This window comes from Streptomyces sp. NPDC047042, from assembly GCF_040644035.1.
Taxonomy (GTDB): domain Bacteria; phylum Actinomycetota; class Actinomycetes; order Streptomycetales; family Streptomycetaceae; genus Streptomyces.
In genome coordinates this window covers 55,214-109,991 of record NZ_JBEYVP010000034.1, presented here as the reverse complement: position 1 = coordinate 109,991, position 54,778 = coordinate 55,214, and the positions used below count along the sequence as shown (strand labels likewise).

Sequence of the window (54,778 nt, the reverse complement as noted above, 5' to 3'; positions counted from 1 at the left end):
TACGGGCGGCGGCGCCGGCGGACGTCTTCCAGGCACCGGCGGTCATCCCGGCGGCGCGCCGCTCGGGCACGACGACGCCGTGGCCGCCGAAGGCGGAGACGGAACGGACGACGGCGCCGAGGTTGCGCGGGTCGGTGACGCCGTCGAGGGCGACGATGAGGGGGTCCTCACCGTTGTCGTAGGCGGCGTTCGCGAGGTCCTCGGGGTGCGCGTACTCGTACGGCGGGACCTGGAGGACGAGGCCCTGGTGGTTGAGGCCGTTGGTCATCCGGTCGAGTTCGGGGCGGGGGGCCTCCATGAGGTGGATCCCGCCGCGCTCGCCGACCAGCTGGAGGGCCTCGCGCACGCGCTCGTCGTTGTCGATGAACTGCTGGACGTAGAGCGTGGAGGCGGGGACGCCCTCGCGGAGTGCCTCGACGACGGAGTTGCGTCCGACGACGAGTTCGGAGGAGGCCTTTCCGCCGCGCCCCTTGGGTGCGGGCCGCCGCTGGAGCTGCTTGGCCTTGGCTCCGGCAATACGGTTCTTCTTGTGTCCCTTGCGCATCTCGGCGGGCGGGGTCGGGCCCTTGCCCTCGAGCCCCCGGCGCCGCTGGCCGCCACTGCCGACCTGCGCGCCCTTCTTGCCGGACATGCGGCGGTTGTTAGCGGCCATGACCTACCTGTCTGTGTGGTGACGTGCGTGTGTACGTCTATGAGTGTGCCGCCCGGAGACCCGGGCGGCACAATCGATCAAGAAGATGCACGTATTTGTGGTGATTTGATCAGCGCGGGCCGAGGGTCCAGCGCGGTCCCTGCGGGCTGTCCTCGATGACGAGCCCCGACTGGTTGAGCTGGTCGCGGATGGCGTCGGCGGTACCCCAGTCCTTGCGTCCGCGCGCGGCCTCGCGCTGGTCGAGGACGAGGCGTACGAGGCTGTCGACGACGCCGTGCAGATCCTCGCCCCGGTCGGCGCCCTCCCCGGCCCAGTGCGGGTCGAGGGGGTCGAGGCCGAGGACGCCGAGCATGGCGCGCACCTCGGCGAGGCGGGCGACGGCGGCTTCCTTGTCGTCGGCGGCGAGGGCGGAGTTGCCCTGCCTGACGGTGGTGTGGACGACGGCGAGGGCCTGCGGCACGCCCAGGTCGTCGTCCATGGCCTCGGCGAAGGCGGGCGGCACCTCGGCGGAGGGCTCGACGACGCCGCCGGCCTTCTCGATGACGCGCTGCACGAAGCCCTCGATGCGGGCGAACGCCGACTCGGCCTCGCGCAGGGCCTCTTCGCTGTACTCGATCATCGAGCGGTAGTGCGGGGTGCCGAGGTAGTAGCGCAGGACGATGGGCCGCCAGGCCTTGACCATCTCGCTGACGAGGACGGAGTTGCCGAGGGACTTCGACATCTTCTCGCCGCTCATGGTGACCCAGGCGTTGTGCAGCCAGTAGGCGGCGAAGTCGTCGCCGAAGGCCTTGGCCTGGGCGATCTCGTTCTCGTGGTGCGGGAAGATCAGGTCGAGGCCGCCGCCGTGGATGTCGAAGGCGGAGCCCAGGTACTTGTGGGCCATGGCCGAGCACTCGAGGTGCCAGCCGGGCCGTCCCCGCCCCCAGGGCGTCTCCCAGCTCGGCTCGCCCGGCTTGACGGCCTTCCACATGGCGAAGTCACGGGAGTCGCGCTTGCCGGTCTCGCCGTCCGAGGAGGGCTGGAGCAGGTTGTCGAGCTCCTGGTTGGACAGCTGCAGGTAGCCGGGGAAGGAGCGCACGTCGAAGTAGACGTTGCCGTCGGCCTCGTAGGCGTGTCCGCGCTCGATGAGGCCGCGCATCATCTCGACCATCTCGGTCACATGCCCGGTGGCACGCGGCTCGTAGGTCGGGGGCAGGCAGCCGAGCGCGTGGTAACCGTCGTTGAAGGCCCGCTCGTTCTCGAAACCGATGGACCACCAGGGCCGCCCCTGTTCGGCGGCCTTGTTGATGATCTTGTCGTCGATGTCGGTGACGTTGCGGATGAAGGTGACGTCGTAGCCGCGGTAGGTGAACCAGCGGCGCAGGATGTCGAAGTTGAGCCCGGACCGGATGTGCCCGATGTGCGGGGCGGCCTGCACGGTGGCGCCACAGAGGTAGATCGAGACACAACCCGGTGTGAGCGGGGCGAAGTCACGGATCTGCCGGGCGCTGGTGTCGTACAGGCGAATGGTCACGGGTCCAGGGTAGTGGCCGATACCGGGTGCCCCACGCCCCTTGACCACAAGGGCCACATATTCGTGACATTGCCGCCTCGGGGCCGCCCGCGGTCCGGTCTCAGCCCGTACGGGCCACCAGTGCCGTCGCCACCGCCATCAGGCCTTCTTCCCGTCCCGGAAAGCCGAGCCCGTCCGTTGTGGCGCCGGAGACCGACACCGGCGCCCCGACCGCCTCGGACAGCACCTGCTGTGCTTCCTGGCGCCGCTTGCCGATCTTCGGCCGTGGTCCCACGACCTGCACGGCGACGTTGCCGATGGTGAACCCGGCCGCCCGTACGATCCGCGCGGCCTCCGTCAGCAGTGTCACCCCGGACGCCCCGGACCACTCCGGGCGCCCGGTGCCGAAGTGCTGTCCGAGGTCACCGAGGCCGGCCGCCGAGAACAGCGCGTTGCACGCGGCGTGGGCGACCACGTCGGCGTCGGAGTGACCCGCGAGCCCCGCCCCCTCCCCCTCCCACTTCAGGCCGGCGCACCACAGTTCCCGGCCCTCCTCGAAAGCGTGAATGTCGGTACCGATGCCGACCTGGGGCAGCAGCGGCCCCGGCGCCACGGGCTCAGAAGCCATGGTTCAGCCTCCTGCGGGCGAGTACCGCCTCCGCGAGCACCAGGTCCAGCGGTCGCGTCACCTTGAACGCCTCCTCGTGGCCGGGCACGACGACGACCGGCAGGCCCAGCTGTTCCACCATGCTCGCGTCGTCGGTGACGTTCTCGGTCACCGTCTTGTGGGCCCGTACGAGGGTGTCGACGGCGAACCCCTGCGGTGTCTGGACCGCGCGGAGTCGGGCCCGCTCGGGTGTCGCCAGTACGGGTTCCGGTTCGCCATGCGTGGCGGCCGGCTCGACCTCCTTGACGGTGTCCGCGAGCGGCAGCGCGGGAACCACGGCCTGCGCGCCCTCCCGTACGGCTTCGATCACGGCGTCGACGGTGTCCACCGGTACGAGGGGGCGGGCGGCGTCGTGGACGAGGACGATGTCGATGCCGGCCGGCAGCGCGTCCAGGCCGAGTTTCACCGACTCCTGCCTGGACTCGCCGCCGGGGACGACGACGAAGTCCGTACGCTCGGGCAGCGCGTGCGCGTCGAGGAGGGTCCTGACCTCGGCGGCGCCGTCCGGCGGGGCCACGACGACGACGAGCGAGACGGCACGGGACGCGGCCATCGCGCGGACGGCGTGGACGAGCATGGGCGTGCCGTTCAGCGCGCGAAGCGCTTTGGGAGCGCCCGGGCCGAGGCGTACGCCCCGGCCGGCGGCCGGAATCACCGCGGCCGTACGTGCCCCGGGCGGTGTGGGGCGCGATTCGTCAGACATCGGTTCCTGTCAGGTTTGTGTGCCGAGCCCTCGTGGGTATGGCCTGGAAGAGTGCCGGGCGCGAGCCTCGATCGGACCCTTCCGTGACATCCGGTCGAGTCGTCTCCGGGCCCGGCGCGCCAAGTATTCAGTACTACTGGCAGACCGCGAGACAACGGCGTTCGCGGAGTTTCCACTGCCGGTAGGGGAAATTCACTGATGTCGTCAGCGCCCGGACACGAACATGCCGCAGCGCCCGGCGACATTGGATACGTCATCGGGCACCGCGGCATTTCAATGTGCTGCTGAGCTGGGTGAGCGGGCTTTCAGTGCTGCCCGTTCCCAGTCAGTTTCAGGACGCGAGCACCTCGTCGAGCAGCGCCTCGGCCTTGTCCTCGTTCGTGTTCTCCGCGAGCGCGAGCTCGCTCACCAAGATCTGGCGAGCCTTGGCGAGCATGCGCTTCTCACCGGCGGACAGTCCGCGCTCACGCTCACGACGCCACAGGTCACGCACGACTTCCGCGACCTTGATGACATCGCCGGAGGCGAGCTTCTCCAGATTTGCCTTGTAACGACGCGACCAGTTCGTGGGCTCCTCGGCATACGGAGCGCGCAGGACCTCGAAGACCCGGTCCAGTCCGTCCTGACCGACCACATCACGTACGCCGACGAACTCCGCATTGTCCGCTGGCACACGTACAGTCAGGTCACCCTGGGCGACCTTCAGCACCAAGTAGGTCTTGTCCACGCCTTTGATCTGGCGAGTTTCGATGGCCTCGATCAGCGCGGCCCCGTGATGGGGATAGACCACGGTGTCGCCAACCTTGAACGTCATGTGACAGGTACCCCTTCCGTGGCTATCCAGGGTAACACGGAAACGGCAGCTTCTGAATGGCGTTTTCGCAGGTCAGGGCATATCTCGGGGCTTGACAACTGCAACAGGAACGTGCTTCGGAAGGGCCCCGGAGGCGAAGAAGGGGAGGGTATTCGCAGGTCGGAGCGGCTCTCCGAACGCAGTGAAACCCGGGCGTTACACGCACCCGGAGGCCCCGCCGGGCGACCAAACATCCCCTTATGTCCGCTTCCAACTGTGCTACTTCCGTTACTCCGTTCGATGAGCGGAGCCGGGCGCGCGACGAATCCGGAATTGATCACTACGGCCGATGAACCGGTCGCTGAACCGGTCGATGATCCGGCGGATGGCCGAGCGGATGATCCATGAGTGATCAATTTCCCGATGCCCTTCATTCCTTCACCAGAATTTTCCCCGCATGCTCTTCTCTTTGCCGACGGCACTTATGTGAATGGCGGACCGCCGCCCCCGAGAAGGGGTCAAAACGACTCCTGAGGCGCCCGCGCTCCCCCGTAGAGGCGGGTCGGGTGCGGTGGGCCGGGAACGGCTCGGTAACCTAAGGCCGCTGACAGTCACTTAGGGCGGCTTTATAAGGAGCTGCCCGTGCGTTCCAAGGAGTTGCCGCCGCCGTGAGCAGCAGCCTTCGACGCGGCGCCCTCGCCGCATCCGCCCTCGCGTTCTCGGTCGCCACGCTCGCCGGGTGCGCAGCCGGAAACAACGCCCAGACGCTGGAGATCAAGCCCGACAACGCGGCCACCACCGTCGGGGCCATCAAGCTGCAGAACGTCGTCGTCATCACCCCGTCGGAGCTGGAGTCGACCGGCCCCGCCGCCGTCTCGGCGACCGTGTTCAACACCGGCATCACTGCCCAGACGCTGGAGTCGATCACCGTCCCCGGCACCGGCAAGACCGCGGAGCTGAAGCCCGCCAAGGGCAAGAACCTGAGCATCCCGGCCGGCGGTTCGCTCGTCATCGGCGGTGCGAACAACGCGTCGGCGGTGCTGCCGAGCAGCCGTGAGTCGGTCCAGGACGGCAACGCGCAGAAGATCACCTTCACCTTCAGCAAGACCGGTGACGTGAGCCTGCGCGCGTTCGTCGTCCCGGCGGAGCAGTTCTACGCCTCGTGGGGCCCGACCGCGGCTCCTGAGGTCCCGGGCGGCGCCGCCGGCCCCTCGCCCTCCACCTCCGCCGCCGTCTCCGGCGCGCCCGCGGCGACCGGTTCCCCGGGCGCGTCCCCGACGGGGGCCGGCGTGACGCCCGAGGCCGGGGTCACTCCGGGCGCGTCGCCGGCGGCCACGGGGGCCGCGGTCGCCGGTCAGTAACCGGCGCCGGTCGGCGGCCACTGGACCGTCGTACACCAGCACCACGTACGCCGAAGGGCGGGGCCTCCTGGGAGAGGTCCCGCCCTTCGGCGTACGGACGCGGGTCGCCGCTGGGTCTGTCGCTGCTGGGGGTCCGGGGCGGTTTACGGCTCGAACTTGTATCCGAGGCCGCGGACCGTGACCAGGTATCTGGGGGCGCCCGGGTCCGGCTCGATCTTGGCGCGCAGGCGCTTGACGTGGACGTCGAGGGTCTTGGTGTCGCCCACGTAGTCGGCGCCCCAGACCCGGTCGATGAGCTGCATACGGGTCAGTACGCGGCCGGCGTTGCGCAGCAGCATCTCCAGGAGGTCGAACTCCTTGAGCGGGAGGTCGACCTTGCCGCCGGCGACGGTGACCACGTGGCGGTCGACGTCCATGCGGACCGGGCCGGCCTCCAGCGCGGCCGGGGTGACCTCCTCGGGTTCGCCGCGGCGGCGCAGGACGGCGCGGATGCGGGCGACCAGTTCGCGGGAGGAGAAGGGCTTGGTGACGTAGTCGTCGGCCCCTATCTCCAGGCCGACGACCTTGTCGATCTCGCTGTCCTTGGCGGTGACCATGATCACCGGGACGTTGGACTTGACGCGCAGCTGGCGGCAGACCTCCGTGCCGGGCAGGCCCGGCAGCATCAGGTCGAGGAGGACGAGGTCGGCGCCGTTGCGCTCGAACTCGTCGAGTCCGTCGGGCCCGGTGGCCGCGATGGCGACCTCGAAACCCTCCTTGCGGAGCATGTAGGAAAGGGCGTCGGAGAAGGACTCCTCGTCCTCGACGACGAGCACTCGGGTCACGGAAGGACCTCCGGGGCGTGGAGCGGATCGTAAGGGGATGTACCGGTGGTCCGGTCGGCCTCTTCGCCGGGGTCGGACGGTCCGGCCCCGGCGTGTGGGCCGGGGTCGGAGTCTGGGAGTGACTCGGGGTGGGAGTCATGGTCGTACACGTGCGGCCGGTCGGCGCGGGACCGGCGGCCGGTGCCCGCCTCCGGCAGCCGCAGGGTGAAGGTGGAGCCCTGGCCCTCGGAGCTCCACACGGTGACCTCCCCGCCGTGCGAGGCGGCCACGTGCTTGACGATCGCCAGCCCGAGGCCCGTACCGCCGGTGGCGCGGGAGCGGGCGGGGTCGACGCGGTAGAAGCGCTCGAAGATGCGCTCCTTGTCCTTGTCGGAGATGCCGATGCCCTGGTCGGTGACGGCTACCTCGATGAGGTCGCCGCCGGGGGCGTTCACCCGGCGGGCCGCTATGCCGACGCGGGTGGCGGCGGGCGAGTAGTTGACGGCGTTCTCGACGAGGTTGCCGAGGGCGGCGGCGAGCTGGCCGCGGTTGCCCCAGACGCGCAGGTCGGCGGTGCCTCCGGCGGCCATGGTGATGTGCTTGGTGCCGGCCTGGTGGCGGCAGCGGTCGACGGCCTCGGCGACGAGTTCGTCGACGCGGACGGGCTCGGCGTCCTCCAGCGGGTCGTCGTTCTGCACCCGGGAGAGGTCGATGAGTTCCTGGACGAGGCTGGTGAGGCGGGTCGCCTCGATCTGCATCCGGCCGGCGAAGCGCTCGACCGCCTCCGGGTCGTCGGAGGCGCCCATGACGGCCTCGGAGAGGAGGGAGAGCGCGCCGGTGGGGGTCTTGAGCTCGTGGCTGACGTTGGCGACGAAGTCGCGGCGTACGGCCTCTATGCGCCGGGCCTCGGTGAGGTCCTCGACGAGCAGGAGGACCAGGCGCGAGCCGAGGGGGGCGACGCGGGCGGAGACGGCGAGGGCCTCGCCGCGGCCGGTGCCGCGTCTGGGGAGGTCCAGCTCGACCTGGCGTATCTCGCCGTCGCGCCGGGTGTCGCGGGCCATCTGGAGCATCGGCTCCACCGAAAGCTTTCCGCCACGGACGAGCCCGAGGGCGTACGCCGCCGAGCTGGCCTTGACGACGGCGTCCGCCTCGTCGAGTACGACGGCCGAGGACCGCAGCACGGACAGCACGGTGTCGACGCCGGGCGGCAGCACGGGGTCGGTGTGCAGGGAGCTGCGGGTGGGGCGCTTCTGGTCGCGCTCGCTCCAGCGGAACGCCAGCATGGCGATGACGCCGGTGAGCACCCCGGCGATCGCTGCCGCTGCGGCGACTGCCGCGTTCACGTCCATGCGACCAGGTTAGGCATGGGGCACGACCTGGCCACAGCCATCGACGTGCGTCCTCGAACACTCGTCGCCCAGAGTTCACCTTGGAGCCAGTATTGATTCATTTGTCGGGGCGGAAATCGACGCGTACAGGGCCGAACGTGGGAGCGTGGGGGTCACGGGGCCCGCTGTTCGCCCCCGAACGGACGTCAAGAGAGGGAACCTGATGCGTGACGCGTACCACGAGGAACTTGACTCGATCGGCGATAGTCTGGTCGAAATGGCCCGACTTGTCGGGTCGGCGATCGGGCGTGCCACGACGGCGATCCTCGACGCCGACCTGAAACTGGCCGAAAGTGTCATCGAGGCGGACGCCAAGGTCGACGAGCTCCAGCACGACCTGGAGGGCCGGGCCATAGCGCTGCTCGCCCGCCAGCAGCCGGTCGCCACCGACCTGCGGATCGTCGTGACGTCGCTGCGGATGAGCGCCGACCTCGAGCGGTCGGGCGACCTGGCCCAGCATGTCGCCAAGCTGGCCCGGCTGCGCTTCCCGGACCGCGCGGTCCCGCGTGACCTGCACGCCACGATCCTGGAGATGGGCCAGCTCGCGCAGCGCCTGATGGCGAAGGCGGCCGAGGTCATCATCACCAAGGACGTCGATCTGGCGATGCAGCTGGAGACGGACGACGACGAGATGGACCTCCTGCACCGCACGCTCTTCCGGCACCTGATCGACGAGCGCTGGAAGCACGGCATCGAGACGGCGGTCGACGTCACGCTGCTCGGCCGCTACTACGAGCGGTTCGCGGACCACGCGGTGTCGGTCGCCAAGCGTGTGGTGTTCCTGGTGACGGGAGAGCACGCGGACGAGCTGCAGCAGGACGTGCAGCCGCCGACGGGAGTCGAGGGCGTGTAAGAGGGCGTGTAAGAGGGCGCGTCACCCCGTAAGCCTCCGTGCGCCGTTGATGCGCCCGGCGGGCCGGGCGTGGAATGGGGAGAAGGCATAAGAGCACAGGAGCCCGAGAGGGCACCCGTCTCCAGGACCAGCTCTCCAGGAGGGCCCCATGGCCGAGACCCCCAGCACGCCCGACCCGACGCGGGAACGCGAGACGCAGCATCCCGCCGAGATCAAGAACCTGCCCCTGTTCGGCGCCTGCGGCTGCGGCTCCGGGTGCGGGTGCGGGTGTCAGTCGGGCAACCCCTGCCAGTGCGGTTGACGCGCCGCCCGTAGTCACGGCATCGCCTCCGGGCCCTGCCTCCCGTCGCGGAGGCAGGGTCCCTTTGTGTGAGGTTTGTGTGCGCCGAGGACCTTCACCCCCGCGCGGGGCGGGGGAAGTCGACCTCGTGCACGTTCGAACAGGCATACACTTCACATCAGTTGACGCTCAGACGTCGTCCACGCACAACAGACACCCTGTTGCCATCTCGTTAACCAGCACTTCTTGACGTCACGTGCTGCCGCCGCGTTGGCTTCCGTATCTGTTCTGTTTCTGGGTTCGTCATGCTGTTCCCCGCCTGGAAGGCACCTCCCGTGAACGCTCGCACCCCCCGTCGGACCGCCGTACGCCGTATCGCCATCGCGGTGACGGCGACTGCCTCGGCCCTCTCGCTCGCCGCGTGCGGTGTCCTGGACGGCACCAGCGGAAGCAGCGGCTCCGCGACGCCCAAGAAGGGCGACGACATCACGGTGGGGCTCCTGCTTCCCGACAAGAAGACCAAGCGCTTCGAGAAGTTCGACTACCCGCTCTTCAAGAAGCAGGTCACCACCCTCACCAACGGCAAGGGCAAGGTCCTCTACGCCAACGCCGAGGCGGACGAGGCCAAGCAGAGCAGGCAGCTCGAGGAGATGATCGCGGAGAAGGTGGACGTCCTCGTGGTGGACGCGATCGACTCCAAGACCATCGCGCCGGCGATCGAGAAGGCCAAGGACGCGGGCATACCGGTCATCGCGTACGACAGGCTCGCGGAGGGCCCGATCGACGCGTACGTCTCCCACGACAACGAACTCGTCGGCGAGGTACAGGGCCGCTCGATCCTCGAGGCCCTCGGCACGAAGGCCACCAGCAGCAAGATCGTCATGATCAACGGCTCGCTCACGGACCCGAACACGGCCCGCTTCCAGACCGGCGCGATGGACGAGCTCAAGGGCAAGGTCCAGATAGCGGCGTCCTACAACACCAAGGACTGGCTGCCCGAGATCGCCAAGACCAACATGGAGACGGCGATCAGGACCGTCGGGCTGAACAACATCGCCGCCGTCTACTCGGCGAACGACGGCATGGCCGGCGCGGTCATCGACGCGCTGAAGGAGGCGGGCGCCTCCAAGATCCCGCCGGTGACCGGGCAGGACGCGGACCTCGCGGCGGTGCAGCGGATCGTCTCCGGCGAGCAGTACATGAGCGTCTACAAGTCGTTCATCCTGGAGGCCAACAACGCCGCGTCGATGGCGGTGGCCAAGGTCCAGGGCCGCTCGATCGAGTTCGACGCGCTGACCCGCGACAAGGTCGACAGCCCGACGCAGAAGGACATCCCGTCGATGCTGGTACCGGTGGTGGCCCTCACGAAGGAAAACATCAAGGACACGGTGCTCCAGGACGGCGTCTACACGATCCAGGACATCTGCACTCCGGAGTTCGCGGCGGACTGCGCGGAGATCGGGCTCAAGTAGGCAGCGCTCGCCGGGGCGGTCGTACGGGCTGAAGATGGAGAGCAGGCAGGCCGTACGAAGCAGGAGTGCGACCAGATCAGGGATAGGAGGTGCGACGCCATGCCCATGTTCATGGACGTCCACCACGGCATGGAAGGCATCACGGCCGACCAGCTGCACCAGGCCCACCAGGCCGACCTGGACATCGAGAAGGACGAGGGAGTCCACTTCGAGAAGGCCTGGGCGGATCCCGAGTCCGGCACGGTCTACTGCCTCTCGGAGGCCCCGTCGGCGGAGGCGGTGCAACGCATCCACGAGCGCGCGGGGCATCTTGCGGACGAGATCCATCCGGTGCCGTTGACGGTGCAGGGGCCCTGACCACCGATCGCTGACCACCGACAAAGCCCCCTGCCGCGCGGAGGCGCGAGCAGGGGGCTTTTCGGTCAGCCCTGCTTACTTCTTCTTGCCCTGGGTCTGGCGGGCCCGTTTTCTTGCCCTGGTCAGAGGGGTGCGCACACCAACTGACCTGCGGCTGAGCGGTTGTTGGTGGTCGTTGTCTGTCGTTATCGGTTGTCGTCGGAGGGCCCACAGAGGGCCCAGCGCCGGGCCCCTGGCGACGCCGCGACACTCGTCGATCAGGCCACGCGAGTCCAGACAAAGGTGCATGAATATTGGCAGACGACAGACGTCACAGCGGCGTACGGTGACGCCATGAACACGTCCGCGACGGGGCGAGAGGACTTCTCCTACCTCGCGCCGCTCTTCAACGCAGCCGCAGCCTATCGAGGCGACAACCACTTCCTCTTGCTGCCCACCCCGGTCGAGCGCAGTAGCCTGGCGAAGGACGACGAACCCTTGCAGTCTTGGGGTGCCGCCAAGTTCATCCAATCCTCTTTCTCGGCTGGCCTGACGCACGTCGAAGCTTTCACAAAGCTTGTTGCCGTGGCTCGTCAGGTCGATCCGTACAGCCCGTGGACTTTGCTGCGTGGGGCCCTTGAGAACTTCGCCACCGCAGCGTGGCTCCTGGCTGGCAAGGACCGAGATGTGCGCCGCCACCGAGTGCTCCGTCTGTGGGCTGAGGATTTCCGCAACCGTGACCAGCACGAGAAAGACACTAAGCACGTCACGGGGCCACAAGGCAAGACCGGAGCCGAGCGCCGGGAAGAGGTCGAGCAACTGGCCCAGAGTCTCGGCCTCTCCAAGCTGACGAAGCCCGTGGCCATCAGCATCATCAACGAAGCCGCCGCGAGCGCTGGACTAGAGCCCAACTCAACCCAAGCACTGTGGCGGGTGGCCTCAGGCTTCGCACACGGACGCTTCTGGCCCTACCTCCGCGCCTCGGAGGTCCGTGGGGTCATGCCTATGCCGGATGGTGGCCACCTTGTGAACTTCGTCGTAGATGACGACCAACTGAAGGACATGGCGGAGGCGTGCCGAAAGCTTCTCGAACACACGGCCAGCCGATACAAGGCACGCAGCAGTGCACCATAGGACTAACGCGTGAGTCATTAGGCCCGCTAACGTTAGCGTCTCTGCTAGCGGCTGATCCTTACATCCGAGTCGCTATCGATAGCGGCAGGGGTCGCTAACGATAGCGACCCTGATAGCGGCCAAACACGCAGGTGACCAGCACGTTAGCGGTTAGCGGCACATCTGGCAGACCACGGAACGGAGCCGTTCAACGCCCCTCGGGAGGGGCGCCGCCGGACCGCTATCGGGACGCACCCGGCGACGGGGGCGTCGCGGGGAAGAGCAGGAAGGAGCGGCCTACGGCCGCGCGTCTTTGGGCTCGCTTCGCTCGCACGTCGCGGGCAGGCGCCGCTGGGCCCCTCTCGCCCTGCGCCGGTCACCAAGGCTCTTCAGGAGGGGCAGTCGGCCGTGCGCACCGCGATCCCACCCCCACTGAAGAGCGCTCTTCTCTCTTACTAGAGAGTTGAGGGAAAACAGCGTCCGCAGCGTCCGTCGTCCGTCGGCCACCGCTCTGACCTGCACTGTTCCCCTGGACGCTAAACAAATCGTTTAGCGTCCGCTAGTGTCCGAAGCGTCCGGACACCCTCCGCTACTAGGAGCCGGTTTCCGCAGGTCGAGACCGGCTCCAGGAGAGACAGGGTGGTGGACGCTGCGGACACTAGCCGCGAGTGGGGAGAGCAGAAGAGACCACCCACGCGCGGGCGGAGCTGGTCTCTTCAACCCCGGCTGATCACGTGGACGGCAGGCTGCAACACCAGGTGTTGCAGCCGCTTGTCCGGTGGACTGGCCAAACGTGCGCGATGGTGCCCAACCCCGTCGGCAGTCGTCGCGCGCGAGCGCAGCGAGCTGCCAAGAGTCGCGCGGCCGTAGGCAGCACCTTCTCTCTCCCCCCGGGGACTCCTCAGACGTCACCTGCCGGAGAAGGTGCCGACTGGCTACGCTGGTGTGCACCAGCCAACGAATGGGGAGCGTGCTGCGGGAATGGCAGAGACCAAGACGGCTCGGGTAGAGCGCACGATCCGTGAGTGGGTCGGAGGAGGGAAGCTCTCACCTGGTGACAAGCTGCCGTCCGAGCGCACGCTGACGACGGAACTCGACATCGGCCGCACCGCCCTGCGGCAGGCCCTTGCGCGGCTCGTAGCCGAAGGGGTCTTGGAGGTCCACGGCCGGAGTTCGTATCGAGTGCCGGCGCCCTCTCCGGCTCAGCGTCGCACGGGCTCCTCCTCGGGAGAGCTGGAGCCGTGGCAGATCTACGGCGAACGTCCCTTGTACGACAACCGTTGGGTCCGGCTCGGCCTGGTCGACGTCGAGCCCCCGGGCGTGAAGCGCTTTGAGCACCATGTGGTGCGGCTTCAGCACGTCGCGATCACGGCTGTGCTGGACGACCAAGACCGCGTGCTCATGCTCTGGCGCTATCGCTTCGTGCCGGATCAGTGGGGCTGGGAGCTCCCGGGCGGGATCGTGGACGCGGGCGAGGATGCCCGTACGTGCGCCGCGCGGGAAGTCGAGGAAGAGACAGGCTGGCGCCCCGGCGACCTTGAGCACGTCATCACGTATCAGCCCATGGTCGGCATGGTGGACTCACCGCACGAGATCTTCGTAGGGCGCGGCGCCGAGCAGGTAGGCGAGCCGAGCGATGCGGAGGAAGCGGGCCGCGTTGAGTGGGTACCGCTCGCGGACATCCCCGACCTGATGGCGCGCGGTCAACTCATGGGCTCTGGCAGCCTCGTTGGCCTCCTGCACCTACTCGCGAGCAGGCAGAAGAGCACGTCTACAGCTTCTGCGTGAGCTGATCGATCCTGCGGCGATGCCGCGCCGATCCGGTGCGGCTCGCCAACAGACGCGCGGTCCGCAGCTGCTCGTGCGCCTGGTCGTACTCGCCGCGCGCGAGGTGCGCTTGGGCAAGGTCGCAGCGAAGACCAGATTCCGCACGGACGAACGTGGAATCGAGCGAGTCAAGCGCCTGGTAGAGGCTGCCCACCGCGTCGTCGTCCCCAAGCATCGCAAGGGCATTGCCACGCCAGCGGGCCAGGTGCGAGCCGTTCAGGAAGATGCTCAACATGTCCGGGTCCCTTGCTTCATCGCCGGGCGGCAGCACGGACTCTGCCATGTCGAGCGCGCGGCGGCAGTCGTCGGCCAGTTCGGGCCCGGCCTTGGCGCACAGCTCCGCCTCAGCCGCGTACAGCCACGCCTGAAGCCGGGGTGACATGTGCCCGTCCGCTGCCCTACGAGCGTCGCGTACGAGCGCCACGGCCAGTTCCGGGCGCCCTGCCTCACTGAGCACGTAGGCCTGTTCCGCCATGGCGTGCGCCAGGTACATGGGCTCTCCGGCTTCCTGAGCCGCACGCTTGCCTAACTCGTAGTTCCGCCACGCCCGTTCGACAGCCCCCGCATCCAGAGCCTGCCAGGCCGCGAGCGTCGCAGCGGCAGCGAGCGCCTGAGCAACCGGCCGGCGGGTGTCGGGAAGGACCGCGAACGTGAGCGCGTCTTCGAGGCGGGAAAGGTGGCCCGTCATCTGGTCGACGAGAGAGGCGGCCCCCATCTGCCTGTCCATCGTGCGGAACAGCTCGGTCTGATCCGTGAAGGTCTTCACCATGCTCAGGCCGACACTCCCAGCCGAATCGATTCTGCTGATCAGTTCGTCGTAACCGCCCACCAGCGGCGGCCCGGCCGCCTGAACCTCCCCGAGCAACTCCCCATCCGTGAGGCCGAGGAGAGGCCGGATGATCGCGGCGAATCGCGCTGAGATCTTGCGCCTGCCGTTCTCCCACTCGGAGACGTAGACCCGGAGGCTCGCAGTCGTGGGGACGTCAAGCGCGTGCTGCCGGGCGTATCGCTCAATCTCCCGCACCAGACGTTCCTGAGACCAGCCGCGAGCATTTCGAGCGCCCCTCAGCCGTTCACTCACGCATACCGCCCCCAGTCGCTAGACCGTTCGAACCTCGCACCAGGATGCACCAAATCCTGCAGCTCGGAAGGGGTTAACACCAGTCTTAATACCCCGGCAATTAGGGCCTGTTGGCTACCGGCAGCCCCTTCCTGGGCGTTCCCTCGAAGCATGCAGCAACCGCGAATCTCCCCGATTCAGTGCGCACCCTCTTGCATCTGGTGCGCACCAGATGGAGACTACTGGTGCGCACCAGATAGGAACGCGAAAGCGGGCCATGGCGCACATACGTCGCCATGGCCCGACACAGCAAGGAGCGGCCACCTACCGCCAAGCAGTCAGCCGCTCCCCGACCCTCGAAGGGGTACATCCATGATGCCTGTACTCGCTGGTTCTCCGCTTGCGACCGACGCAGCAACTGCAGAGCGGCCCGTGTGGGCGCAGCAGATCCTTGCCGCGCGTCAGGTCCGTGAGTGGTCGCAGGCTGACGCGGTCCGTGAGCTGCGGAACGTGTCGGCTGAGTCGCTGCCGGACGACGAGACGATGATCCGGCAGTGGAAGCGCTGGGAGTCCGGCAAGACCATGCCGGGCGGGTTCTACCGGCCGCTGATCGCGAACCTGTTCGGCGCATCCGTGCTCGGTCTCTTCCCCGAGGTGAACGGCGTCCCTGCCGAGCCGATCAGCCCGCTGCGGCTGCGGACGCAGGTCGACCTGTTCGGCGGCCCGGAGCCGCAGGACTGGCAGACGCGGGTAGAGATCCGTCTCGCTGTGCATCCGACCGCTGATGAGTTGATGGGCCTGGTCGTCTTCGCCGGAACGGGCGTGCTCACGCCCGACGAGTTGGACGACGACGACGCGGTAACCGAGACCGTTCGCTTCGGTCTTGCGTACGGCGGCGCGGGCCAGCTGGACACCTGGGCACAGCGGGTGCGGGAGATGTACGCGGACCCCGGCGCGGGCCCGGAGCTTCCCGCCGGGTACCTGATCAAGCTGCGCCGCGCGGTCGCCCGCGTCTTCGGGGTGGTCGCATGAGCGGGGACGTGAACTTCGACGACCGCATGTTCTTGGAGAGCCAGGCCGTCTACGAGCAGATCGCTGCCGGTCAGGTCACCGACGTTCAGGCGGAACTGATGGATGCCCAGCTCCGAGCCTCTGAGGCGGGTGACGAGCATGAGCACCGCCCTTGACGCGCTGTACGCACAGGTGGCGCCCACCCCGGCGCCGGTCGTCTCCCTGACGGAGATGGACCGGCGCCCGGCCGGGGACTACTTCCCCACGATCCCTGTGGCCGGACTCGAACTCACCCTGAACGAGGCAGCTGCCGCGCTGTTCGAGACGGCCGCCGAAGACGTCGCGCTTCCGGTGCCCAGCACCGATGCCCTGTACATGTTGCTCACGGCCGCCGTGAACACGCTCGGTCCGGCCGGGATCGCGCACATCACCCCCACGTTCGAGGGCCTGGATGCGGACCCCGTGGAATGGCCAGAGGTGCGATGCTGCCGGGAGTTCGCCTACCGGCTCGCGCTGTCGTTCTGGTACGAGGGTGCCCGCTCCCGGCCGATGACCGCCGGGGAAGTCGGCGTGGCCATCTACCTGTCCGGCCTGAACCGGTACCGCATGGCCGACTTCCGCGAACTCCCGCGCCGCAAGCTGATGGTGGCCCGCGCCATCCATGAGGGCGTCACGGCCGTGCCGACCGAAACCCTGATCCGGCTCGGCCGGACGATGGGCGGGGAGTTGGGCGACGCCGACCGTGACCGGGACCGGGAGTGGCTGTACAAGCAGGCACTGCCCGACTACCACCGGCGCCGCTTCGCCTTCGACCTGGTCCACTGGGACCGCAGCCAGCCCGCACCGCTGATCGTGCGGCCGGACACCGGCGGCTACACCATCGGCCTGACCCCGCCGCCCAGCCCTGACGGCAAGTGGCTGCGGCCGGTACGGGCGGAGTGGTAGCCATGGGCAAACGAGGCACCCTCAACGCATCCCGGACCCGCGCCCGGAAGTTCCAGCTTGCCCAGCGCGACGGACTACGGTGCGCCTACTGCCGCGCCCCGTTCGCCGCACTGGGTGAGGCGACGATGGATCACGTCGTGCCGCTGTCACTGTGGCGGACCTGGTCGGCCGATCACCTCGTGCTCGCCTGCCGATCGTGCAACGAGGCCAAGGCCGACCGACTCCCGCTGTCGATCGCGCTGCTCCTCTTGTGGTCGGCCGACCCGAGTCGGCCGACCGTCTGCCCGGCCGACTGGACGCTGTTGGCCCGACTCGCGCACGCCAACCAACCGACGTTCACGGCGGTCTGGTCGCCCGACTCGATCGACCCTCGGTCTACCCCTGACCTGCGTGACGAGCCGCGTCACACCCGACGTCACAGCGCGGGACACCACACCCCCGCGCGCGATGCCCGACCGGTCTGCCATGCGGCCGTCCGGCGGCCGTCGATCCGCCCCGCCTGCCTGCACGCGCCCCGACCGGTGCACGCGTGCGCGGGCCCGACCGGAGAGGCGGTGTTCGCGTGACGAGCACCCGATCCGACCGACCCGTCAACGGCCATGCCCACCCCGACAAGAGTCGGGCCGTAGTCGACCCGACCCCGTCGGCCAGACGTCGACCCGACCACGGCACCGACAGCGGGGGCAAACAACCGCCCGCCGCCGCTCGGATCGTGGCCATGGCGCGCGAGCAGTACCGGTTCGTGATGTCTCCCGACGGCCGCCCGTACGCGGTCGCCATCGCCGGGCCGAACATCGCGCTGCCGCTGCGGAACAAGGGCGGCCTGCGACAGCGGCTCGCCCGGCAGTTCGCGGACGCCTACCCCGGAGAGGTGGCCTCACAGTCCGCCCTCGCGGACGCCATGACCGTGCTGGAAGGCATCGCGGAAGACACCGACCCGGTACCCGTGCACCTGCGGGTGGGGCGCGCGCCCGCCGGCGCAATCGTGGTCGACCTCGGCACCGCCGACGGCCGCGCGGTCGTCGTCACCCCAACCGGCTGGAACGTCGTCGACCGCGCCCCGGTGCTCTTCCGCCGCTCCGGAGCCATGGCCCCGATGCCCACCCCCGTGCTGGACGGTGACGGGCTGGCCAAGCTGCACTCCCTGCTGAACATGGACAAGCCGTCCTTTCACCAGCTCGTAGCGTGGCTCGTCGCGGCCTGGATTCCCGACATCCCGCACCCGGCCGTGGTCTGCAAGGGCGAGCAGGGCACGGGCAAGTCCAAGGCAGCGCAGATGTTCATCAACCTCATCGACCCCTCCCCGGCCGCCAAACGCAGCTCACCCCGTGACGAGAAGGCGTGGTCACGGCAGGCGTTCAGCTCATGGGCACTGTGCCTGGACAACGTGAGCACGATCCCGCCGTGGCTGTCCGACACCCTGTGCAAGGCGGTGACCGGGGACGGAGTCGTCGACCGCGCCCTGTACACCGATGACGACGTGGTCGTCCTCACCTTCAAGCGGGTGCTGGCCCTGACCACCATCGACGCGGGAGCTCTCGCCGGGGACCTCGCCGAACGCGTGCTCATGCTCGACTTGCAGCTCATCGACTCCGACCGGCGCCGCTCCGAAGAGGAGTTGGACGCCACCTTCGCGGCCGTCCGCCCGGCCGTGCTCGGGGCCCTGTTCGATGTGCTGGCGTGCGTGCTCGCGGTGCTGCCGTCCGTGCGGCTGGAGTCCATGCCGCGCATGGCGGACTTCGCCCGGGTGCTTGCCGCGGTCGACCAGACGCAGGGCTGGCACACCCTGGACGACTACTTGGCCACGTCCGCGAACGTCGCCACGGACGCGATGGAAGGCGACCCGTTCGCCATGGCCATCTCCCACCTGGTCGAACAGGCGGGTACCTGGCAGGGCACCGCCGCGCAGCTGCTCGAAGCACTGCCCGCGCCGATGGTCCGGCCGCCGAACTGGCCCAAGGACGCCACCCGCGCGAGCGGACGCGTCAAGCGGCTCGCACCTCTCCTGCGGTCCATCGGAGTCATGGTGGACGACACGCAGCGTAGCCGTGACCGGCACCGGCACCGCCTCCTCACCCTGTCCCGCGCACCCGACGAACCAGACTCAGCGTCCGCACCCGAACAGGCCTCCCTCTGGCCGGAGGTGGCCCCGCCGGGGCACGGCAGAACCCCACCTGAACAGCCCTGACGTCACCGGAGACACCGCCGGGCCGGGCCGCAGATCAGCGGCCCGGACACGTCGAAGCTGCGGACGCTACAGCCGTCCAGCGCCACCAGCGTCCGCACTAGCGTCCACACCCCACACCCCCTCTAGCCTGCGGCAACGCGGCCGTTCGGACGCTGTGAGGCTGCGGACGCTGGAATACACCAACTCTCTAGGACGGCACCCCGGCACCACTCCCACGCACCGCACCACGGACACGAGGAGTCACCAACCGCCATGGCCAGCCCCGAGCCCACCGACCCGCGCACCACCCTCCGAACCGGTTTGCCGGACTGCTACCTCACCCCCGAAGACCTCGCGGTGATGTTCAAGCTGCCGAGCGTCGAGACGCTCTACCAGTGGCGCCGCAAGGGCATCGGCCCGACCGGCTTCCGAGTCGGCAAGTACATCCGCTACGACCCCGCCCGCGTGGCCCACTGGGTCACCGAACAGACCAACGCGGAAGCCGCCTGACCCTCCCGCGAGACAGGGAGGGCACCCCCGGCCGGGCAGGGAGGCAGGGAGAACTCCCTGACCACCTCCCTGCCCCGCCTCCCTCCACCTGACCAGCACGAAAGGTCACCCAGGGAGTCAGGGAGGCACCGCCCCGCCACCCCCGGAATGCGTCCCGGGAAGCCCTCTCAGACGACCCTCACAGCCTCCCTGACACACCGCCGGAAGTTGCTACCGGTAGCACGCCGACCCGCTACCGGTAGCAACCCCGCTAGCACCCCAAACCCCCAGTGATCAGGCCCGTAGCGAGTAGCGGGCCCGGTCCCCCGCACCCCAAAACCGGCCGGACAGCCGCCCCGGCCCCTCCCGCGCCCCGCTACCGGCCGCGAGACGAAACCCGAAGGAGCCCGCACCCCATGTCCATCCACCTCGAAGACCGCTGGTTCCGCCGCTCGCAGCGCGGCGCCGACCGCGTCCGCACGGCCCGCTACGGCCAAGCCCCGTGCTACCGGGCCCACTTCATCGACAGCACCGGCACCCGCAAGACCAAGACCTTCCGCAACCGCCGCGACGCCGAGCGCTGGGTCGTCAAGACCGAGGTTGCCCACCTCCTGAAGGGAACCGTCTGACATGGCAGGCAGCATCCAAGACCGTTGGTTCAAGACCGAGACCGACGCCAACGGCAAAACCGTCCGCACCAAGACCGCCCGCCACGGCACCGGGCTGCGCTACCGCGCTCGGTACTTCGCGCCTGACGGCAAGCGAAAGGGCAAGTCCTTCGCGGACGGACAGAAGCGACTCGCCGAACAGTGGCTCAGCAGCATCAGCGCCGACGTGGCCCGGGGCCAGTACATCGATCCGAACGCTGCCCGGACGTCCTTTCAGGCGTTCGCGGAAAAGTGGCTGGAGACCCAGAGCGGAGACCCGAACACCCGGGCCTCGATGCAGTCTCAGCTCAAGCTGCACGCCTTCCCGCGCATCGGCACGCGTCCACTGGGCTCGTTCCAGCCGAGCCACATCCGCGAGTTCGTGACGCAGCTCGAAGCATCCGGCATGTCCGGCGCCTACGCCCGCGTCATCTTCTCCAACGTGCGAGCCATTCTGAGTGCGGCCGTCGAGGACGGCTACTTGCCCCGGAACCCCTGCAACTCCCGCACGGTGACGCTCCCCGAAATGGGCACGCGCCGTGTGGTCCCCTGGACGTCGGAAAGGGTCTTCGCCATGCGCGGCGCCCTGGTCGAACGGTTCCGTCCCATGGTGGACGTGGGCGCCGGTTGCGGCCTGCGTCAGGGCGAGATCCTCGGACTGTCCGTCGAAGAACTGGACCTCGACAACGGCACGCTTCACGTCGTCCAACAGCTCAAGCTGAGCCTGAGTCAGCCCGTGTTCGCCCCGCCAAAGGGTGGCAAGCTGCGTGACGTGCCGCTGCCCGAACCCGTGGCGGACGCGCTCAAGGCGCACATGAAGCTCTTCCCGCCGATAGACATCACGCTGCCGTGGATGCGCGCCGGCGGCCCGCCCGTGACCAAGCGGCTGCTGTTCACCGGTCCCCTCGGTGGGCACGTCTGGCGTACGTCGCTGAACGAGGACCACTGGAAGCCCGCACTGGCAAAGGTGGGCGTCATCCCCCAGGCGAAGAGCCGAGAGCATGCCGCCGCGCGGGAGCACGGCATGCACGCGCTGAGGCACTTCTACGCATCGGTCTTGCTGGACTCAGGGGAGAGCATCAAGGCCGTCAGCGAGTACCTCGGCCACTCCGACCCGGGGCTCACGCTGAAGGTGTACGCCCACCTGATGCCGACCAGTCGGGACCGCGCGCGGAAGGCTCTCGCAATGGCCCTGCGGCCGGACGATCACCCGCGCTGAGGGCCCACAGTGGGCCCAGAACAAACGACAGCCCCTGATCTGCACCGTGTGCGCAGGTCAGGGGCGTGATCGCTTTCTCTACTTCTTCTTGCCCTGGTTCTTGACCGCCTCAATCGCCGCCGCAGCCGCGTCCGGGTCGAGGTAGGTGCCGCCCGGCTTCACCGGCTTGAAGTCGGCGTCCAGTTCGTAGGCGAGGGGGATGCCCGTCGGGATGTTCAGGCCCGAGATCGCCTCGTCGGAGATGCCGTCCAGGTGCTTGACCAGGCCGCGGAGGCTGTTGCCGTGGGCAGCCACCAGGACCGTGCGGCCGGACAGGAGGTCGGGGACGATGCCGTCGTACCAGTACGGGAGCATGCGGACGACGACGTCCTTCAGGCACTCCGTGCGGGGGCGCAGCTCCGGCGGGATGGAGGAGTAGCGGGGATCGGCCGACTGGGAGAACTCCGTGCCGTCCTCGAGGGGCGGGGGCGGGGTGTCGTACGAGCGGCGCCAGAGCATGAACTGCTCCTCGCCGAACTCGGCGAGCGTCTGCGCCTTGTCCTTGCCCTGGAGGGCGCCGTAGTGGCGCTCGTTCAGGCGCCAGCTGCGGTGGACGGGGATCCAGTGGCGGTCAGCGGCCTCGAGGGCCAGCTGGGCCGTGCGGATCGCGCGCTTCTGGAGGGACGTGTGGACCACGTCGGGGAGCAGGCCGGCGTCCTTGAGCAGCTCACCGCCGCGGACCGCCTCCTTCTCGCCCTTCTCGTTGAGGTTGACGTCCACCCAGCCGGTGAACAGGTTCTTCGCGTTCCATTCGCTCTCGCCGTGGCGGAGGAGGATCAGCTTGTACGGTGCGTCGGCCATGCCCCGAGCGTAATAGAACGTCCGGATCGGTTGTACGGCTGCCCGGCCACCGGACGCCTCAGCCGCGGGTGGGCGACGGTTGACGGGATCTGTTAATTCACTGGCTCCCCCTCGCGAGCCGCTCGTAAGTTGTCATCACCGTTTGAGCTGCTTACGTCCGTGGGGGATACCTGTGTCAGTCGCCGCCCTGAAACGCGCTGCCCGCGAATCCGTCTCCGGGCTGCCCCGCGAGTTCTGGTGGCTGTGGACCAGCACCCTCGTCAACCGGCTCGGGGCGTTCGTCGCCACGTTCATGGCGATCTACCTGACCCTCGACCGCGGCTACTCCGCCTCGTACGCCGGTCTGGTCGTCGCGCTGCACGGGCTCGGCGGGGTCGTGTCGTCGATCGGCGGCGGTGTCATGACCGACCGGCTCGGGCGGCGTCCCACGCTCCTCATCGCGCAGTCGTCCACAGCCTTCTCCGTCGCGCTGCTCGGCTTCGTGCACGATCCCGTCGCCATCGCGGCCGTCGCCTTCCTCGTCGGCATGGCGAGCAACGCCTCGCGGCCGGCCGTGCAGGCGATGATGGCGGACATCGTGCGGCCCGAGGACCGCGTCCGTGCGTTCTCCTTGAACTACTGGGCGATCAACCTCGGCTTCGCCGTCTCCTCGGCCGGCGCCGGCTTCATCGCCGAGGTCAGTTACGTCGCAGGGTTCCTCGTGGAGGCCGGTATGACGCTGGCCTGCGCGGTCGTCATCTTCCTCAAGCTGCCCGAGTCCCGGCCGGCCCGCGCCACCAAGGAGGAGCAGGCCGAGGCCTCCGTCGGGCTCGGGACCGTTCTGCGCGACGGGCGGTTCATGAGCCTCGTCGGGCTCTGCTTCCTCGTCGCGCTCATCTTCCAGCAGGGCGCGGTCGGGCTGCCGATCGCGATGGGCGAGGCCGGTTTCACCCCGGCGGACTTCGGGATGGTCGTCGCCGTCAACGGCGTACTGATCGTCGCACTGCAGATCCCGGTGACCCGTTTCATCGAACACCGGGACGCCCGCCGGCTGCTCGTCGCCTCGTCCCTGCTCGCCGGGTACGGGTTCGGGCTCACCGCGTTCGCCGGGTCGGTCGGGTTCTTCATCCTCACGGTGTGCGTCTGGACCCTGGCCGAGATCGTCAACGCGCCCACCCAGACGGGGCTGGTCGTGCGGCTGTCCCCGGTGCACGGGCGCGGTCGCTACCAGGGCATGTACACGATGTCCTGGTCAGTGGCCGGGCTGGTCGCCCCGCTGATGTCCGGCTTCGTCATCGACCGGTTCGGCGCGGAGTGGCTGTGGGCGCTGTGCGCGGTCATCGGGACGGTGGCGGGGGTGGGGTACTGGGCGCTGATGGGGCGGGTTCCGGAGGAGGACGACGCCGACACCGGCCGCGCTTACCCGTCAGGAGCCTCGGCGTCCGAGGCTGTGCGCGAACAGGCTGCCTGACCTTCCCGGCCCGGAGGCACAGCGCCCTCTCGCCGACTTCGTCGCACGCGTGCAGTCCTTCGTCCGCCCCGGCGGCTTGTTCGGGGCCGAGTGCATGATGCCCACCGAGCATCGCCATGCCGGTGTCGAGCACTACACCTCGCCAGAGAAGCTCAGCCGCCATTTCAACGACCGGTGGCACGTGCTGCTGACGCTGCGCACGAACGAGTTCACTGAACGAGCCCACGTCGGTCAGCTTCGGGCCCACACCCACCGCATGGGCCTGTTCCTCGCCGCCCACGCGCCGGAGTATGCATCGAACCGAAGGGAAACGGAGATCATGAAGCACGAGTACGAGGCCAAGTTCCTCGACATCGACGTCGACGCCCTCCAGGCCAAGCTCACCGGCCTCGGCGCCACGCAGACCTTCCCCGTACCCGCCTCACACGGAAGATTTTCGAGAGTGATGCCCTCGACGCCGGTCAGTGGATCCGGCTGCGCGACGAGGGGACCCGCTCCACGCTGACGCTCAAGCACGTCACCGACGCCACACGCATCGACGGCACCACCGAGATCGAGACCGAGGTCGGCGACCTGCACGCCATGGCCGGGATTCTGCGCGGACTCGGCCTGCGAGAGGTCCGCTACCAGGAGAACTACCGCGAGGAATGGCACCTGGGAGAGGTCGCCTTCGACTTCGACACCTGGCCGGACCTGCCCACGTTCGTCGAGATCGAAGGCCCCGACGAGGCCTCGGTCCGGCACGCGGCCGCTCTGCTCGACCTCGACTACACCGCTGCGCGGTTCGGCAGCGTCGACGAGATCTACAACAGCGAAGCCGGTCGCGACATCCTGGCCGAACCCACTCTCCTGTTCACCGTCGCCGACCCCGCCGTTCTCCCTACGGCAAGGGACCACGCCAACTGAACGGGACGACGGACGACGCCGTAACCAGAGAGCTGCCTTCGGGGCAGCCTCTGTCGACGGCCGCGCCTAATCCTCCGCTTTTGGACCGTCCGTGACGAAAGACCCCTGCCCCACTTCCAGTCGTAGCCACCCCTCAGCGCGCAGAGCCACTACGGCTTTCTGCGTCGTCGCCTGAGCTACGCCGTACTCAGCGGCCAGCGCCACCGTGCCGGGGAAGCGCTCACCGGATGCCCACTCGTCGGCGCGCAGCCGACGACGCAGATCATCGGCGATCTGAGGCCAGAGGTTCCGGGAACGATCAAGCTCAGCCATAGGGTCAGCGTGCGCGGTATCGCGCTGATCCGCTACCGCGTAACCGCGTAAGCGCGTAAGCTCGAACCGCAAGACCCCCGCGCCGCTGTCACGGCCGGGGGCATGGCCCACCAACTATCAGGAGTTGATGAACATGGCCGAGCGTAGCGCGGCTGCGCTGCACTGGGCTCTGGTGACCCTGTTCCTCTGGGGACTCACCCGCCTGCTGCCCGCGACCGGCACCCGCCGCAAAAACCCGACGGCAACGCGAAGCGTCGTGACCAGCCCAGCCGGAGAGAAAGCCGCGCCCCCAACAACCCGAGTACCGGTCCAGTGCCGCTCCCCGTACAGCACCGACCGGGGAGCGCTGGACGGCTCCGCGTCCCGCCTGTCTCGGCCGTACCTGCCCGCCCTCGCCGAGCAGGTTGTCCAGGGGGATGGCGTAGGACCCCGTACTACCCGGGTACGGCCCTACTGGACAGCGCGGGAACGCGCGCTGCAGTGGAGGCGACGGCGCGTCCTCGTGCTGGCGGCTCACTTTCGCCTCGACCTCGACCGTCGCAACATCCACGCCGTCCCGGCGGCCGGGGGCGGGGTCCTATGACCGGCGCGAGGAGTACCAGAGTCGAGGCGGCCGTGCGGCATGCCGAGTTGCCCATGCTGCGTGCCTACCGGTTGTGGTTCGAACACACCCGCAAGTGCGCGGGCTGCAAGGACGTCCGCAAGGCACAGGACGGCTGTGCAAGCGGCCGGGACCTGTGGGACGCCTACCGCCACGCCTACGCCGGAGGCACCCGATGACCACGCGGCACAACGGCGATCGCCGCGACCCAGAGGGCCGCACGCGCAATGCGCCCCCCTTCCCCGAACCGGCCTGGACGCCAGAACCCCCGTACCGCTCACCCCGATGCGCTCTCGGCCAGCATCCCCGATGCCGGGACTACGAGCCCCGTGACAGCGGCGTTCCCGGAGTGCGCTACCTGGTGTGCACGTGCTCCTGCCATGGAGAATGATCAAGCGGCGATTCACGGGTGCATCCGTGACCCCTTGATCACCTTGTCCACCGGGTTCTTCGGCCCGTACACCGCCAGCCCCACCACATCCAGCTCCCCCGTCCCCACGGCCCGTACCGCCGCCCGGTTGTCGCGGTCGTTGCCCGTGGCGAACAGGTCGGACGTGAACACGGAGCACGGCAGGGCGCGTGACACCGCCCGGCCGTGTGCCGCCTTCAGCGTCTCCTTCGTCGCCTCGAAGACCAGGACCGGCTGACGGAACATCGGCAGGTACGGGGTGCCGTCCGCGTCCTCGTACGGCTCGCCGATCACCTCGGGGACCCTCGTCCCCAGGCCGCTGACCAGGAACGCGGTCACGTTCAGGCGCTGCCAGGGTTCCAGGTCCGCGCGCAGGACCACGGCGATCTTCGTGTCGAAGCGGACGGGTTCGAGGGCGGGTTCGGGGGCGGGTTCGGGGACTGGGGGAATCTGCGGTGCGTTCATGGGTTGAGACTGCCGACCGGTCGGGTTCGGCGTCTTGTACGTTCTTTGCGTGGCCGCCGCACCCTCTCCGCAGCAGCGGAACGTCTCCGCCTGGCGCCCGCGCGTCCCCGGGGTCCTCGAGGTGTTCCACGCCCACTTCGTCGAGTACGCCTACCCGATGCACGTACACGACGTCTGGACGCTCCTCATCGTCGACGACGGCGCCGTACGGTACGAACTCGACCGGCACCAGCGGGGCACCCCGCACGACACCGTGACGCTGTTGCCGCCGCACGTGGCGCACAACGGGTCGCCCGCGACTCCGGGCGGGTTTCGCAAGCGGGTGCTCTATCTCGACTCCACCCATCTCGGCGACGAGTTGATCGGGGCCGCCGTCGACCGGCCCGATCTGCGCGATCCCCTGCTGCGGCTGCGCGTCGGGCAGTTGCACGGCGCGCTCGTGCGGTCCGGGGAGGAGCTGGAGGCCGCGAGCCGGCTGGCGCTCGTCGCGGAGCGGCTGCGTACGCGGTTGCGGGCGGCGACGGACGTACGCGGTCCGGCGCGGGTCGATCCGCCGCTCGCCCGGCGGTTGCGCGAGCTGCTCGACGAGCGGCTCGTCGAGGGGATCGCGCTCGACGAGGCCGCGCGGCTCGTGCACGCGCATCCCGCGCATCTCGTACGGGCGTTCAGCGCGGCCTTCGGGATGCCGCCGCACCAGTATCTGACGGCCCGCCGGGTCGAGCGCGCCCGGCGGCTGCTCCTCGACGGGCAGTCGCCCGGGGCGGTCGCCGCGGCCACCGGGTTCTACGACCAGGCCCATCTCACCCGGCACTTCAGGAAGTTGGTGGGCGTACCGCCCGGCCGGTACCGGCTCGACTCCTCGATGGACGTCAGTCGGCCGTAGGGCGCTGGGTCAGGTGGGTGAACGCGTCCAGGTTGCGGGTCGACTCGCCCCGGGACACCCGCCAGGCGTACTCCTTGCGGATCGCCGACGCGAAGCCCAGCTCCAGCAGGGTGTTGAAGCCGCCGTCGGCCGCCTCGAGGACCGAGCCGAGGAGGCGGTCGATCTCGTCGGGGGTGATGGTCGAGAGGGGCAGCTTGGCGGTCACGTAGACGTCGCCCAGGCGGTCCACCGCGTAACTCACGCCGTACAGCTTGAGGTTGCGTTCCAGGAGCCAGCGGTGGACGCCCGCCTCGTTCTCGTCGGGGTGGCGGATCACGAACGCGTTGAGTGAGAGGGAGTGCTTGCCGACGAGGAGCGAGACCGTCGTCGAGAGTTTGCGGGTGCCCGGGAGTTTCACGACGTAGTTGCCGGGGTTCGGGCTCTCCCAGTCCAGGTCGGCCTCGGTGAGGACCTGCTCGATGATCGACGCCGAATCAGCCATGCAGCGAGCGTACGCGACGCCTGTGGGCGTGCATCGCGGCCGTGTAGACGTCGCCGGTGGCGGCGGCCGAGGCGTCCCAGCCGAAGCGGCGCGCGTGGCGGGCCGCCGTCGCGCCCATGCGGGCGGTGAGGCCCTCGTTGTCGGCGAACTCGCGCAGCACGCGCGCGTAGGCGGCCGGATCGTGCCCTTGTACGAGGAATCCCGTACGTCCTTCGTCGACGGCCACCGGGAGGCCGCCCACCGCCGCCGCCAGCACCGGCGTGCCCGCCGCCTGCGCCTCGATGGCGACCAGGCCAAACGATTCGCTGTAGGAGGGCATGACAAGGACGGAGGCCGCCCGGAACCAGTCCGCCAGCTGTTCCTGGCCGACCGGCGGGCGGAACCGTACGACGTCCGCGATGCCCAGGCGGGCGGCCAGCTTCTGCAGCCCCTCCGGCTTGGCCAGGCCGCTGCCGCTGGGGCCGCCGACTATCGGTACGACGATGTTGGCGCGCAGCTCGGGGCGCTCGTCCAAGAGGACGGCGACCGCGCGGAGCAGCACGTCGGGGGCCTTCAGGGGCTGGATGCGGCCCGCGAAGAGCGGGATCAGGGCGTCCTGCGGGAGGCCGAGGCGGGCGCGGGCTGCGGCGCGGCCGTCGCCCGGGGAGAAGCGGTCGAGGTTGACGCCCGGGTGGACGACGGCGACCCGGCCGGGGTCGGCGTCGTAGTGGCGTACGAGTTCGTCGGCCTCTTCGGCGGTGTTGGCGATGAGGCGGTCGGCGGCGGCCACGACCTGCATCTCGCCGATCACGCGCGCGGCGGGCTCGGGGCTGTCACCGGCGGCCAGGGCGGCGTTCTTGACCTTGGCCATGGTGTGCATGGCGTGCACCAGGGGGGCGCCCCAGCGCTGGGCGGCGAGCCAGCCGACGTGGCCGGAGAGCCAGTAGTGCGAGTGCACGAGGTCGTAGTGGCCGGGGCGGTGGCCGGCCCAGGCCTGCATGACGCCGTGCGTGAAGGCGCACAGCTGGGCCGGGAGGTCCTCCTTGGGGAGGCCCTCGTAGGGGCCCGCGTCGATGTGGCGCACGAGGACGCCGGGGGCCAGCTCGACCGTCGGGGGAAGGGCGGCCGTGGTGGACCGGGTGAAGATCTCGACCTCGATGTTGATCGCGGCGAGGCGCTGCGCGAGCTCGACGATGTAGACGTTCATACCGCCGGCGTCACCCGTGCCGGGCTGGTGGAGGGGGGAGGTGTGCACGGAGAGCATGGCTACACGGCGGGGCCTGCGGCGGCGGCCCAGTCGGCCGATGTACTGGCTCACGTGGCGTTCCTCCTTCTCGGCCCCGACTCCTGCTCTTCGTGAGCCGCGCTTCGCGCATAGCTCCGAGCACAGCTCCGAAGGGTCAACGTCAGGAGGAGGCAGCCCATTTCCTCTTTGCCCAATCATTGCCGAATTCCGCTCAACCGTTCGATAGATCACCGCCCCTTACCCTCGCCCTTACCCTCGTACCCATGACTCCCCGCGCCTCCGCCCGCCCCGTCGGAACGGTGACGCGCGGGACGACCAACCCGAATCGGCTGCGCCGTATGGACCGCTGGATCGCGGCCACGCACGGCGCCGCCCTGCGCCGCGCCCACTCCCCCGTCGCGGTCGACCTCGGCTACGGCGCCGCGCCCTGGACCGCCGTCGAGCTGCTCGCGCGGCTGCGTACCGTCGCGCCACGCGCGCGCGTGGTGGGCGTCGAGATCGAACCGGCCCGGGTCGCGGCGGCGAAACCGTACGAGCGCGAGGGGCTCGTCTTCCGGCACGGCGGGTTCGAGATCCCGGTGCCGGAGCGGCCGGCGCTCATCCGCGCGGCGAACGTGCTGCGCCAGTACGAGGAGGCCGAGGTCGCCGGCGTCTGGGCCCGCCTGTGCGCCCGGCTCGCGCCGGCCACGGACGTACCCGGGGGCGGACTGCTCGTCGAGGGGACGTGCGACGAGATCGGGCGCCGGCACGTGTGGGTCGCCCTCGGGCCCGAGGGGCCGCGCACGGTCACCTTCGCGGCCCGGCTCGGCTCCCTCGACCGCCCCTCCGACCTCGCCGAACGCCTCCCGAAGGCCCTCATCCACCGCAACGTCCCCGGCGAACCCGTACACGCGTTCCTGCGCGACTTCGACCGCGCCTGGGCAGCGGCGGCACCCTACGCCTCGTACGGGGCACGCCAGCGCTGGATCCGCGCGGTGCGGGACCTGGCGGCGGACTGGCCGGTCACGGACGGGGCGGCGCGGTGGCGGCAGGGTGAAGTGACCGTGGCGTGGGGGGCGTTGGCGCCTCGCGGCTGAGCGACGGTTCCCGGACAGTTCCGGACAGTTCCGGACAGTTCCGGACGGTTTCCCGACGCCTCAAATTGCTTGCAGATCGCGGGCAACGATCATCGTGCGCCGTTCGTCAGACATGCAGGGGGCAGGGAAAGGGCAGGCACCTCGCGGGAGGCCTGTTGCTTTCCGCGACGACATGGCACCATCCCCCAGGCGTCCGGAAGTTACTGACGGTTAATCAAGTGGGCGAAAGGTACGGGGGTGCGGGAAATGGGGGCGCGGGGAATGGGAGCCGGCAAGCGGAGTCTGGTCGCGGCGGCCGTGGGACTGGTCTGCGCGATCACCGTCCTCGGCGGTGCGGGCACCGCGTTCGCGAGCCCCGCCCCGACACCAACCCCGAAGCCCACTCCCACGCCCGCACCGACTCCGCGGGTGACGCTGCCGCCCAACAAGGACCTGGAAGCCGTACGCAAGAGGCTGGACGCGCTCTACCACGACGCGGCGGTGGCCACGGACGCGTACAACGCGGCGGAGGAGCAGACCGAGCGGCAGTCCGCCGAGATAGTCGAACTGGCCCGGGAGATCGTCAAGGGGCAGCAGCGGCTCGCCGAGCTGAAGGACCGCGCGGGTGCCGCGGCCCGCGCCCAGTACCGCTCGGGCGGCCTGCCGCCGGAGGCGCGACTGTGGCTCAGCGATGATCCGCAGGCATGGCTGGAGGGCGTCAGCCGGGTCCGGCAGGGACAGAAGGCCACCAAGGGCCTGCTGGCCGAAATGACGCGCACCCAGCAGGACTTGGAGCAGTACGCGCAGGACGCCTCGGCCCAGTGGACGAAGCTGGAGGCGAGCCGCAAGGCCAAGGCCGCAGCGCAGACCAAGATCAAGGAGCAGGTCGCGGCGGCCGAGCAGCTGGAGTCCCAGCTCGAGAAGAAGGAGAAGGAACGCCTCGCGGAACTGGAGCGCGAGGCCGCCGCCAGGGCCCAGACGTCCTGGCTCAGCTCCGGCATCCTCAAGGACATCGACGGCAGCGCCACGGCACAGGGCAAGAAGGCCGTCGAGTTCGCGACGGCACAGATGGGCAAGCCGTACGAGTGGGGCGCCGAGGGCCCGGACACCTTCGACTGCTCGGGCATGACACAGGCGGCCTGGGCGGCGGCCGGCGTCAGGATCCCGCGTACCTCGCAGGAGCAGTGGGCCAAGCTTCCGCACATCGACGTCAAGGACATGCGTCCCGGCGACCTGATCGTCTACTTCGACGACGCGAGTCACATAGCCATGTACGTGGGCGACGGCACGATGGTGCACGCCCCGCGTCCGGGGCGGACGGTGACGACCGCGGGGGCGGGGTCGATGCCGATACTCGGGGTGGTCCGGCCGGGGGCGTGAGACGCGGGACGTCGGGCGTGGGGCGTGGGGCGTGGGGCGTGAGACATCGGGCGTGGGGCGTGGGGCGTGGGGCGTGAGACGTCGGGCGTGGGGTGTGGGGCGTAGGGCGTGGGGCGTGGGGCGGGCCTGGAGCAACCAGCCGAAATACGTCACCATTCATGCCGTACGGAGCATTCCGCCCGGCCCGTGACCGGCCCCACGTGACCCACCGCACCCACCGCACCCACCGGCCCCCGCCAACCCTCCCGAGGACGTGACATTCGTCATCCCCGGGTGGGCAACCCTGTGCCCAAGTGCGTTGCGGCAGACGGCATATGGCACTGCCGCCGCCCTGTGGTCGTACCGTCGACCATTCCGCTGCGGGCCCGTCAACCGCTATGGTCCCGCTCGGTGGATCGAGACTCCTCGCCATCGTGCCCTCGGGGGGAGGGAAGGAACCCACGACGATGCCCGTACCCGTACCGCGGCAGAGAGCGATCCCGGCCGTGGAAAACGGTCAGGCGCCGGGCTCTGCCCTGCCCTCAGGGACCTCGACAGGCGCCTCCGCAGGCACCCCCGGCCCCGCCGGCCAGGGCGGCCCGGGCGGCTCCCCCTCCGGGGAGACGGCCGCGCGCAGGCAGCCGACGGCCGGCCTGGACGCGGCCGAGGCCGCCGCGAACGCCGCCGCCACCGCGGCCTCCTCCGGCACGACCCCCAGTACCGCCCCCGGTACCGCCCCAGGCACGCATCTGACGCTGCTGCTGATCCAGGACGACCCCGGTGGCTCCCCCGTCGTGCCCGATCTGCTCGACGCCGCCGGCAAGCCGATCCGGGTCCGCACGGCCCGCAACCTCACCGAGGCCGCGCGACTGCTCACCGACGACGTCCACTGCATCCTGCTGGACCTCGCACTGCCGGTGCCCGCCCACGCCGAGGACGGCAACGACGACGAACTGGCGGTGCTCAAACACGTACTGCGGCTCGCGCCCCGGCACGCGGTACTCGCGCTCACCGCCTCCGGCGACGCCGAGCGCGGCTCGGAAGCGGTGCGGGTCGGCGCCCAGGACTATCTCTTCCGCGACGAGCTGGACGGCCGGCTGCTGAGCCGCGCGATCCGTTACGCGGTGGAGCGGAAACGTTCCGACAAGGCCGAACGCCGGCTCACCGAGTCCCGGCTGCGGGCCCAGGAGAACGCCCGCCTGGAACGCGGCCTGCTCCCCACCCCGCTCCTCGACGGCTCCTCCCTGCGCTTCGCCGCCCGCTACCGCCCCGGCCGCTCCCGCGCGCTGCTCGGCGGCGACTTCTACGACACGGTCCGTACGCCCGACGGCACGGTCCACGCGATGATCGGCGACGTCTGCGGGCACGGCCCCGACGAGGCGGCGCTCGGTGTGGAACTGCGCATCGCGTGGCGGGCGCTGACGCTGGCGGGCCTGTGCGGTGACGCGCTGCTGGGCACGCTTCAGCAGGTCCTCGAGCACGAGCGCGAGAACGACGAGATCTTCGCGACGCTCTGCACGGTCGACATCGCGCCGGACGGCCGTAGCGCGGGCCTGTGCCTGGCCGGCCACCCGGCCCCGCTGCTGGTCCGCCCGGCGCCCGCACGCTCCGGGCTCGCGGGACGGGCCGGGGTCGCCGGAGTTGCCGGCCACTCCGGGCCCGCCGATTCCCCGGTCGATTCCCCGGTCGATTCCCTGGTTGTGGCCGAGCTGCTGCCGTACGACAACAACGGCCCGGCGCTCGGCCTGCTGCCCGGGGCCCGCTGGCCTCGTACGCAGGTGCAACTGGGCGCCGAGTGGACCCTGATGCTCTACACGGACGGCCTGATCGAGGGCCATATCGGCGAGGGCCGGGAACGGCTCGGCCAGGACGGCATGGTGGCGATGATCCGCCGCCAGCTGGCGCAGGGCCTGCGCGGCGAGAAACTGCTGCGGGCGGCCGTGAGCGAGGTGCGCGAGCTGAACGGCGGAGAGCTGACGGACGACCTGGCGGTACTGCTGCTGGACCGCGGGGCGTAGGGCGGATTCGGTTGGCGGGGCGGGGTCGTGGGGCTTCGGGTCGTCGAGTACGCCGAGTCTTCGGGTCGGTTCAGCGACCGCCGTTGTAGGGCCCGTACGGACCGTCGCTGCTGGAGCCGCCGCCTCTGCGGCTGCGGCCACCGCCCGGGAGACCGCGCAGTGCCGGTCGTACGTCGACCATGTACACGATCGTCGCGACCAGGCCGATGATCGGCAGGAACGACAGGATGTTGAAGATCAGGTTCACCACGAAGGCGAGCCCGAGGATGATCAGCCAGAACGGCTTGGTCTTCTTGTCCGCCGCCCGGTAGGCGTCCTCGCGGCGCACGGCGGCGTCGATCAGCGCGAAGCCACTGAAAACGATCAGGGCCACACTCAACAGCCACATGAACCCCGCGAACCCCTGCATCAGCACAACGTCCACCACCAAGCTCGGTCAGTTCGTATTTGCGGTCACCGTACCCGCATCCGCGTCCGCTACCCGAAGAACGGGCCGGGCACTCCATGAGTGCCCGGCCCGTTGCTCGTATCTCTTTTCTCTTCTCTCCTCCTGCGCCTGTTCCTACTTGGCGGGCGGAGTCGTCTTCTTGGCGGCGGGCTTGCGGGCGGCCGGAGCCTTCTTGGCAGCGGGCTTCCGGGCCGGCGCGGGCGCGGCCTTGGCCTCGACGGCGGCCGGGGCGGCAGCCTTCGTCTCGGTCGCCTTGCTCTCGGTCGCCTTCTCGGCTGCCTTGTCCTCGACCGGCTCGGAGTTCGGCTCGACGGCGATGGCCAGTTCCTCGATGCCCTCGGCGGCCTCGCCGCGCCAGGTCTTCACGGCCTGCTCGCCGTGCTCGGCGACCTTCTCGTACGTCTCGCGCGCCTTCACGGCGTACTCGGCGGCGACGCCGACACCGCGCAGGGCGAGGTCCTGGGCGCTCTCGCCGAGCTTCTTCAGGTCGGCGTCGATGGTGGAGCCGAGCTTCTTGAAGTCGCCGTCCAGCGTGCTGATGAACTCGCCGACCTTGGCCTGGAGGGTCTCCTGCGCCTCCTTGGCACGGGCAGCGGCCTTCTCCTGCGCCTCCTTGGCGCGAGCGGCGGCCTTCTCCTGAACCGCCTTCGGGTCGGTGGCGCGTACGGCCTCGATCCGGGCCGGCGCCTCGGCGCGCAGCTGCTCGACCAGGCCGGGAACCTTCTTGGCCTGCTGAAGGGCGAGGTCGGCGGTGCCGGCGGCGAAGTAGAGGGGGGTGGGGTCGCTGAAGGTCTTACGCAGGTCTTCGGTGATGGCCATGGTGATGGTCCTCCCGGGTTGCTTGGAGCTGAGGGTTTTTGATTTACGACGTGGGTGGGGCCGGTCTCGACTGATGCGTCCTATGTTCGGGGCATTGGTCGCATTCGTTGCGTCAACTGGCCGTCTGCTGCGGGTCGGCGTCGCTGCCGGTGCCTATGTCCGTGTCTCTAAGAGCACCGCTCGGGACGTCCGGCACGGGAACGTCCGTCGCGGCGGGGGCGCTGTCGGGATCGGGGGCGGAGTCGAGGTCCGGGTCGGAGTCGAGGTCCGGGTCGGCGACTGCGAACCCGTTCTCCTTGCGGAAGGACTCGTAGATCTGCAGCAGCACCTGCTTCTGCCGTTCGTTGAGCGTGGGATCGGCGAGGATGACGGCTCGCGTGGTGCCCTCCCGCCGCCGCTCCTCCCCGTCCCGCTCGGCATCCAGGATCCCGGCCCGCACGTACAACGTCTCGGCGGAGATCCGCAGCGCCTTGGCGACCTGCTGCAACACCTCCGCGCTCGGCTTGCGCAGCCCGCGCTCGATCTGACTCAGATACGGATTCGACACCCCGGCGGCATCGGCGAGCTGCCTGAGGGACAGCTGCGCGGTGCGCCGCTGTTCACGCAGGTACTCACCAAGACTGCCGACGTTGAGCGATGCCATGCCTCTACTTTGCAGCACCCTTGCTAACTATTGCAAGCGCCTGCTTGCAATAGTGTGCCACGCCACTTTGGGGCGGGAGTCCTCGTTGTCCTGTCTCTGTGATGTCCGGGCAGTCTCGGAGATCTCCGGGCATCTGAGCTGACGTCTCAGTCATCTCCGGGCATTTAGTGGGGTGTCTCGGTCTTCTCCGGGTACGCCGCCGTGGCTGTGCCTACGGTCGTCGTGGCTGGTCGGCTTCGTTCCGGAGGCCCGGATGGATGCGTGTGAGGTGTCGGCGGAGGACGTCGAGCTGGAGTACGTGAGCGCGTCCGGGGTCCGTGAGCGTGGACCGCTGACGCGTCTGTGGTCGGTCCGGTTCGAGTCGGTACGGCCCGAGCGCCGGTTCCCGGCTTTCCGGGGGCAGGGCAACTGGTGCGGCTGGTACTGGTCGGCGACATGTGGCGGGCACGTGGGCTACGAGTCGTGGCTGGAGCGTGATCGTCTGATGCTGCTCGACTTCGACCCGCTGGTGACAGGCATCTCCTCACAGCCGTTCCGGCTGTCCTGGGCGGAGCCGGGAGGGAAGCGGGTGCGGCACACGCCGGACTTCTTCGTCCGCCGGACTGACGGCACGGCCCTGGTGGTGGACGTGCGCCCTGATGAGCGGATCGAGCCGCAGGACGCGGTGAAGTTCGCGGTGACCGCGGCGGCTTGCCGGTCGGTGGGCTGGGACTTCGCCCGGGTGGGGACGCCGGATGCGGTGCTGATGGCGAACGTGCGGTGGCTGGCCGGCTACCGGCATCCGCGGGTACACCACCCTGACGTCGCCGATCGCCTGGTGGAGGTATTCGCCGACGACGCCGGTCTACTGGACGGGGCTCGGAGGGTGGGTGATCAGATCGCGGTGCTGCCGGTGCTGTTCCATCTGCTCTGGCGCCGGACTCTGACCACGGACTTGGAGAGCGGGCTGTTGTCGGCGGACACGCAGGTCCGGCATGGCGAAGTATGGGAGGGAGGCGGGGATGTCGTCGCGTCCGCGGCTGCTGCGAGCGGGTGACCTGGTGCGCTTCGACGGACGGCTTCATACGGTCACCGCGTTGGAGGGGACTGCCGTCCGGCTGGTCGACGAGGGCCAGTCAGCGAGCGTGGTGATGCTGGCCCATCTGCTGTCCTCCACCGGCTTCGAGGTGGTCACACCGGCCTCGGTGCGGACGGTCGTCCCACCGGCTGGAGCCCTGGAAGGACTCCCGGCCAGGGCGGTTGAGCGGGCCGAGTGGTGGCAGCGGCACCTGGTGGAGATGCTCACCGGGCGGCCCCTGGACGATCCGCACGACCCGGTGAAACCCGAGTACGACCCGGCGGTCTGGTCCCTGCGTCAGCGGGAACTGGCGAAGGCAGCCGAGCTGGCGGCGGCGGGGACGGCGGTGTCGCTGACCGTCCTCCAGGACATGCGGGCCCGGTTCGAGCGGGAGGGAGTGCTCGGGCTGGTCGACCCGCGGCTGCGGACCGTCTCGGACGGCATGGGCCGCACCGACCGGCGGGTGGTCGAGGCCCTTCGGAAGATCGTGGACGAGCAGACCAGCCGGTCCACGGTCTCCGCGCAGGTGCTGCGGCGCCGAATGGAACGCCTCCTGGAGGCCGAGCACGGCCCCGGAGTGGTGCCACTGCCGTCGCGCGCGACGTTCTACCGGCTGCTGAATGCGGTCAGCTCCGGGCGGCACACGCTGGGCTCGGCCCGCACCCGCCGCTCGCTGGCCAAGCAGCCGGACGGCATGTTCGGCCAGCTCACCGCGGCCCGCCCGGGCGAGGTGATGGAGATCGACTCGACTCCGCTGGACGTGCTGGTCGTTCACGACGACGGCACGGTGGACACCGTCGAGCTGACCGGCATCGTCGACATCGCGACCCGCACGCTGGCCGCGGCGGTGCTGCGGCCGTCGACGAAGGCGGTGGACGCAGCCCTGCTGCTGGCCCGGGCGATGACGCCAGAGCCGATGCGTCCGGGCTGGGCGGACGCCCTGCGGATGTCCCGCTCAGTGCTGCCGCACACCTCGCTCATGGCGCTGGACGAACGGCTGGCCCAGGCGGCGGCGGTCCCCGTGATCACGCCGGAGACGATCGTCTGCGACCGGGGCAAGGCCTATATCTCCGACACGTTCCGCTCGGCCTGCCAATCGCTGGGCATCTCCTTCCAGCCCGCCCACCCCGATACCCCGACGGACAAGCCGCACATCGAGAAGACGCTGGGCTCGGTGGCCACGATGTTCGTCCAGCACCTTCCCGGCCACAAGGGACGCAGCACCGAACACCGCGGCACCGATCCGGCCGCCGAGGCGGTCTGGACGATCCACCAGCTTCAAGAACTGCTGCAGGAATGGATCGTCCACTGGCAGAACCGGCCGCACGACGGGCTGCGCGATCCGCTGATGCCCGGCAAGGCCTTGAGCCCGAACGAGAAGTACGCCGCCCTGGTCGCAGCCGCCGGGCACGTCCCGGTCGCGCTCGGCCCCGATGAGTACATCGAGCTTCTGCCCCGGCGCTGGCGGACGATCAACTCCTATGGGATCCGCATCAACCACCGCACCTACGACAGCACGGAGTTGAACCCGTTCCGTCGGCAGCCCTCCGGCATGGGCCCTGACGGGCGGAGCTGGGAGGTCCACTACGACCCCTATGACATCTCCCGCGTCTGGGTACGCAACCACCGCCAAGGCAGCTGGATCACCGCTGTCTGGCGGCACCTTCGCACCGCCCCGACACCCATGGGCGAGCTGGCCTGGGACCATGCCCGCCGCATTCTGGCCCGGCGCGGCACCGATCCTGTCAGCGAGGAGGAGATCGCCCAGGCCGCCCTCGCGCTGCTGGATCGGGCCAGCGACGGACCACAAGAGTCCGCGGCCATGCCGGCGGAGCCAAAGCGGGGCAGTCGCAGGGATCGCAAGGTCGCCGCCCGCACCCGCACCACCAGTGCCCCCGACCGGCCCTGGACGCCCCCGGACCCGCCCGAGTCCGGCAAAGACGACACCGGTGAGGGCGCGGACGACGAACTCGCCGACGTCATCCCGCTGGAGATCTTCGACGCCCGGAAGGAGGCCGAACGATGGTGGTAAAACCGCCCGAGCCGGACGACGAGGCCCCCGCCGGGGAACCACGCACCGACCCGTCCACCACGTTATCCGGGTGGCGGCATTTCGTGGACGCCGATCCCGCCACGTTCGACCTGCTGCCCGACGACCGGTGGCAGGCGCTGGACAGGGTGCAGAGGGATGCCTACGACGAGGCTCGCATCGCTTACCACTCCGAACTCCAGGTCGTGCGGACCTCCACGGTCAAGGAGATCGCCCACCAGGGCCGCCTGCTGACCCTGCTCAATCAACGCGAACACGGGGCTCGTCGCGGACTGATCGTCTCCGGCGAGTGGACCACCGGCAAGACAACCGCCCTCAAGCAGCTCGCTCGCCTCCATGAGCTGCGCGTCCGGCAACGCTATCCGGGCAGCGACCGCATCCCGGTCGTCTACATCACCGCTCCTCCTCGTGGCTCACCCCGCAAGCTGGCGATGGAGTTCGCCCGGTTCCTCGGTCTGCCGCTCATCACGCCGCGGCACAACACGACCGACGTCACCAGCGCGGTCTGCCAAGTGCTGATCGAGGCCCGCACGGACCTGGTCCTGGTCGACGAAATCCACCTGATGAACCACGCAACGACCGCAGGCGAGGAGCTGTCGGACCATCTCAAGTACTTCACCGAGCACCTGCCCGCCACGTTCGTATATGCCGGGATCAACGTCGAACACTCCGGGCTGTTCGCCGGGATCCGCGGCAGCCAGCTCGCCGGCCGCTGCGTGCTCATCCGCACCGGCCCCTTCCCGCTCAACGCCGAATGGCGGTCGCTGGTGGCCAGCCTGGAGGGCACGTTGCGGCTGCATCAGCACGAACCCGGAACCCTGGTGCGGCTGTCGAAGTATCTACACCAGCGCACCGGCGGCATGATCGGAAGCCTCTCCCACCTGATCCGCGCCGCAGCCGTCACCGCGATCCTGGATGGCAGCGAGCGCATCACCCGCTCCGTCCTGACCACGATCCGCATCGACCACAGCAGTGAATCCACTCAGTCCGGCCAGTCCACTCCTCGGAGATCCGCTGGATGACCACACCCTTTCGGCCTGTGATCTTCCGGCCGTTGCCCCGGCCCCTCCCCCCGTTCCCAAACGAGACCCTGAACTCGTACTGCGAGCGGCTGGCCCGCGCCAACCGCATTCCCGCAGAACGCCTCCACACCCCCTCGCGATGGCTGGCGCACGACGACGACTCCGTCACCGCGCTTCTGCGGCGTCTGACGATCCTCACCGGCCTGCCCCGGGAGACGTTCTGGCACGCACTGCCGGAACTGCGCTGGAGCCACGAGCACGGCATGAGCCCTCTGGGCCGCTCCCTGCCTCCGGTCGTGTCCATGCGCCTACGACGACGCTGGGCCTGCCGACGCTGCACGGCCACCCGAACGCCAGGCCAGCACGTCATGGCCTGGATCCCCATCTACACCCACGCCTGCCTCCAGCACAGGCTCTGGATCGGCGAAGCCGTCACTGTCACGCGCGAACAGGTTGACCTCGCGCAGATGCCAGAAACCCTCTGGGCTCAGCGTCGCCACCACCGCCTCGTCCGACGTCATGGAGAGAGAGTCACCGCTGAGTGCTTTCGGACCGGCGGCGCCCTTTGGAAACTGTTCGCGGCGCATCACTACACGCTCGTCCCGGACGCCCTCGGCCAGGGACTCGCCAAGCCCCGCGGCCCCTACCTGTCCTGGGGGCCACAGCTCTACGCGGCGGCCTATCCAGCGGCCGTCACGATGATGTCGCTGGTCGCCTCACCTGCCTGGCGATCCCTCCTCGCCGAGAGCATGTTCCCCAGCGATGTCGACCGCTTCATGAAGGAGTTCACGCGACGGCTCCCGCCAAACCACCCCGCCTATGTCACCAACCTGCCCGCCCTCGCCGGCAAGACCGGCGCCATGATCCGCCGCGTCACGCAGATCTTGCGCGAGAACAAGGCCGCTTGAAAGCCGCCAGATGCGCAAGCCCTCCTTGACAATTCAAAACTGTCAAGGCGTACTTGCCTCATGGCTCTCCCAGACCTTGACGACCTCATCGCAGAAGTCGACCGAAGGTGCGACACCGCGCACCGTCCCGGCGGACAAGAACAGCCCGACTGGCTCGCCCTGTTGACCGTCGCCGCCCAACTCGCAGGCCAGATGCAGGCGCTGGCAGACGACCTGGTCGAGGACTACGTCGAGCACTGCCGGATGCACGGCTCCTCATGGACCGACATCGGCGCTGCCTTGGGCGTGACCCGACAGGCGGTGCAGCAGCGCTTCCATGCCCCGCACAAGCGCTACAGCCCGGAGATGATGACCGACGAGCTCCGCCAGGCGATGACCCACGTCAAGCAGGCGGCAGTGCACCACCGCAACAACTACATCGGCACAGAGCACCTGCTCTGGGGACTGACCACGGAGGAAAACAGCGCCACCCGGCTCTTGCAAGCCGCAGATGTTTCGCCGGAGACGGTCCACCAATCCGTCGGAACCCGGCTGAGCATGGGCGCCTCCCAGGCAGCGGAGCGCATCGCCTGGACGCCTTACTCCCGCAAGGCCATCGCCATCGCGGAGGCACGATCCGAGCAGAACGGCTCCGATCGCATCGACTGCGATGACCTGCTGATCGGACTCGCCCAGGTCGGCCGCGGAGTCGCCGCCGTCGTCCTGGCCGAGGCCGGTTTCGACCCTGCCGCCCTCGACGCCACACCGGCCGACGCCTGAGTTCATCACGACCACGGCGACCGATATCCGACCCTGCGAGAGCATGGCTCCCTGCCCGGACTTTGGTGAGACACACCGACGAATCCCGTCTCACTCAAGTCCGGGCACCGCAGGTCAGCGCAGCACGATGCCCGGACTTATCCGAGACAGGACACTCGTCTTCCGCAGCGAGCACCAAGGATGCGCGTTCTGGGGCGTACGGCTGGGGGACCTCGGACAGGACGATCCCGGCGCTGCTTGGCAGCGGAGCCGAGATCCCATGTGGATGGGGAGGGAAGAGTCACCCGTGTGCTGGTTCTCCGCACCGGGAAGCCCTTGAGGCTCGCCGGGACACCGACCGACCTGCCCGGCACCCGCGGTTTGCCTGGAAGGCTGGGAACGTTGATCGCGCGAGGACGGATCGACAAACAGCTCGGGCAGATCCGAGACGAGACAGCCGCGACGGAACTACGCGCACACAGCTCAGCGTCCATCCCTGACACACAAGATCACGGATGACGACGGAGCCCGGGACATGACAGACACAGCCACCCGATACCTCTACCTCGCCCGGCACGGTGAAGCGTCAGCGGATGAGACGACCCTGACGGACAGCGGGCGGCGTCAAGCTGTTCTGCTCGGTGAACGGCTCAAGAGCACCCCGCTCTCCGCAATACACCACGGGCCGTTGCCCCGGGCGCAGCAGACGGCCCGGCTGATCAGCGCACAACTTGACGACGCCGTCCCGCTGCACCAGTCGGAACTGGCCGGCGACTACATCCCCTACCTGCCCACAAAGGACGAGCTGCCGCCGGATTCTGCCGACGCCATGCTCGGCTTCCTCGGTCAGGTTCCGGAAGAGGAGCGCAACCGGGGCCCAGCATTGGCCCGGGAAGCTCTCGCGGCATTCACAGGCCCGGTCGACGGCGATCGCCCCCGCCACGAACTGGTCGTCACACACAACTTCCTCGTCGGATGGCTGGTCCGAGCCGCCATCGACGCACCCGAGTGGCGCTGGATGGGCCTCAACCACGGCAACGCGGCTCTGACGGTCATCCGCTACGCACCCGGCAGGCCGTCCTCCGTGCTCTTCCACAACGACATGCGGCACCTGCCCGCAGAGCTGCGCTGGACCGGCTTCCCACCCGAACTCCACCTCTGAAGACCAGGCGCAGCGGGCGGTCTTGACGCCCGCCCCGCCGTGCGGTGCCATGGCCTTGGCGGAGGAGGTGCCATGGGGCCCGATGGGTACGGTGACGCCGGGGACCCTGCCGGTGAGGGCGAGGGGGACCGGCCGGGCAGCTCACCGGATCCGCATCGTCCGGTGCCCGCGGACGGTTTCTGGGTGGGGGTGCTCGTCGTGATCGCGGTGGTGCTCGTCCTGACCGTCCTCGTCACCCACATGGACTGGAGTCCCGGGAACCCGACCAACAACCTGCCGCCCTACAAGTGACGTCTCCGGAGCCGGTGTACCGCGTGGATGAACTGGTCGAGCGGGTCGACGGTCGCGATCGTGTGGTGGGGGTGGTCAGCCGTCGGCAGGCCATTCGGGAACGTTGGCTGCATCGGGTCGCCGTGACCGTGTGTCGTGACGGGCTCGGGCGGGTTCTTGTCCACCGGCGGGCGGAACACCTTTCGCGCTTCCCCGGGTTGTATGAGGTTGTTGTCGGTGGCGCGGTGACTGTCGGCGAGTCCTACGAGCAGGCCGCCGCGCGGGAGTTGGCCGAAGAACTGGGTGTTCGTGTGCTGCCGCGCCTGCTGTTCACGTTCGTCAACCGGGCCGGCCTCAGTCCTCACTGGCTCGGCGTGCACGAAGCCGTGATGCCGGATTCCGTGATGCCGGATTCCGTGGTTCCCGATCCCGACGAGGTCGCCTGGTACGGCTGGCTGACCGAGCCGGAGCTTCGCTCGGCCCTGCTCGAGTGGCGCTTCACTCCCGACAGCCATGAAGCCTTCAGTCGGTATCTCGCACTTGAGTAGTGCCCGGTCCTGACCCTCCAGGCGGTCGGTTCAGCAGCGCTTCCGTGAACATCTCGCGGCGCTCCCCCAGCCAGGTCTGGATACGGTCCCAGCGTTCCCATCCGCCTCGCTCGGCCAGCGCCTGGACGTAGACCGGGTCGCCGTCAGCCACTCGGCGGGCGACGAACGTTCGGCAGACCTCGGTGGCCTGCTCGATGACGTCGGGCAACTCGGCGCGGTCCTGCGGCGTAAGGCCGTAGCTGTCGGCAAGGATCCGCAGCCGTACGGGCGCGTCCAGCCCGGAGGAGGAGGGGTAGGAGGGGGCCGCGGACGCCGGGTCGAGCAGGGGAATCCAATAGCGGGCGGTCATCGCGACGTCCCAGAGCGGGCGGCCCGGGGCTGCCATGTCGAAATCGATCAGGGCAGCGGCACTGCCGTCGCGGAAGACGACGTTCTCCGGGCATACGTCGTTGTGGCACAGCATCGTTCCCCCCTCCGGGTCGGCCAGGTCCCCCGGCCACCCGGCACCGGTGTCGATCTCGACGGCCGCGCCGGCCTCATGCAGGCGCCGCAGCAGCCTCCCCACCGATTCCAGGGCCGTCCTCGTCATCGCCCAGTCCGCGAACGGCGGCAGAGCCACGTCTCCGGGGATGAAGGTGAGCTGTTCGCGGCCGTCCTCGGTGAGGCCGACTGGGGTCGGCGCCGCGTCGAAGCCGTGTTCCTTCAGGGCGAGGAGGTACGCGTGCAGGGCGTGCGCGTTGCGCGGCGCCGGGCGCTCCACCAGCGTGCCACGGCGGAAGATCGCCCCCGCGTTCGCCATTCCGCCGACCAGCGCCTCGCCCTCAGCCGTCATGACGATCACGTTATCGCCACGCCGCCGGCGACCGCCGCCCGCCGGCTCAGGACACGATCTCGTAGACCACCACCCCCACCACAGAGACAAACAACGCCAGGATGACCCCGCAGGTGAGACGGAACCGGAAGATGCTCCAGAACTCCGCCCGTCGGCCCTCGGGGGTGTCAGTGCGCCAGACCGACGGGATGTCCACACGGCCTTCGGCGATATCCGTCGCGGCCCGCCGTACATCGCCCGGGTGATACGAGTAGTAGGTCGGCGCCGCCCCGTACGTGCCCCGGCTCTCCCCGCCGAACCGGCGGGTGCGGACATCAGCACGATGCGCGGTTCCCGGCAGCCAGTCCTCGCGCACCGGCCACAGCGCGGCGACCTCGCGCTTGTCCAGCCAGGGCTCCTCCTCGTCCTCGCGAGCCGACTCGGGTACTCCTGGATCCGGCGTGCTCGGCATACGTCCCCCTCGATCCCGAAAATGCGGCAAGCCCCCGCCCCCCGGCGGGCCTCAAGTACACACCCGCCGCCCCGCACCCCGACAGAGCGCCTGCGGCGCCACCGCACACACGCGCCAGCGCTACAGCCCGCCGTAGGGCATCCTCAACTCGCCGCAGCGCCGAACCACTTCGGCAGCGCCTCGAGCAGGCCCCCTTGGTCCTCGCCGACCCAGGCCACGTAACCGTCCGGTCGCAACAGCGCGGCGGGCAGGTCGAGTTCGGCCAGTTCGTCACTGCTGTCGACGACGTGGTCCACCCTGTCCTCCCAGCCCGACACCGTCAGGCGCCCGGTCTGGTCGAGGAGCAGGCCTCGGCCGGCGTGGGTCTGCTCGTACAGCCGGCCCCTCTTCAGCGTCACGTCCCGGAGGCGGCGGCCGAGCAGATCATGGCTGGACCCGTCGCCGCCCGTCTCGCCGTCGCCGAAGTCGTAGCGGATGCCGATTCCGGTCAGTTTCTCGATCAGGTGGCGCTTGACGTCCTCGAAGTCCATCAGTTCCGACAGCAGTCGGCGCATCGGCTGGAGGTTCGGGTCGGCGGACATCAGCAGCGTCTGCGCTCGGGTGTTGTCCAGTACGTCGGCGGCCACCGGGTGGCGTTCGGCGTGGTAGCTGTCGAGCAGGCCCGCCGGTGCCCGGCCGGAGAGCTCGGCGGCCAGTTTCCAGCCGAGGTTGAACGCGTCCTGGATGCCGAGGTTGAGCCCCTGTCCGCCGACCGGCGGATGGACGTGCGCCGCGTCGCCGGCCAGCAGCACCCGGCCGACGCGGTAGCGCTCGGCCTGCCTGGTGGCGTCGCCGAAGCGGGAGATCCAGCGCGGCGAGTGCACACCGAAGTCGGTACCGGCGTACGCGCGCAGTTGCTTCTTGACCTCGTCCAGGGTCGGCGCCGAGCGGTCCTCGGTCACCCCGTCGGCGGGTACGACGACCCGGTACACCCCCTCGCCGCCCATGGGCCCGAGGCCGAACCACTTCTCCTTCTTGCGCACCTCGACCACCACGGAGGCCACCGTCTCCTGCGGTACGCCCACCTCCATCTCGCCCAACAGCGCCTGGACGCGGGTGGGTTCGCCGGGGAAACCGACGCCGAGCAGCTTGCGTACCGTGCTGCGGCCGCCATCGCAGCCGACGAGATGGTGTGCGCGCAGCCGGGTGCCGTCGGCGAGTTCCGCGGTCACCCCCGTCTCGTCCTGGCTCAGTCCGACCAGCTCGCAGGAGCGCCGGATCTCGGCGCCGAGTTCGACGGCGCGCTCGGTCAGCAGGCGCTCGGTGAGGGGCTGCGGGATGCCGAGTACGTACGGATGTGCGGTGTCCAGGTGTTCGGGCGCGGGCTTGTCGATGGCGGCGAAGAAACCGCCGCTGACCGGGTACTGCTTGCCGTGCTCGAGGAACCGCTCCAGCAGACCGCGCTGGTCCATCACCTCGATGCTGCGCACATGCAGACCGAGCGAACGAACGACCGGCGTCGGCTCCGCCTCCCTCTCCAGTACGACCACGTGCACGCCGTGCAGCCGCAGTTCGGCCGCCAGCATCATGCCGGTGGGTCCGCCGCCGACAACGATCACGTCAATCATGAGACCCCCATCATCGGCAGCCCTCATTGACCGCGATCCCCGCGGCACCCGCGATTTCCACGGGTCCGGGCTGCCTCGGCCGACGATTCTGCGGCACCACGGGGGTCTTGCCGCAAGCCCCCCACTGCGCTATAGCTTGAAAGTGGCGGGGGATGTGCAAGTGCTCGTGTGTGCGCGTCAGCGCCGGCCCGTGGTGAGTCTGTGGGCCGAGCGCTCGTACGCCCGTAGCTTCTCGGGTGTCAGGATCCAGTACAGCCCGTCGATACCGTCCGCTCCCACGGTGGCGCTCATCAGGGCGATGGCTCGGCCCTCCTTGGCGACCAGCATGGCGGGGCTGCCGTTGGCCTCGACCACGGCGTAGTCGGCCCCCGGGAAGAACTTCTTGGCGAAGGCGCTGATCCTGGCCACGCGTCCGACGCCCGCGACGTCCAGCCGTGCCACGCCTCGCATGCCGTTGCCGTCCGCGTAGGCGACGACGTCGGCGGACAGCATGTTCTCCAGCGCGGCGACGTCACCCTCCCGTGCCGCCGCCATGAAGGCTTCCAGCAGTCGCCGGTGCTGGGTCGCGTCCACGGGATCCCGGCGCTCGGCCGACAGACGTTTGCGGGCCCGGCTGACGAGCTGGCGGGTGTTGGCCTGGCCCAGTTGCAGCATGGCCGCGATCTCGTCGTACGGATAGTCGAAGGCCTCCCGCAGCACATAGGCCGCCCGTTCCACGGGGTTCAGCTTCTGCAGGACCAGCAGTACGGCCAGCTCGAGCGCCTCGCCGCGCTCCGCGCCGACCTGAGGATCCGTACGGGTGTCCACGAACTCCGGGAGCCACGGACCCACGTACGCCTCACGTCGTACCCGCGCCGACTGGGCCACGTTGATCGCCAGGCGGGTGGTGGTTTTCGCCAGGAACGCCCCGGGATCCAGCACCACCGCGCGGTCGGTGCCCTGCCAACGTACCCACGCGTCCTGCACGACGTCCTCGGCCTCGGACACGCTTCCGAGGACGCGGTAGGCGATGCCGAACAGGCGCGGACGCAGCCGCTGGAACACGTCCGCCGCTTCGTCCAGCTCGTGTGGACCACGCGGATTGTGCGGCTCTTCCATGATGCCGATGCCTCCGCCTTCGTCTTCGCCTTCGTCTTCGTCTTCGTCTTCGCCGACGCGTTCTCGGGTGCCGGTTGGATCCTATTCCGGGCATCCGTCGAGATCAGGACCGGCGCCGAGGGCCGGTGGTACGGTCGCGGAATGGACCCGCAGGAACTCGCCAACCTCGCGCATCTGCGTCGGGCACGGGATCTGATCGACCGGGAGTACGCGCGTCCGCTCGACGTGCCGACGATGGCCCAGCGCGCGCTGATGTCCCCCGCGCACTTCTCGCGGCGGTTCCGGGCCGCCTACGGCGAGACGCCGTACAGCTATCTCATGACCCGGCGGATCGAGCGGGCGATGACGCTGCTCCGCGCCGGGATGAGTGTCACCGACGCGTGCATGACCGTCGGGTGTACCTCGCTGGGCTCGTTCAGCTCGCGGTTCACGGAGATCGTCGGTGAGACGCCGAGCGCGTATCGGAGCAGGGAACACGAGGCGGTGACGGCGATGCCGGCCTGCGTGGCGAAGGTGCAGACCCGGCCGAGCAGAAACCCGCCGACGGCGGACGCGCAGGTCACGGAGGCGCCGGACATCAAAAACGTACCGAGCAGGATTCGAGAAGCGGGCCGTACGGCCGCCGCCTAGCGTTGTCGGCATGGACATCGCACTGCAGTACTGCCACATCACAGTCAACGACCCCGACGAGGCGCTCGGCTTCTACCGTGACGCGCTCGGCTTCGAGGTCCGCAACGACGTCGCATCCGGCGAACACCGCTGGGTCACCCTCGGCAGCTCCGCGCAGCCGGACCTCGAACTCGTACTCTCCCAGCCGCACGCGGGCCGCTCCCAGGCCGACGGGGACACCCTGCAGGAGCTGCTCACCAAGGGCGTCATGCCCATGTTCGTCTTCCGCACCGACGACCTCGACGCCCTGTTCGAGAGGGTACGGGCCTCCGGCGCCGAGGTGCTCCAGGAGCCCATGGACCAGGCGTGGGGCCCGCGCGACTGCGCGTTCCGCGACCCGTCGGGCAACCTGGTGCGGATCTCGCAGAAGCCGAAGGGCTGAGAGCTGAAGGGTCAGGGGTCGCGTCACACCCTGCCGAGCACCACCCAGTAGGAAAACCGTACGAGGACGAGACAGACAAGACGGACGAGACGGAGACCCGATGAGCAGGACCACGAGGACGGACTCGCAGGCGGCCGACGCGGCGGGCTCGGCCGGCGCGGCGGGCGTGACCGACGCGGCGCACGGTGCCGACAGCCACGACCTGATCCGTGTGTACGGCGCGCGCGAGAACAACCTCAAGGACGTCAGTATCGAGCTGCCGAAGCGTCGGCTGACGGTGTTCACCGGGGTCTCCGGTTCGGGCAAGAGCTCGCTGGTGTTCGACACGATCGCCGCCGAGTCGCAGCGGCTGATCAACGAGACGTACAGCGCGTTCGTCCAGGGGTTCATGCCGACGCTGGCGCGCCCCGAGGTGGACGTACTCGAGGGGCTGACGACCGCGATCATCGTCGACCAGCAGCGGCTGGGCGCCGACCCGCGTTCCACGGTCGGCACCGCCACCGACGCCAACGCGATGCTGCGCATCCTCTTCAGCAGGCTGGGGGATCCGCACATCGGGCCGCCGAGCGCGTACTCCTTCAACACCGCGTCGGTCCGCAGCAGCGGGGCGATCGCCGTCGGCAACAAGAAGGCGGTGAAGGCGACCTACAACCGCACCGGCGGTATGTGCACGCGCTGCGAGGGCCGGGGCGCGGTCTCCGACATCGACCTCACACAGCTGTACGACGACTCCAAGTCGATCGCGGAGGGCGCGTTCACCATCCCGGGGTGGAAGTCGGACAGCCAGTGGACCGTGGGGCTCTACGCCCAGTCCGGCTTCCTCGACCCGAACAAGCCGATCCGCCGGTTCACGAAGAAGGAGATGCACGACTTCCTCTACGGCGAGCCGACGAAGGTCAAGGTCAACGGCGTCAACCTCACCTACGAGGGGCTGATCCCCAAGATCCAGAAGTCGTTCCTGTCCAAGGACAAGGAGGCGCTGCAGCCGCACATCCGGGCGTTCGTGGAACGGGCGGTCACTTTCACGACCTGTCCCGAGTGCGAGGGCAGCCGGCTCAGCGAGGGGGCCAGGTCGTCGAGGATCGGCAAGATCAGCATCGCGGACGCCTGCGCGATGGAGATCCGGGACCTGGCGGAGTGGGTCCGTGGCCTCGACGAGCCGTCGGTCGCGCCGCTGCTCACCGCGCTCCAGCACACGCTGGACTCGTTCGTGGAGATCGGTCTCGGCTATCTCGCGCTCGACCGCGCCTCGGGCACGCTGTCGGGTGGCGAGGCGCAGCGCGTGAAGATGATCCGCCATCTCGGTTCCGCCCTCACCGACATCACGTACGTGTTCGACGAACCGACGATCGGCCTGCACCCGCACGACATCCAGCGCATGAACGACCTGCTGCTGCGGCTGCGCGACAAGGGCAACACCGTGCTCGTGGTCGAGCACAAGCCCGAGGTGATCGCGATCGCCGACCACATCGTCGACCTGGGCCCCGGCGCCGGTACGGCGGGCGGCACGGTCTGTTTCGAGGGGACCGTGGAGGGGCTGCGGAGCGGCGGTACGGTCACCGGACGCCACTTCGACGACCGTTCCGCGCTGAAGGCGGCGGAGGCGATCCGCAAGCCCACCGGCACGCTGCCCATCCGGGGCGCGACGAAGCACAACCTCCAGGGCGTTGACGTGGACATCCCGCTCGGGGTGCTGTGCGTGGTGACCGGGGTCGCCGGGTCGGGCAAGAGCTCGCTCATCCACGGGTCGCTGGTCGAGACGCGGGGTGCCGTCGGCGAGGGTGTGGTGGCGGTCGACCAGACGCCGATCCGCGGCTCCCGGCGCAGCAATCCTGCGACGTACACCGGGCTGCTCGACCCGATCCGTACGGCGTTCGCCAAGGCCAACGGGGTCAAGCCGGCCCTCTTCAGCGCGAACTCCGAGGGCGCCTGCCCGACCTGCAACGGTGCCGGTGTCATCTACACCGACCTGGCGATGATGGCCGGGGTGGCCACGACCTGCGAGGACTGTGAGGGGAAGCGGTTCCAGGCGGCGGTCCTGGAATACCGTCTCGGCGGCCGGGACATCGCCGAGGTGCTCGCGATGTCGGTGACGGAGGCGGAGGAGTTCTTCGGGGCGGGCGAGGCGCGTACGCCGGCCGCGCACCGCGTCCTGGACCGGCTCGCGGACGTCGGCCTCGGCTACCTTAGCCTCGGCCAGCCCCTCACGACCCTGTCCGGCGGCGAACGCCAGCGCCTGAAGCTGGCCACCCACATGGGCGAGAAGGGTGGCGTGTACGTCCTCGACGAGCCGACGACCGGCCTCCACCTCGCCGACGTCGAACATCTGCTCGGCCTGCTCGACCGGATCGTGGACTCCGGCAAGTCGGTGATCGTGGTCGAGCACCACCAGGCGGTCATGGCCCACGCGGACTGGATCATCGACCTGGGCCCGGGCGCGGGCCACGACGGAGGCCGCATCGTCTTCGAGGGCACCCCGACAGACCTGGTGGCGTCCCGCAGCACGCTGACGGGGGAGCATCTGGCGGGGTACGTCGGGGCTTGAGCAGGGGCGCAAGCAGGACTGCCCCCTGCTCAACCAACCGCCCTACCCGCCTCGGCCGGACGGCTGGACATCCCGGTGAACTCCGACACCCGGACCGAACCGAGCGTGCCGGGCCGCGCTCCGGCTGGCCCGCGCTCCATCTGGCCCGGAGGCCGGACGGGCCGGGCGCCGGACGAGCCGGAGGCCGGACGGGCCGGGCGCCGGACGAGCCGGAGGCCGGACGGGCCAGGCGCCGGACGAGCCGGAGGCCGGACGAGCCGGGCGCCGGACGGGCAGGGCGCCGGACGAGCCGGGCGCCGGACGAGCCGGGCGCCGGAGGCCGTCGGCCGCGGCAGTGGCCCGAGGGGCTTCGTGAGTCGCGCCCGCCGCTCTCACGACTCTCGGAGCCACTCCTCGACGACCACGAAGTCCGCGTCCCGCAGGCCGTGTCGGGGGTCGACACGGTGCAACAGGGCGCGGCCGGGGTGGTGTTGGGCCACCCAGCGGCGGTCGGCATCGGTCACCTCGTCGTCGAGCCACACGAAGTCCCGCCCGGCGGCGAGATCGACGAGCGGGCGGGTCTTCCAGTGCACGCCGGGCGCGGTGGCCGCGCCTGGCCCGCCAGGCAGGTCACCGGCGTACGGGTCCGCGTACGGGTCCGGGTCCGGCCAGTTCGCCACCGGGAGGGTGGGCAGGCCCAGCCACGGGGAGACCATCTCGTTCGCCTCGTCCATCCACGTCGTCGCCCACACCAACTCGCAGGCCAGCGCGGCCAGTCGAGGGCCGAGGGCCGGGTTGATCCGGGGCAGCAGGGGGTTGGTCCCCGCCGCCGGGAGTGGCAGCGGCCGGGCGGGCCGGTGCGTCGGGTAGCCGTCCGGATACTGTTTCGGGGTGCCGCCGAACGGGATCAGCGGGCCGTCGACATCCAGGAACACTAGAGGCGGGTTCAGAACGGCAGCGCCCTCCCGTGTACGACCTCCAGCCGGGACACCGCCCGGGTCAGCACCACGTACAGCCGATGCAGACCGCGCCCGGTCGTGCCCTCCGCCTCCGCGATCGCCGCCGGTTCCACCACGACCACGTGGTCCCACTCCAGCCCCTTCACCGCCGTCGCCGGCATCACCGCGACCCGTCCTCCGCTCACCGTCACGCCCGCGGCATCCAGCACCTCCCGGACGGCCGCCACCTCCCCGTCCGCCGCGACGACACCCACCGAGCCCTCCCCGGCCAGCGCCCGGCGCACCGCCGCCAGCGTCTCCGCCGCGATGTCGGTCGCCGTCACCACCCTCAACTCCCCGTCTCCGCGCAGGGATCGGGCCGGCGGCACCGGTACGTCCAGGCGGGCCAGGAGTCGGTTGGCGAAGGCGACCACCGTCTTCGGCACCCGGAACCCGACAGTCAGCGGGATCACCGTGGCGTCCGGCTTGCCCAGGTGGCCCAGCAAGGGCCCCCACTCCCGTGCCGCCCACGGTGTGGTGCCCTGGGCCAGGTCGCCCAGGACCGTCACCGAGCCGTACGGCACCCGGCGTGCGATGGCCCGGCACTCCATCGGGGAGAGGTCCTGGGCCTCGTCGATCACGACATGGCCGTATCCCTCGGGGTGCTCGATCAGCCCGGCGACCTCGTCGAGGAGGACCAGATCGGCGGCCGACCACCGCGCCGACTTCCACGATCTCGGGGGACGCGCCCAGCAAACCGCCCGCTGCTCGTCCTCCGTCAACAGTCCCTCGGCCGCTCGCGCCAACGCCCCGGCGTCCGACAGGAGTTCGGCCACCACCTCCTCCGGACGCACCCGCGGCCACACCGCCTCGACGTACGCCCCCACCGGCCGCGCCCGCTCGATCCGCCGTACCCACGCGTTCGGTTGCGGGCCGGCACGCCGTTCCGCCTCCCGCTGGATACGGTTCACGACCCGCGTCCGTACGCGCTCACGCCCCACGGCGTACGGCGGCTCCTCGGCCCGTACGCCGGCCACGATCCGCGCCAGCTCCGCCGCGGAGATCCGCCAGCGGTACGAATCGTCGGGCACCTCGAGGGAGTTGGCATATCCCTCGACCTTCACCCGTGCGTACAGCGCGCGGCGCAGCACCTCCGCCATCCGCGCGTCGTGCTTCACGACGGCGGCCCGTTCGTCGTCCTCCCCGCGTACCGGATGGCCCGCGATCTCGTCCGTGACCGTCGACTGCCTCACGCCCGTCTCACCGAGGGCGGGCAGGACCTCGGAGATGTAGGAGAGGAACGTGCGGTTGGGGCCGAGGATCAACAGGCCGCCGCGCTGGACGCGTTGGGGGTACGTGTAGAGGAGGTAGGCGGCCCGGTGCAGCCCCACGGCCGTCTTGCCGGTGCCGGGGGCGCCCTGCACGCACACGGAAACGCCGAGGCCCGCCCGTACGAGGTCGTCCTGTTCGGGCTGGATCGTCGCCGCGATGTCCCGCATGGGCCCGACCCGGGGCCGCGCGATCTCCCGGGCGACCAGCCCGTCCGCACCGCCCGCCGGACCGGCCGGCTCCCCGGAGACGGGATGGTCCAGGTGTTCGTCCTCCAGGCCGGTCAGGTCGGCGGAGTCGCCCGTGCTGCCGGGTGCCCAGCCGAACCGGCGTCGTACGGCCACGCCCTGCGGGTCGCGTGCGCTCGCCTGGTAGAAGGCCCGGGAGACGGGGGCCCGCCAGTCCACGACGAGGGGCGGGCGGGTCGGGTGCTCGCTGATCCGCAGGCGCCCGATGTGATAGCTCTCGCCGCGGTGCTCGCCGCCCCGGTCGCCGCCGTCGAAGTCCAACCGGCCGAAGAACAGGGGCCCTTCGGGCAGTTCACCCAGCGCCTTCGCCTTGCTGCGCAGCTGGTATCCGAGTACCTCCGCGTCGGCCCCGGAGGCGGAGACGTCCTCGCCGGTGACGACGTGTTCCCGGGCGCCGTCGATCATCGCGGTGAGGGCGGCGCGGCAGATGTCGTGATGGGCGCGTTCGCGGCGCAGGGAATCACGGAGCGGTGACGTCATTCCACCACCGTACCGATTTACCGTAACCGAGTTAAATATTTTACCCGGTAGCGTTGCTCACATCCCCCGCCCGCAGCCACGGCAACCCGGCCTCCAGCTGCCGGAACGCCCCCTCCGCCGCCGCGACCGCGTCCCCCCGGACCGCCTCCACCGTCTCCCCCGCCGCGATCCGCCGCCAGTTCTCCTGGGCAAGGATCCGCAGTACGGCGATGATCTGGCCGGCCGCCAGCCGGGCCGCCAGGGTGTCGCCGAGGGCGACGGCGAGTACGGCCTCCGAGCGCTGCTGGTACTCGTACGCCCGTGCGACCAGCGAGGGGGTGCCGTAGAGCAGCCGGTGGAAGGCGAGCACCCCGGGGGCGCCGTTGAGGCCGGTGACCGGGTCCTCGCGGCTCAGCCCGTCGAGGAAGTGCCGACGCAGCGCCTCGACCGGCGACACCCCCGCCCCGGCCGCCCGCACCACCCGCGCCGCCTCGTCCTCGTGATCCGCGAAGCGGTGCAGGACGAGGTCCTCCTTGGCCGGGAAGTACCGGAACAGCGTCGGCTTGGAGATCCCGGCGGCGGCGGCGATCTCCGCGACGGACACCGCGTCGAAGCCCTTCTCGAGGAAGAGCCGGATCGCGATGTCGGACACGTGTCGGTACGTCTGCTGCTTCTTGCGCTCGCGCAGCCCTGTTCCTGCCATGGGGCGAGGGTACGCACTGCCGCGACCCGTGCGCCCGCACCGCCGTCCCGCTAGGCCAACGCCCGCGCCAGGTACGGATTCTCCGGGGAACGGGTCGGCAGACCGAGCGCGGCCGTGGCCGAGGCCAGCGTCATCGCGTACGACTCGACCGCCCGGCGGACGTTGGGGGCGTCCAGTCCCGCGCCGGTGACCAGCCGGTCCAGGTCGATGTAGGCGGATCGTACGATCTCGATGTCCCGGTACGCACGCCAGTCCCGTTGCCAGTTGTCGGTGTACTCGGGGGTCAGCGTCCGCGACCACCTGCTGAACATGCGCTCGCGGATCTCCGAGCGGGTCGGCGTGAGGTGCATGTGGCGGACCAGGTCGTAGAGCGGGTCGCCGACCACCGCCATCTCCCAGTCGATGATGGTCAGCGCCATCCGGTCGTCCCGGCGTACGAGGTTCCAGGGGTTCAAGTCACCGTGCAGCAAGGACGGTTCACGGTCGCTGACCACGTGCCGGCCCAGGATCTCCCGGAGCCGGTCGGCGTCGGGCAGACCGAGGAGCCTGGCCAGTTGCTGCGACTCACGCGGCAACGAGCCCACGAGGACG

At 69.7% G+C, this 54,778-nt stretch carries 57 protein-coding genes and 1 pseudogene (2 of these 58 cut by a window edge); 34 read left to right on the top strand and 24 right to left on the bottom strand.

From position 1 onward, the window contains the following. The 5 genes from rlmB to ABZ855_RS34480 all read right to left on the bottom strand — a co-directional run. Window positions 1-652 carry the 5' portion of a 23S rRNA (guanosine(2251)-2'-O)-methyltransferase RlmB gene (gene rlmB / locus ABZ855_RS34500; RefSeq protein WP_360813551.1) on the bottom strand. The gene continues 290 nt to the left of window position 1, outside the view, so the window shows 652 of its 942 coding nt (coding positions 1-652); its start codon is at window positions 650-652; its stop codon lies beyond the left edge, outside the window. A gap of 109 nt (window positions 653-761) precedes the next feature. Further along, entirely contained in the window at window positions 762-2,165 is a 1,404-nt protein-coding gene (gene cysS, locus ABZ855_RS34495) for a cysteine--tRNA ligase (RefSeq protein WP_360813549.1), read from the bottom strand. Window positions 2,166-2,265: 100 nt separating this feature from the next. Further along, entirely contained in the window at window positions 2,266-2,772 is a 507-nt protein-coding gene (ispF, locus tag ABZ855_RS34490; RefSeq protein WP_360813547.1) for a 2-C-methyl-D-erythritol 2,4-cyclodiphosphate synthase, read from the bottom strand. Next, on the bottom strand, window positions 2,762-3,514 hold the full coding sequence (gene ispD, locus ABZ855_RS34485) for a 2-C-methyl-D-erythritol 4-phosphate cytidylyltransferase (RefSeq protein ID WP_360813545.1): 753 nt from the start codon (window positions 3,512-3,514) through the stop codon (window positions 2,762-2,764). Before ispD ends, ispF begins: the two co-directional genes overlap by 11 nt. Window positions 3,515-3,845: 331 nt before the next feature. After that, on the bottom strand, window positions 3,846-4,328 hold the full coding sequence (locus ABZ855_RS34480) for a CarD family transcriptional regulator (protein ID WP_003953493.1): 483 nt from the start codon (window positions 4,326-4,328) through the stop codon (window positions 3,846-3,848). Between the two features lie 647 nt (window positions 4,329-4,975). On the opposite strand from ABZ855_RS34480, the gene ABZ855_RS34475 reads away from it, so the two are divergent. Beyond that, window positions 4,976-5,668, top strand: coding sequence for a DUF461 domain-containing protein (locus tag ABZ855_RS34475; RefSeq protein ID WP_360813542.1), 693 nt, complete (start codon window positions 4,976-4,978; stop codon window positions 5,666-5,668). 143 nt (window positions 5,669-5,811) lie between these two features. Here ABZ855_RS34475 and ABZ855_RS34470 read toward each other — a convergent pair whose 3' ends face one another. Continuing rightward, window positions 5,812-6,492: a response regulator transcription factor gene (locus tag ABZ855_RS34470; protein ID WP_319208640.1), complete on the bottom strand. Its 681-nt coding sequence runs from the start codon at window positions 6,490-6,492 to the stop codon at window positions 5,812-5,814. Next, entirely contained in the window at window positions 6,489-7,820 is a 1,332-nt protein-coding gene (locus ABZ855_RS34465) for an ATP-binding protein (RefSeq protein WP_360813540.1), read from the bottom strand. Before ABZ855_RS34465 ends, ABZ855_RS34470 begins: the two co-directional genes overlap by 4 nt. Window positions 7,821-8,022: 202 nt before the next feature. Between ABZ855_RS34465 and phoU the strand changes: the two genes are divergently transcribed. From phoU to ABZ855_RS34435, 6 genes are all read left to right on the top strand, one after another. Then, on the top strand, window positions 8,023-8,712 hold the full coding sequence (gene phoU / locus ABZ855_RS34460) for a phosphate signaling complex protein PhoU (protein WP_360813538.1): 690 nt from the start codon (window positions 8,023-8,025) through the stop codon (window positions 8,710-8,712). Window positions 8,713-8,860: 148 nt separating this feature from the next. Further along, a complete protein-coding gene (locus tag ABZ855_RS34455) occupies window positions 8,861-9,013 on the top strand; it encodes a hypothetical protein (RefSeq protein ID WP_360813536.1) in 153 nt (50 codons plus the stop codon). 314 nt (window positions 9,014-9,327) lie between these two features. Then, window positions 9,328-10,464, top strand: coding sequence for a substrate-binding domain-containing protein (locus ABZ855_RS34450; protein WP_360813534.1), 1,137 nt, complete (start codon window positions 9,328-9,330; stop codon window positions 10,462-10,464). A 99-nt stretch (window positions 10,465-10,563) separates the two neighbouring features. Beyond that, window positions 10,564-10,821, top strand: coding sequence for an SCO4226 family nickel-binding protein (locus ABZ855_RS34445; protein WP_360813532.1), 258 nt, complete (start codon window positions 10,564-10,566; stop codon window positions 10,819-10,821). A gap of 333 nt (window positions 10,822-11,154) precedes the next feature. Further along, on the top strand, window positions 11,155-11,934 hold the full coding sequence (locus ABZ855_RS34440; RefSeq protein ID WP_360813530.1) for a hypothetical protein: 780 nt from the start codon (window positions 11,155-11,157) through the stop codon (window positions 11,932-11,934). 960 nt (window positions 11,935-12,894) lie between these two features. Beyond that, window positions 12,895-13,701 (top strand): NUDIX domain-containing protein, encoded by an 807-nt coding sequence (locus ABZ855_RS34435; protein WP_360813528.1) that lies wholly within the window; start codon window positions 12,895-12,897, stop codon window positions 13,699-13,701. Here the strand turns inward: ABZ855_RS34435 and ABZ855_RS34430 are convergent. Beyond that, window positions 13,685-14,764 carry an XRE family transcriptional regulator gene (locus ABZ855_RS34430; protein ID WP_360813526.1) on the bottom strand — a complete coding sequence of 360 codons (1,080 nt, stop codon included), beginning with the start codon at window positions 14,762-14,764 and terminating at the stop codon, window positions 13,685-13,687. The genes ABZ855_RS34435 and ABZ855_RS34430 overlap by 17 nt on opposite strands. 408 nt (window positions 14,765-15,172) lie before the next feature. Between ABZ855_RS34430 and ABZ855_RS34425 the strand changes: the two genes are divergently transcribed. The 8 genes from ABZ855_RS34425 to ABZ855_RS34390 all read left to right on the top strand — a co-directional run bounded on the left by ABZ855_RS34425 (window position 15,173) and on the right by ABZ855_RS34390 (window position 21,278). Further along, window positions 15,173-15,832, top strand: a complete 660-nt coding sequence (locus ABZ855_RS34425; RefSeq protein WP_360813524.1) for a hypothetical protein — start codon at window positions 15,173-15,175, stop codon at window positions 15,830-15,832. Further along, window positions 15,829-15,987, top strand: coding sequence for a hypothetical protein (locus tag ABZ855_RS34420; protein ID WP_360813522.1), 159 nt, complete (start codon window positions 15,829-15,831; stop codon window positions 15,985-15,987). Before ABZ855_RS34425 ends, ABZ855_RS34420 begins: the two co-directional genes overlap by 4 nt. Further along, a complete protein-coding gene (locus ABZ855_RS34415) occupies window positions 15,971-16,756 on the top strand; it encodes a hypothetical protein (protein ID WP_360813520.1) in 786 nt (261 codons plus the stop codon). The genes ABZ855_RS34420 and ABZ855_RS34415 overlap by 17 nt, the downstream gene beginning before the upstream one ends. Window positions 16,757-16,758: 2 nt before the next feature. Then, window positions 16,759-17,322 carry an HNH endonuclease gene (locus ABZ855_RS34410; RefSeq protein WP_360813518.1) on the top strand — a complete coding sequence of 188 codons (564 nt, stop codon included), beginning with the start codon at window positions 16,759-16,761 and terminating at the stop codon, window positions 17,320-17,322. Then, entirely contained in the window at window positions 17,319-18,944 is a 1,626-nt protein-coding gene (locus tag ABZ855_RS34405; protein WP_360813516.1) for an ATP-binding protein, read from the top strand. The genes ABZ855_RS34410 and ABZ855_RS34405 overlap by 4 nt, the downstream gene beginning before the upstream one ends. Window positions 18,945-19,196: 252 nt before the next feature. Continuing rightward, window positions 19,197-19,433: a helix-turn-helix domain-containing protein gene (locus ABZ855_RS34400; protein ID WP_360813514.1), complete on the top strand. Its 237-nt coding sequence runs from the start codon at window positions 19,197-19,199 to the stop codon at window positions 19,431-19,433. Between the two features lie 395 nt (window positions 19,434-19,828). After that, entirely contained in the window at window positions 19,829-20,041 is a 213-nt protein-coding gene (locus ABZ855_RS34395; RefSeq protein ID WP_360813512.1) for a hypothetical protein, read from the top strand. Between the two features lies 1 nt (window position 20,042). Beyond that, on the top strand, window positions 20,043-21,278 hold the full coding sequence (locus ABZ855_RS34390; RefSeq protein WP_360813510.1) for a tyrosine-type recombinase/integrase: 1,236 nt from the start codon (window positions 20,043-20,045) through the stop codon (window positions 21,276-21,278). A 78-nt stretch (window positions 21,279-21,356) separates the two neighbouring features. Here the strand turns inward: ABZ855_RS34390 and ABZ855_RS34385 are convergent, their stop codons facing one another. Further along, the gene (locus ABZ855_RS34385) at window positions 21,357-22,118 is read right to left on the bottom strand and encodes a phosphoglyceromutase (protein WP_360813508.1); all 762 of its coding nucleotides are present in this window, start codon (window positions 22,116-22,118) and stop codon (window positions 21,357-21,359) included. 172 nt (window positions 22,119-22,290) lie between these two features. Here ABZ855_RS34385 and ABZ855_RS34380 point away from each other — a divergent pair, with 172 nt between their 5' ends. Next, window positions 22,291-23,568: an MFS transporter gene (locus tag ABZ855_RS34380; protein WP_360813506.1), complete on the top strand. Its 1,278-nt coding sequence runs from the start codon at window positions 22,291-22,293 to the stop codon at window positions 23,566-23,568. A gap of 319 nt (window positions 23,569-23,887) precedes the next feature. Next, a pseudogene (locus ABZ855_RS34375) lies at window positions 23,888-24,474 on the top strand (class IV adenylate cyclase). A 66-nt stretch (window positions 24,475-24,540) separates the two neighbouring features. Here the strand turns inward: ABZ855_RS34375 and ABZ855_RS34370 are convergent. Beyond that, a complete protein-coding gene (locus tag ABZ855_RS34370) occupies window positions 24,541-24,786 on the bottom strand; it encodes a winged helix-turn-helix domain-containing protein (protein WP_360813504.1) in 246 nt (81 codons plus the stop codon). Window positions 24,787-24,919: 133 nt separating this feature from the next. Here ABZ855_RS34370 and ABZ855_RS34365 point away from each other — a divergent pair, with 133 nt between their 5' ends. Both ABZ855_RS34365 and ABZ855_RS34360 read left to right on the top strand, forming a co-directional pair. Beyond that, window positions 24,920-25,369 carry a hypothetical protein gene (locus tag ABZ855_RS34365; protein WP_360813502.1) on the top strand — a complete coding sequence of 150 codons (450 nt, stop codon included), beginning with the start codon at window positions 24,920-24,922 and terminating at the stop codon, window positions 25,367-25,369. Next, window positions 25,366-25,566 carry a hypothetical protein gene (locus tag ABZ855_RS34360; protein WP_360813500.1) on the top strand — a complete coding sequence of 67 codons (201 nt, stop codon included), beginning with the start codon at window positions 25,366-25,368 and terminating at the stop codon, window positions 25,564-25,566. Before ABZ855_RS34365 ends, ABZ855_RS34360 begins: the two co-directional genes overlap by 4 nt. Window positions 25,567-25,790: 224 nt before the next feature. On the opposite strand, the gene ABZ855_RS34355 is transcribed toward ABZ855_RS34360, so the two are convergent. Continuing rightward, complete coding sequence (locus tag ABZ855_RS34355) at window positions 25,791-26,261, bottom strand: DUF2000 domain-containing protein (protein ID WP_360813498.1); 471 nt, start codon at window positions 26,259-26,261, stop codon at window positions 25,791-25,793. A 49-nt stretch (window positions 26,262-26,310) separates the two neighbouring features. On the opposite strand from ABZ855_RS34355, the gene ABZ855_RS34350 reads away from it, so the two are divergent. Next, window positions 26,311-27,144, top strand: a complete 834-nt coding sequence (locus ABZ855_RS34350) for an AraC family transcriptional regulator (protein ID WP_360813496.1) — start codon at window positions 26,311-26,313, stop codon at window positions 27,142-27,144. Here ABZ855_RS34350 and ABZ855_RS34345 read toward each other — a convergent pair. Then, complete coding sequence (locus ABZ855_RS34345) at window positions 27,131-27,625, bottom strand: YbjN domain-containing protein (protein ID WP_360813494.1); 495 nt, start codon at window positions 27,623-27,625, stop codon at window positions 27,131-27,133. The two genes, ABZ855_RS34350 and ABZ855_RS34345, sit on opposite strands and share 14 nt — an antisense overlap. Continuing rightward, complete coding sequence (gene mshA, locus ABZ855_RS34340; RefSeq protein ID WP_360813586.1) at window positions 27,618-28,868, bottom strand: D-inositol-3-phosphate glycosyltransferase; 1,251 nt, start codon at window positions 28,866-28,868, stop codon at window positions 27,618-27,620. Before mshA ends, ABZ855_RS34345 begins: the two co-directional genes overlap by 8 nt. Before the next feature lie 245 nt (window positions 28,869-29,113). Between mshA and ABZ855_RS34335 the strand changes: the two genes are divergently transcribed. From ABZ855_RS34335 to ABZ855_RS34325, 3 genes are all read left to right on the top strand, one after another. After that, window positions 29,114-29,926 carry a class I SAM-dependent methyltransferase gene (locus tag ABZ855_RS34335; protein ID WP_360813492.1) on the top strand — a complete coding sequence of 271 codons (813 nt, stop codon included), beginning with the start codon at window positions 29,114-29,116 and terminating at the stop codon, window positions 29,924-29,926. Window positions 29,927-30,187: 261 nt separating this feature from the next. Further along, a complete protein-coding gene (locus tag ABZ855_RS34330; protein WP_360813490.1) occupies window positions 30,188-31,285 on the top strand; it encodes an NlpC/P60 family protein in 1,098 nt (365 codons plus the stop codon). Between the two features lie 446 nt (window positions 31,286-31,731). After that, a complete protein-coding gene (locus ABZ855_RS34325; RefSeq protein ID WP_360813488.1) occupies window positions 31,732-33,282 on the top strand; it encodes a SpoIIE family protein phosphatase in 1,551 nt (516 codons plus the stop codon). 70 nt (window positions 33,283-33,352) lie between these two features. Here the strand turns inward: ABZ855_RS34325 and ABZ855_RS34320 are convergent, their stop codons facing one another. From ABZ855_RS34320 to ABZ855_RS34310, 3 genes are all read right to left on the bottom strand, one after another. Then, a complete protein-coding gene (locus tag ABZ855_RS34320) occupies window positions 33,353-33,691 on the bottom strand; it encodes a DUF2516 family protein (protein WP_189145653.1) in 339 nt (112 codons plus the stop codon). A gap of 153 nt (window positions 33,692-33,844) precedes the next feature. Next, the gene (locus ABZ855_RS34315) at window positions 33,845-34,549 is read right to left on the bottom strand and encodes a hypothetical protein (RefSeq protein ID WP_360813486.1); all 705 of its coding nucleotides are present in this window, start codon (window positions 34,547-34,549) and stop codon (window positions 33,845-33,847) included. A 112-nt stretch (window positions 34,550-34,661) separates the two neighbouring features. Then, on the bottom strand, window positions 34,662-35,192 hold the full coding sequence (locus tag ABZ855_RS34310; protein ID WP_360813484.1) for a helix-turn-helix transcriptional regulator: 531 nt from the start codon (window positions 35,190-35,192) through the stop codon (window positions 34,662-34,664). A gap of 253 nt (window positions 35,193-35,445) precedes the next feature. On the opposite strand from ABZ855_RS34310, the gene ABZ855_RS34305 reads away from it, so the two are divergent. The 8 genes from ABZ855_RS34305 (at window position 35,446) to ABZ855_RS34270 (ending at window position 42,947) form a co-directional block, all read left to right on the top strand. Further along, entirely contained in the window at window positions 35,446-36,228 is a 783-nt protein-coding gene (locus tag ABZ855_RS34305) for a TnsA-like heteromeric transposase endonuclease subunit (protein WP_360813482.1), read from the top strand. Next, window positions 36,194-38,281: a transposase gene (locus ABZ855_RS34300; protein WP_360813480.1), complete on the top strand. Its 2,088-nt coding sequence runs from the start codon at window positions 36,194-36,196 to the stop codon at window positions 38,279-38,281. Before ABZ855_RS34305 ends, ABZ855_RS34300 begins: the two co-directional genes overlap by 35 nt. Further along, window positions 38,272-39,321 (top strand): ATP-binding protein, encoded by a 1,050-nt coding sequence (locus tag ABZ855_RS34295; RefSeq protein WP_360813478.1) that lies wholly within the window; start codon window positions 38,272-38,274, stop codon window positions 39,319-39,321. Before ABZ855_RS34300 ends, ABZ855_RS34295 begins: the two co-directional genes overlap by 10 nt. Then, the gene (locus ABZ855_RS34290; protein WP_360813476.1) at window positions 39,318-40,229 is read left to right on the top strand and encodes a TniQ family protein; all 912 of its coding nucleotides are present in this window, start codon (window positions 39,318-39,320) and stop codon (window positions 40,227-40,229) included. The genes ABZ855_RS34295 and ABZ855_RS34290 overlap by 4 nt, the downstream gene beginning before the upstream one ends. Before the next feature lie 60 nt (window positions 40,230-40,289). Further along, window positions 40,290-40,988: a Clp protease N-terminal domain-containing protein gene (locus ABZ855_RS34285; protein ID WP_360813474.1), complete on the top strand. Its 699-nt coding sequence runs from the start codon at window positions 40,290-40,292 to the stop codon at window positions 40,986-40,988. Between the two features lie 514 nt (window positions 40,989-41,502). After that, window positions 41,503-42,129: a histidine phosphatase family protein gene (locus ABZ855_RS34280; protein ID WP_360813472.1), complete on the top strand. Its 627-nt coding sequence runs from the start codon at window positions 41,503-41,505 to the stop codon at window positions 42,127-42,129. Between the two features lie 72 nt (window positions 42,130-42,201). Next, entirely contained in the window at window positions 42,202-42,420 is a 219-nt protein-coding gene (locus ABZ855_RS34275) for a hypothetical protein (RefSeq protein ID WP_360813470.1), read from the top strand. A 14-nt stretch (window positions 42,421-42,434) separates the two neighbouring features. Next, entirely contained in the window at window positions 42,435-42,947 is a 513-nt protein-coding gene (locus ABZ855_RS34270) for an NUDIX domain-containing protein (RefSeq protein ID WP_360813583.1), read from the top strand. On the opposite strand, the gene ABZ855_RS34265 is transcribed toward ABZ855_RS34270, so the two are convergent. The 4 genes from ABZ855_RS34265 to ABZ855_RS34250 all read right to left on the bottom strand — a co-directional run bounded on the left by ABZ855_RS34265 (window position 42,922) and on the right by ABZ855_RS34250 (window position 46,935). Beyond that, a complete protein-coding gene (locus ABZ855_RS34265; protein WP_360813468.1) occupies window positions 42,922-43,779 on the bottom strand; it encodes a phosphotransferase in 858 nt (285 codons plus the stop codon). The genes ABZ855_RS34270 and ABZ855_RS34265 overlap by 26 nt on opposite strands. A 46-nt stretch (window positions 43,780-43,825) precedes the next feature. Beyond that, on the bottom strand, window positions 43,826-44,230 hold the full coding sequence (locus ABZ855_RS34260) for a hypothetical protein (protein ID WP_360813466.1): 405 nt from the start codon (window positions 44,228-44,230) through the stop codon (window positions 43,826-43,828). A 143-nt stretch (window positions 44,231-44,373) separates the two neighbouring features. Beyond that, window positions 44,374-45,837: a rifampin monooxygenase gene (rox, locus tag ABZ855_RS34255; protein ID WP_360813464.1), complete on the bottom strand. Its 1,464-nt coding sequence runs from the start codon at window positions 45,835-45,837 to the stop codon at window positions 44,374-44,376. Window positions 45,838-46,014: 177 nt separating this feature from the next. Then, a complete protein-coding gene (locus ABZ855_RS34250; protein ID WP_360813462.1) occupies window positions 46,015-46,935 on the bottom strand; it encodes a sigma-70 family RNA polymerase sigma factor in 921 nt (306 codons plus the stop codon). A gap of 141 nt (window positions 46,936-47,076) precedes the next feature. Here ABZ855_RS34250 and ABZ855_RS34245 point away from each other — a divergent pair, with 141 nt between their 5' ends. The 3 genes from ABZ855_RS34245 (at window position 47,077) to ABZ855_RS34235 (ending at window position 50,531) form a co-directional block, all read left to right on the top strand. Beyond that, entirely contained in the window at window positions 47,077-47,565 is a 489-nt protein-coding gene (locus tag ABZ855_RS34245) for a helix-turn-helix transcriptional regulator (RefSeq protein WP_360813581.1), read from the top strand. Window positions 47,566-47,575: 10 nt separating this feature from the next. Then, window positions 47,576-47,986 carry a VOC family protein gene (locus ABZ855_RS34240; RefSeq protein ID WP_360813460.1) on the top strand — a complete coding sequence of 137 codons (411 nt, stop codon included), beginning with the start codon at window positions 47,576-47,578 and terminating at the stop codon, window positions 47,984-47,986. Window positions 47,987-48,086: 100 nt separating this feature from the next. Continuing rightward, window positions 48,087-50,531, top strand: a complete 2,445-nt coding sequence (locus ABZ855_RS34235; RefSeq protein WP_360813458.1) for an excinuclease ABC subunit UvrA — start codon at window positions 48,087-48,089, stop codon at window positions 50,529-50,531. A 371-nt stretch (window positions 50,532-50,902) separates the two neighbouring features. Here ABZ855_RS34235 and ABZ855_RS34230 read toward each other — a convergent pair whose 3' ends face one another. The 4 genes in view from ABZ855_RS34230 to ABZ855_RS34215 are tightly spaced (at most 50 nt apart) and all read right to left on the bottom strand, a layout consistent with a single transcriptional unit that may run on beyond the window. Further along, on the bottom strand, window positions 50,903-51,460 hold the full coding sequence (locus ABZ855_RS34230) for an HAD domain-containing protein (RefSeq protein WP_360813579.1): 558 nt from the start codon (window positions 51,458-51,460) through the stop codon (window positions 50,903-50,905). Next, entirely contained in the window at window positions 51,457-53,505 is a 2,049-nt protein-coding gene (locus tag ABZ855_RS34225; protein ID WP_360813456.1) for an AAA family ATPase, read from the bottom strand. The genes ABZ855_RS34230 and ABZ855_RS34225 overlap by 4 nt, the downstream gene beginning before the upstream one ends. Before the next feature lie 40 nt (window positions 53,506-53,545). Beyond that, a complete protein-coding gene (locus ABZ855_RS34220; RefSeq protein ID WP_360813454.1) occupies window positions 53,546-54,187 on the bottom strand; it encodes a TetR family transcriptional regulator in 642 nt (213 codons plus the stop codon). Window positions 54,188-54,237: 50 nt separating this feature from the next. Beyond that, window positions 54,238-54,778: the 3' portion of an aminoglycoside phosphotransferase family protein gene (locus ABZ855_RS34215; protein WP_360813452.1), read on the bottom strand. The gene runs 1,658 nt beyond the window's last position; only the last 541 of its 2,199 coding nucleotides appear in the window; the start codon falls outside the window, past its right edge — the gene reads right to left on this strand; it ends in the stop codon at window positions 54,238-54,240.

What these genes read in the sequence shown, in the direction of transcription:
- ABZ855_RS34410 (WP_360813518.1), top strand. Translation starts at nt 16,759, where the DNA reads ATGGGCAAACGAGGCACCCTCAACGCATCCCGGACCCGCGCCCGGAAG.
- ABZ855_RS34220 (WP_360813454.1), bottom strand. Translation starts at nt 54,187, where the DNA reads ATGGCAGGAACAGGGCTGCGCGAGCGCAAGAAGCAGCAGACGTACCGA.
- ABZ855_RS34280 (WP_360813472.1), top strand. Translation starts at nt 41,503, where the DNA reads ATGACAGACACAGCCACCCGATACCTCTACCTCGCCCGGCACGGTGAA.
- ABZ855_RS34235 (WP_360813458.1), top strand. Translation starts at nt 48,087, where the DNA reads ATGAGCAGGACCACGAGGACGGACTCGCAGGCGGCCGACGCGGCGGGC.
- ABZ855_RS34260 (WP_360813466.1), bottom strand. Translation starts at nt 44,230, where the DNA reads ATGCCGAGCACGCCGGATCCAGGAGTACCCGAGTCGGCTCGCGAGGAC.
- ABZ855_RS34365 (WP_360813502.1), top strand. Translation starts at nt 24,920, where the DNA reads ATGGCCGAGCGTAGCGCGGCTGCGCTGCACTGGGCTCTGGTGACCCTG.
- ABZ855_RS34445 (WP_360813532.1), top strand. Translation starts at nt 10,564, where the DNA reads ATGCCCATGTTCATGGACGTCCACCACGGCATGGAAGGCATCACGGCC.
- ABZ855_RS34245 (WP_360813581.1), top strand. Translation starts at nt 47,077, where the DNA reads ATGGACCCGCAGGAACTCGCCAACCTCGCGCATCTGCGTCGGGCACGG.
- ABZ855_RS34240 (WP_360813460.1), top strand. Translation starts at nt 47,576, where the DNA reads ATGGACATCGCACTGCAGTACTGCCACATCACAGTCAACGACCCCGAC.
- ABZ855_RS34315 (WP_360813486.1), bottom strand. Translation starts at nt 34,549, where the DNA reads ATGGCCATCACCGAAGACCTGCGTAAGACCTTCAGCGACCCCACCCCC.
- ABZ855_RS34455 (WP_360813536.1), top strand. Translation starts at nt 8,861, where the DNA reads ATGGCCGAGACCCCCAGCACGCCCGACCCGACGCGGGAACGCGAGACG.
- ABZ855_RS34285 (WP_360813474.1), top strand. Translation starts at nt 40,290, where the DNA reads ATGGCTCTCCCAGACCTTGACGACCTCATCGCAGAAGTCGACCGAAGG.
- ABZ855_RS34370 (WP_360813504.1), bottom strand. Translation starts at nt 24,786, where the DNA reads ATGGCTGAGCTTGATCGTTCCCGGAACCTCTGGCCTCAGATCGCCGAT.
- ABZ855_RS34355 (WP_360813498.1), bottom strand. Translation starts at nt 26,261, where the DNA reads ATGAACGCACCGCAGATTCCCCCAGTCCCCGAACCCGCCCCCGAACCC.
- ABZ855_RS34305 (WP_360813482.1), top strand. Translation starts at nt 35,446, where the DNA reads ATGGATGCGTGTGAGGTGTCGGCGGAGGACGTCGAGCTGGAGTACGTG.
- ABZ855_RS34345 (WP_360813494.1), bottom strand. Translation starts at nt 27,625, where the DNA reads ATGGCTGATTCGGCGTCGATCATCGAGCAGGTCCTCACCGAGGCCGAC.
- mshA (WP_360813586.1), bottom strand. Translation starts at nt 28,868, where the DNA reads ATGCTCTCCGTGCACACCTCCCCCCTCCACCAGCCCGGCACGGGTGAC.
- ABZ855_RS34265 (WP_360813468.1), bottom strand. Translation starts at nt 43,779, where the DNA reads ATGACGGCTGAGGGCGAGGCGCTGGTCGGCGGAATGGCGAACGCGGGG.
- ABZ855_RS34390 (WP_360813510.1), top strand. Translation starts at nt 20,043, where the DNA reads ATGGCAGGCAGCATCCAAGACCGTTGGTTCAAGACCGAGACCGACGCC.
- ABZ855_RS34395 (WP_360813512.1), top strand. Translation starts at nt 19,829, where the DNA reads ATGTCCATCCACCTCGAAGACCGCTGGTTCCGCCGCTCGCAGCGCGGC.
- ABZ855_RS34320 (WP_189145653.1), bottom strand. Translation starts at nt 33,691, where the DNA reads ATGCAGGGGTTCGCGGGGTTCATGTGGCTGTTGAGTGTGGCCCTGATC.
- ABZ855_RS34440 (WP_360813530.1), top strand. Translation starts at nt 11,155, where the DNA reads ATGAACACGTCCGCGACGGGGCGAGAGGACTTCTCCTACCTCGCGCCG.
- rox (WP_360813464.1), bottom strand. Translation starts at nt 45,837, where the DNA reads ATGATTGACGTGATCGTTGTCGGCGGCGGACCCACCGGCATGATGCTG.
- ABZ855_RS34250 (WP_360813462.1), bottom strand. Translation starts at nt 46,935, where the DNA reads ATGGAAGAGCCGCACAATCCGCGTGGTCCACACGAGCTGGACGAAGCG.
- ABZ855_RS34435 (WP_360813528.1), top strand. Translation starts at nt 12,895, where the DNA reads ATGGCAGAGACCAAGACGGCTCGGGTAGAGCGCACGATCCGTGAGTGG.
- ABZ855_RS34295 (WP_360813478.1), top strand. Translation starts at nt 38,272, where the DNA reads ATGGTGGTAAAACCGCCCGAGCCGGACGACGAGGCCCCCGCCGGGGAA.
- ABZ855_RS34480 (WP_003953493.1), bottom strand. Translation starts at nt 4,328, where the DNA reads ATGACGTTCAAGGTTGGCGACACCGTGGTCTATCCCCATCACGGGGCC.
- ABZ855_RS34300 (WP_360813480.1), top strand. Translation starts at nt 36,194, where the DNA reads ATGTCGTCGCGTCCGCGGCTGCTGCGAGCGGGTGACCTGGTGCGCTTC.
- ABZ855_RS34425 (WP_360813524.1), top strand. Translation starts at nt 15,173, where the DNA reads ATGATGCCTGTACTCGCTGGTTCTCCGCTTGCGACCGACGCAGCAACT.
- ABZ855_RS34335 (WP_360813492.1), top strand. Translation starts at nt 29,114, where the DNA reads ATGACTCCCCGCGCCTCCGCCCGCCCCGTCGGAACGGTGACGCGCGGG.
- ABZ855_RS34465 (WP_360813540.1), bottom strand. Translation starts at nt 7,820, where the DNA reads ATGGACGTGAACGCGGCAGTCGCCGCAGCGGCAGCGATCGCCGGGGTG.
- ABZ855_RS34310 (WP_360813484.1), bottom strand. Translation starts at nt 35,192, where the DNA reads ATGGCATCGCTCAACGTCGGCAGTCTTGGTGAGTACCTGCGTGAACAG.
- ispD (WP_360813545.1), bottom strand. Translation starts at nt 3,514, where the DNA reads ATGTCTGACGAATCGCGCCCCACACCGCCCGGGGCACGTACGGCCGCG.
- ABZ855_RS34325 (WP_360813488.1), top strand. Translation starts at nt 31,732, where the DNA reads ATGCCCGTACCCGTACCGCGGCAGAGAGCGATCCCGGCCGTGGAAAAC.
- ABZ855_RS34290 (WP_360813476.1), top strand. Translation starts at nt 39,318, where the DNA reads ATGACCACACCCTTTCGGCCTGTGATCTTCCGGCCGTTGCCCCGGCCC.
- ABZ855_RS34275 (WP_360813470.1), top strand. Translation starts at nt 42,202, where the DNA reads ATGGGGCCCGATGGGTACGGTGACGCCGGGGACCCTGCCGGTGAGGGC.
- ABZ855_RS34400 (WP_360813514.1), top strand. Translation starts at nt 19,197, where the DNA reads ATGGCCAGCCCCGAGCCCACCGACCCGCGCACCACCCTCCGAACCGGT.
- ABZ855_RS34420 (WP_360813522.1), top strand. Translation starts at nt 15,829, where the DNA reads ATGAGCGGGGACGTGAACTTCGACGACCGCATGTTCTTGGAGAGCCAG.
- ispF (WP_360813547.1), bottom strand. Translation starts at nt 2,772, where the DNA reads ATGGCTTCTGAGCCCGTGGCGCCGGGGCCGCTGCTGCCCCAGGTCGGC.
- ABZ855_RS34360 (WP_360813500.1), top strand. Translation starts at nt 25,366, where the DNA reads ATGACCGGCGCGAGGAGTACCAGAGTCGAGGCGGCCGTGCGGCATGCC.
- ABZ855_RS34330 (WP_360813490.1), top strand. Translation starts at nt 30,188, where the DNA reads ATGGGAGCCGGCAAGCGGAGTCTGGTCGCGGCGGCCGTGGGACTGGTC.
- ABZ855_RS34225 (WP_360813456.1), bottom strand. Translation starts at nt 53,505, where the DNA reads ATGACGTCACCGCTCCGTGATTCCCTGCGCCGCGAACGCGCCCATCAC.
- phoU (WP_360813538.1), top strand. Translation starts at nt 8,023, where the DNA reads ATGCGTGACGCGTACCACGAGGAACTTGACTCGATCGGCGATAGTCTG.
- ABZ855_RS34385 (WP_360813508.1), bottom strand. Translation starts at nt 22,118, where the DNA reads ATGGCCGACGCACCGTACAAGCTGATCCTCCTCCGCCACGGCGAGAGC.
- ABZ855_RS34415 (WP_360813520.1), top strand. Translation starts at nt 15,971, where the DNA reads ATGAGCACCGCCCTTGACGCGCTGTACGCACAGGTGGCGCCCACCCCG.